The sequence below is a fragment of the Nocardia amikacinitolerans NBRC 108937 genome (genome assembly GCF_001612615.1).
In the GTDB taxonomy this organism is placed as follows: Bacteria; Actinomycetota; Actinomycetes; order Mycobacteriales; family Mycobacteriaceae; genus Nocardia; species Nocardia amikacinitolerans.
In genome coordinates this window covers 1-57671 of the sequence record NZ_BDAU01000038.1, presented here as the reverse complement: position 1 = coordinate 57671, position 57671 = coordinate 1, and the positions used below count along the sequence as shown (strand labels likewise).

The following is a 57671-nucleotide window of genomic DNA, read 5'->3' as shown; positions in this document are numbered from 1 at the left end:
GTTGTCGCGGGTCTTCGAGTACTGGAAGAACGTGGACGCGGATCTCGGCAAGCGCGTCGAGGAGGGCGTGCGTGCCGGGCTGAACGGCAACGGTTCCACCCCGCCGCCCGCGCAGGGCTGACGTTTCGCGCACGCAAGGGCGCGCACCGCACAGGTGCGCGCCTTTTGCGTTCTCCCGCAGCGGTTCTCGCGATCAGCCGCAGCCGCGGAGCGCGGGATCCAAGCCGTCGAGAATGATCTCGACCTGCTGAGCGAAGGTGTCTGCCGGCATCCGCACGTCCGCGGAGTCCGCCTTGGACGTGTAGCGCCTGTGCAGCCGGGGGTAGTTCCGGGACGCGGCCTCGCCCGCCGCCAGCATCTTGCCGAGCCAATCCGCGGCATCGAGCCCGCTGCGCCGGATCACTGCGAGCGAGGCCGCTTCCGCCGAGGTGATTCCCACGACGTAGCCGAACAGCACGTTCATCGCGTTGTCCGCGCGCTCCTCGTCGAATCCGGCGGATTCGAGCACCGCGAGAACGCCCTCGCAGGAGCGCATCATGTTCGGCCCCAGGTACAGGGTGCCGATCTCGCCGAACACCGCGGCGAGCCACGGGTTGCGCAGGATCAGCCCGCGCAGCTCCGTCGCGTACTCCCGCATGGCGGCACGCCAGCCGCCGGGGTGCGCGGGGTCGGGGACGGTCAGCTCGCCGATCACCTGATCGGCGGCCAGCTCGATGATCTCGTCCTTGTTGGCGACGTGCGTGTAGAGCGAGGTCGCCCCCGCGTTCAGTTTCGCGCCGAGCTTGCGCATGCTCAGCGCTTCGGTGCCCTCGCTGGCCAGCAGCTCGATCGCCGCGGCGACGATCTGCGCGCGGGTCAGCGCGGGCTGATCGCGCTTGCGCCGCTGCGGCCGCGTCCATACGGATTGGATCTCGCCGTCGTCGGCATCCATCTGCGTTCCTCCTCGGTCCTTCGGTCAGCGTAGCGCGTGCTCGCACGGCGTTCGCTCGATCACACGACGTTCGCTATTGCGAACAGTGTTCGGTGACCGTACAGTGTTCGGCAGAACGCACGCCGTACGGAACGGCTACTCGAAAGGGCTCCCGATGAAAACGACCGACCTCGCGGAGGCGACCGCGACCAGCCGCGACCCGCGGCGCTGGCTGATCCTGATCGTGCTGTGCCTGAGCACACTGGTGCTGGTCATCGACAACATGGTGTTGAACGTGGCCATCCCGCAGATCGCCACCGACCTCGGCGCGAGCGCCCAGGACATCCAGTGGATCATCGACTCCTACATCCTGGTGTTCGCCGGGCTGCTGCTCACCTCGGGCAGCCTGTCCGACAAGTTCGGCCGCAGGCTGGTGATGATCGTCGGACTCGCGCTGTTCGGCGCCGCCTCGGTCCTGGCGGCCTTCGCGACGACGCCCGAACTGCTGATCGCGGGCCGGGTGGTGATGGGCATCGGCGGCGCGCTCATCATGCCGAGCACCCTGTCGATCCTGATCACCGTCTTCGACGAGGACGAGCGACCCAAGGCGATCGCGGCGTGGAGCGCGGTGGCGGTGGTCGGCATGGTCGGCGGGCCGGTGACCGGCGGGCTGCTGCTCGATCACTTCTGGTGGGGTTCGGTGTTCGTGCTCAACGTGCCGATCGTGGTGCTTGCGATCGTGGCCGCGATCGTGCTGATGCCGGAGTCGAAGGGTCCGTGGCGCAAGCCGGATCTGCCGGGCATGGTGCTGTCCGTCGTCGGCATGACCGCGCTGGTCTGGACGATCATCATGGTTCCCACGCACGGCCTCACCGACAGCGGCACCATGACCGCGGGCGCCGTCGCCGTGATCTGCTTGGCGGGCTTCGTGATTCGCGAACTGACCACCGATTCGCCGATGGTGCCGCTCGGGCTGTTCCGCAACCGCGTCTTCACCGGATCGAGCTTCTCGCTGGTGCTGCTCACCTTCGCCAACGGCGGACTGCTGCTCGCGCTCACCCAGTACCTGCAGTTCGTGCTGGAGTACACGCCGACCGAGACCGCCTTCGCGTTCACCCCGATGGCCGTGGCCGTGCTGGCCTTCAACGGACTCGGCGCCACCCTGGCGAGCAAGGTCGGCAACCGCAGCATCACCGCGGTCGGCCTGACCGTGACCGCAGCGGGCTTCGGACTGCTCACCCTGCTGGAGCCCACCTCGAGCTTCTGGCTGCCCGCACTCGCGATGGCCGTCATGGGCAGCGGCTTCGGTCTCGCCATGCCCGCCACGATCGGCGCGCTGATGGGCGCGGTGCCCGGCGAACACGCCGGCGTCGGCTCCGCGCTCAACGACACCATCCAGCAGGCGGGCGCCGCCCTCGGCGTCGCCGTGCTCGGCGCGGTGCTGTCGAGCACCTACTCCGACGCAATGCCCGCCGACGCACCGGAATCCGGCCGTGAGTCCATCTCCGACGCACTCGCCATCAGCACCGCCACCGGCGACACCGGCCTGGCCGCCGCAGCCCGCGACGCCTTCACCTCCGGCATGTCGACCACCTTCATCGTCGCCGCCTGCTCGGTCCTCTGCGCCGCCGCCCTCTCTCTGGTCCTCCTTCGCGAACGCAAAGACCCGGACGCGCCGGTCCTCGGATCGGACGAGGACGCCGAAGTGCTCGCCGAAACACGCTGAGCAACAGTCGATCCGCGAAAAGGGAAGCTGAGCTACCGCCGAACCGCCAACAGAAGCCGAGCGTCCGAAGGATCGCGGAGAATGGTGCGCACCCGTAGGGTGCGCACCATTCGCGTTCTGCCACAACGGTTGTCGCGTCGACCGGGAGTTCGTCCAGGACATACGGCCACGGTGCGGTCGGCCGACGGCATACCGCGCCTGCCTTGTGAGCGCCTGTATCTGGAGCCATGAGCGCGAACCGTCGTGCCGAGGGAGACCGGACTTGGGCGTGATCGTTCGCTCTTGGGGCGGCGGAAGCGGTACTGCCCCCGAAGCGAGGTTCCCGATCGCCGACGGGCGGCGGATCGAGTCCGATGGATGGACCTGGCCGGTGCACGGCCAGGTTGCTTCACTACAGCAGACCCCACCAGTACAGCACTGCGGCAAGGATCCAGACCACCACGGTTTCCATCGTCGCTCCAATCATCGATCGCAACGATTCCATCATCGCTCGCGCGGCGGGGAAGTGTTAGCAAATCCGGATCTACCAGGCACTTCGCCCATACAAGGTGTTCTTAAGGGCGCGGCAAGACGCGGGCCGCATTGTTTGTGTCAACACCGGTTCGACCGGAAACCGGACCTCACGAAGGACGCACAGACGATGATCGGCAAGCTGCGCACCGCCCTCGCTCTCTCCACCACCACCGCCGCGCTCGTGTTCGGCGCGGGCGCCGCCTCGGCCGACACCGGAGTCCCCGGCGTCGCGCTCACCGGTCAGGCGACCTGCACCCACAAGGACGACCGGATCGAGATCGAGATCGCCGCCCCGATCGTCTACGCGCAGCCCGGCTACCGCCCCGGCGAGCACCAGCAGATCCGGTACCGCACCCTCGTCTACGACGCCGCCCAGCACACGCTGGCCAGCGCGGGGGAGTGGGAGACGGGCAAGGCCACCGACACCAAGCCCGCCGAGATGGACGACACCGAGGTAAAGGTGCTGCGCAACGACCCGAACGCCTACCAGGTCGTGCAGCAGGTCGAGTGGCTGGCGCCGGACGGGGAGAACCCGGTCGCCAGTGCCGATCTCGCCGCGACCGGATACCTGATCAAGGACGGCCGTACCGAACTCGGCACGTTCGAGTACTGCCAGTAACCAGGGGGAAGGGGGAACAAGCCACCACCGGGGGTGGGGAACCGGGCTCGACCTGTCCACGAGGGGTGACAGGTCGGGCCCCGGGGATACAACCCGGCCGGGTCGGTCCACGAGGGGTGACCGACCCGGCCGGATCTCCTCCGGCGGCGCCATCGACGGCTCTTCCTGGAGCTGGTGGGCGAAGGAGGATCGCCCCCTGCCGAAGGTAACCGTCCGGTCGCAGGCCAGGAGTCCCACCCGAAGGTATGGGCGGGCCGGTTCACGAGGGGTAACCGGCCCGCCCCATCGTTGTCACCTCAGTGAATCGCGTTCACGGTAAGTTCGTTTGCGGCGTCGAACACGCGGCTGTCACGCTGGATGGATGGAACGCTCGGTCACACCGACGGGGCCTGCCTATCGCCTGCTGGCCCTCGATCACGAGACACAGTTGAATGCCGCCGAAAAGCGGCTGCTCGACGAGTTCGCCACCATGTTCACGCCCGAAACCGTTGTCGCCTACCTATTTTCGTCGTACGAGGAGTTCCTCGCGCGCGCCACGGTGACGCTGTATCTGCCGACCCTTGCGGAGAAGTTCGCCCGCCAGCAGCTGGACGCCAAGGCGAAGCTGGAAGGCAAAGTGGCGCAACCGCGTCCGACCGTCCTGTTCTTGTGCACGCACAACGCGGGCCGTTCCCAGATCGCCCTCGGCATCTTCACCCATCTCGCTCGGGGCCGTGCGGTGGCGTGGTCGGGCGGCTCGGAGCCGAGTTCGCGGCTCAATCCGGCCGCCGTCGACGCGATGGCCGAGATCGGTATCGATATCTCGGGCGAGTATCCGAAACCGTGGACCGAGGAGATCGTTCGCGCCGCCGACGTGATCGTCACGATGGGTTGCGGGGACACCTGCCCGCTGGTGCCGGGCCCGCGCTACCTGGAGTGGATCATCGAGGACCCGGCCGGATTGGAACTCGAGGACGTGCGACCCATCCGGGACGACGTGGGTCGGCGGGTCGAAGGTCTGCTCGCGGAACTCGGTGTGCCGGTTCGCTAGACGCTTCGCTCCGGCCATGCGCGGGCTAGCGACGGACTGCGTCCGGCTGTGTCGGATACGCGTACCTCCGCCTTCGCTCCGGCCATGCGGGGCTATTGGCGGACTGCGTCCGGCTGCGTCGCATAATCGGGGAGTTCGTAGGACTCGGTCGCGGTGAGCATCCGCATCATCAGCGGCTTCATCACCTTGGCGGTCATCAATCGCGACACCGCGCGCCCCGCACGGATGCCGAGCCGGGTCTTCGGGGTCATCGCACGCAGACCACCGGGCGGCAGCTCCTGGGCCTTGACGACGAAGGGGCGAAGCACCTCCTCGTAGCGAACCAGTGCACGTTCCGGATCGTTTGCGCGCGAGGCGATCTCACCGGCAAGCACGTAGGCGCCGACCAGCGCCATGGCGGTGCCCTGCCCGGTCAGCGGCGAACCGCAGTATCCGGCGTCGCCGAGCAGGGCGACGCGGCCGCGGATCCAGCTCGGCATGTCGATGCGGGCCAGTTCGTCGAAGTAGAAGTCCTCGGCCTCGGTCATCGCCGCCGTGATGGCGGCCGAATGCCAGCCGCCGCCCGCGAGCCGCTCACTGATGAGTCGCTGTTGCGCCGCGACATCGCGGCGCAGCGTCGGATCGGCGTCGCCGCGCAGCATGACGATCGCCTTGCACGTCGACGGGTCGGCATCGGGGCGCAGTCCGATGCCGGTCGCGCCGACCAGTGAATGCATCGAGAACCAATGCGGTTCGGTGCCTTTCGGCGTCGGCATGGTGAAGAACGACATGTATCCGCCCAGGTAGGTGGCGAAGTCCTCGTCCGGCCCGAACGCCAATCGCCTTGTCGCGGAATGCAATCCGTCGGCGCCGATCACGATGTCGAAGCGCTCGACGGCGCCCGAGGCGAAGGTGACCTCGACACCGTCCGCGTCCTGGCCGATCTCGGTGATCCACTCGCCGTAGCGGTAGTCGACACCACCCGCCGCCGCGAGCGCGTCGAGCAGGACCTGGTTCAGATCGCCCCTGGTGATCTCGATTTCGGCGACGCCGCCCTTGCCGTCGAAAAGCTCTGCGGGCATGCGCAATTCCTCGCGGCCCGCGTCGTCGAGGTAGAGCATGCCGCGTTCGTCGAGCTGTCGGGCCTCGATGCCCGGCATCAGTCCCATTCGCTCGGCGACCTCTCGACTGGGTCCGCGCAGGTCCACCGCCTGCCCGCCGGGGCGCGGCGCGGCGGCCCGCTCGACGACGGTGGCGCGGATACCCGCGCGGAGCAGTTGCAGCGCAACGGCATTGCCGCCGATGCCGCCGCCGCTGATCAGCACGCGGAGGGAGTTGGTGGTGGGGGTGATGCTCATGTCGGCTACTCCTGGCTCGAATGTCTTAGACAAATGTCTAACAGAGGAGTTGCACGTTTGTCTAGTACAAATGTCTGAATCCGTGGACACGCAGAACGCCGATGGCCCGGCAGCGGGTGGGCTGCCGGGCCATCGGAGGAGCGCGGGTGGTCAGTTCGCGCCGTTCAGATACGCCTTCCAGCCGCCGAACTCGGTGATGTCGGTGGCGGTCAGGGCCGCATCGTAGGTGCAGGCGAAACCGACCACGGACCGTCCGTCGGCGAGTTCGATGCTGGTCAACGCCATGGGCGGGGGCAGTTCCGCCAGGAAGCCGCCGAGCGCGGCGCGCGAGACGGTGAACAACTCGCCGAGAATCGGCGCGCCGAGGCCAGCGCCGTGCCTGACCAGTCCCGGCTTGGCGGGAACGGTGTCGAGGGCGGTCAGCCGATAGGCGTCGGTGGTGGAGATCTCACCGGCGAACCGGGCGCCGATCCGCTCGAGCTGCCAGTGCAGCGGCTGGCCACGCAGGTGCGCGCCGAACACGGCGAGCTGCACCCCGTCCTCGACCAGCAGCGGCGCGTGCGCGAGTCCGCCGATGCGGGCGGCGATGTCGATCGCGACCTGGTCGCCGAAGGCCGGCGTCACCACCATCACGCCGAAGGGAGTGCCCGCCGCGGTCGGTTGGCCGGGAACGGCGACGGCCGCCATGTCCAGCAGGTTGCAGAAGTTCGTGTAGGTGCCCATGCGGCGGTTGATGCCGATCGGATCCGCCTGCACCGCGGCGATACTCGGGTGTTCGGTGGTGGTCGGCAGCAGCAGCGCGTCGCAGTCCCGCAGCAGCAGCGCGGTTCTCGCGCGGGTGCGGGTCAGCGTGTCGAGGTCGGCGGCGAAGCCAGGGCCGGTGGTGGACTCGGCCGCGCCGATGATGGCCGCCACCGTGGGATCCGCACCCGCAGGACCGGTCGCCAGGAACCGCCCCACCGCCGCATAGCGTTCCGCGACGATCGCGCCGTCGTAGAGCAGCAGCGCCGCCTCCAGCAGCGGCGAGATGTCCAGCTCGACCGTCTCTATTCCGGAATCGACCACGGCGGCAACGGTTCTGGTGAAGGCGTCACAGTATTCGTCGCTCAGTGCGGCGAGATCCGCGGCCCGCGGCACCGCGACGCGCGGGGACTGCGGCGCGGCGAGCCGCACATCGGCGGGCCAGTCGCGACTGCGCGGATCGTCCGCTTCCGGACCCGCCATCACGGCCGCCGCGGCGACCGCCTTGTCGAGGTCCGCGGCGAACACCGTGACGGCGTCGTAGTCGGCGCAGGCCGGGACGACGCCGTGCGCCGGAATGATCCCCAGGGTCGCCTTGATGCCGACGATGCCGTGCAGCGCGGCGGGCACCCGGCCCGATCCGGCCGTGTCGGTGCCGACGCCGATGTCGGCGAGGCCGAGCGCGACCGCGACCGCCGAACCCGAGGACGAGCCGCCGGAGATCAGCTCGGGATGCTCGGCATGCCGCACCGCGCCGTACGGGCTCCGGGTGCCGACCAGGCCGGTGGCGAACTGGTCCAGGTTCGTCTTGCCGAGCACGATGGCGCCCGCGGCTTGCAGTCGCGCCACCGACGTAGCGGTAACCGTTGCGGTGTAGGCGAATTCGGGACAGGCGGCGGTGGTGGGCAGTCCCGCCACGTCGATGTTGTCCTTGACCGCGACCAGTTGCCCGGCCAGCGGCAGTGCCTCGCCCGCCGCCAGCCGCCGCTCCACCTCGGCGGCGTCGGCGGCGGTCTCGTGCTCGGGGCGCAGCGTGATCCACACCTCGGGGCGGTCCACCTCGGCGATGCGCCGGTACGCGGCCGCGACCCGCGCGGTGGGCGAATCCTGCTGGATACCGACGACGCCTGCGGTCATTCGTCCACTCCGATCACTGCCAGCGGGGTACCGGGGGCCACCTTGGCGCCCGGCGCGGTCAACACCCTGAGCACCGTGCCCGCACCAGGGCTGTGCACGGGCAGCTCCAGCTTCATGGCCTCCAGAATGGCGACCGGCGCGCCCGCCTCGAGCCGCTGCCCCTCCTCGACCTCGACACGCCACACATTGCCGATCATCGGCGCCGTCACCACGGTCGCGTCGGCGGGCAGCCCGGCCAACGGGTCCGCGACGGCTTCGAGCCGCTCCGGTTCGGTTGCCGTGCGCTCGAATTCGCCCGCCGCGTGCCACGCCCGCTTCTCCACCTCGAACGCCGCCGTCTGCTTCGTCTCGAATTCCGCGATGGATTCGGCGTTTTCGGCGAGGAAGCGCAGATGATCGGCCAGCGCGAAAGTCCCTTCGCTCACCTCGGCGTCGAACCGGCCCGCGGCCGCCGCCGCGCGATGCTCGAGCAGTTCCTCGGGGCTCACCGGCTCCCAGACGATGCGGTCGAAGAACCGGAACAGCCACGGGGTGCCCGGCTCGAAGGGCGCGGACTGCCGATAGCTGGACCAGATCGGCACGGTCCGGCCGATCAGTTGGTAGCCGCCGGGGGAGGCCATGCCGTACACGCACAGGTACTTGCCGCCGATGCCGACCGCGTCGGAGGGGGTCCAGGTGCGGGCCGGGTTGTACTTGGTGGTTACCAGGCGGTGTCGCGGATCGAGCGGAACCGCAAGCGGCGCACCGAGATACACGTCGCCGAGGCCGAGCACCAGGTACTCGGCGTCGAACACGGTGTCGCGCACCTGCTCGACGCTGTCGAGTCCGTTGATGCGCCTGATGAATTCGACGTTCGACGGCAGCCACGGCGCAGTGTCGCGGACGCCGCTGCGATAGCGGTCGATCGCTTCGGCGATGGAGGGGTCGTCGAAGGAGAGCGGCAGCCGGATGGTGCGGCTGGGCACCACGAGATCGTGGGTGGCGGGCAGTTCCGCTTCCAGCTCGACCAGCGTGCCGAGCAAACGGTGCTGGGCGAGCACCTCCGGATCGAAGTGGATGTGCAGCGAACGGACACCGGGCGTCACGTCCACGATGCCGGGCAGACCGGCCGCGAACAACGCCTCGGTGAGCGCGTGCACCCGCATGCGCAGACCCAGGTCCAGCACCATCTCGCCGTATTCGACGAGGATGTTGTCGTCGCCGCCGCGCAGGTACGCCACCCGAGGTCGGTCTTCGTCCCCGGGAGCCGTGCCGAGGACGCCGCGATCGCCCAGAGCGTCGCTGGTGGCCGAAACCGTCGCTTGCGCGCGGCGGTTGTCGGAACGGCGCAGCGCGGTGGCCTCGGCGTCGTCCACGGGCACGAACCGTACGGTGTCGCCGGGCCGGAGCTGGCCGAGCTTCCACCGGTGCGCCGAGATCACGGTGATCGGGCAGGCGAAACCGCCGAGGCTCGGTCCGTCCGGGCCGAGCAGGATGGGGGTGTCGCCCGAGACGTTGAGCGCGCCGACGCTGTAGGGGTTGTCGTGCAGGTTCGACGGGTGCAGACCCGCGTCGCCGCCGTCGGCCCGCGACCAGGTCGGCTTCGGGCCCTCGAGCCGGATGCCGGTGCGGTTGGCGTGGCTGCCGACCCGCCACGGGTGCGCCGCGAACTGCTCCATGTCCGCGTCGGTGAAGTAGGCGGGGGCGGTCTGCGGGCCGATGCCGACGGCCAGCTGCCACTCGTGGGTGAACTCCGGCCGCGTTGGCGCCGGAGCAGGCTCGGTCAAGCCCGCGCGGTCGGCGACGATGTGCAGAACATCGCCCGCCGCAACGGCTTTGCCCGTGGTGCCACCGAACCCGCCGAGGGTGAACGTGGACGCGCTGCCGTGGTAGAGCGGGGCGTCGATGCCGCCGCGCACGGCGAGATAGGTGCGCAGGCCCGCGTCGTGCGGTGCGCCGATGTCCAGCACCGAACCGGCGGGGATCGTGATCGGTTCCCACATCGGCGCGGGCTCGTCGTCGACGGTGATCGGTGCGTCCGCGCCGGTCACGCAGACCACGGTGGTGGCGGCGAAGCGCAGCCTCGGACCGTTCAGCGTGCACTCCAGGGCTGGGACGCCCTCCGGGTTGCCGACGGCGGCGTTGGCCAGGGTGAAGGAGAGGTCGTCCATCGGGCCGGATGGCGGGATTCCGACCTCCCACAAGCCGATTCGGCCGGGACGATCCTGGATGGTGGTCATGGTGCCGCCGCGCAGCACGTCGATGCGTGGTGCGGTGGGGCGGATGTCGGCGAGCGTGCTCGTGACGTGAGAAGTCGTCAGGACCCGCGGATCCGTAGCCGCGGCGTGCAATTGGGCGAGGTTCGTCTGGACGCCGTGGATCCGGGTCTCGGCGAGGGCGTCGGCCAAACCGGTGAAGGCAGCGTCGCGGGTGGGGCCCGCGGTGATCACCTTGGCCAGCAACGGGTCGTAGTACGGGCTCACCTCGGTGCCGGTGCCCACCCAGGTGTCGACGCGCGCGCCGATGGGGAATTCGGCGGCCGTGATCAGTCCGGCGCTCGGCCGGTAGTCCTGACCGGGGTCCTCGGCGTAGACGCGGGCCTCGACGGCCCAACCCGATTGGGCGGGACCGGTTTCCGGCAGTGCGTCCAGCATCGTGGCGTCGCCGCCCGCCAGCCGCAGCATCCATTCGACCAGGTCCACGCCCGTGATCGCCTCGGTGACAGGGTGTTCGACCTGGAGCCGGGTGTTCATCTCCAAGAACGAAGCAGCGCCGCGTTCGGCGTCGTAGACGAACTCGACCGTGCCCGCCGAGCGGTAGTCGACCGACTTGGCCAATTCTCGTGAGGCGGAAAGCAATTGGTCGGCCAGCTTTGGGTTGATGCCAGGCGCGGGCGCTTCCTCGATCACCTTCTGATTGCGGCGCTGTAGTGAGCAGTCCCTGGTGCCGAGGCTGACCACCCTGCCGTGCCCGTCGCCGAAAAGCTGCACCTCGACGTGCCGCGCGCGTGCCACGAAACGCTCGAGGAAGACACCCGTCGAGGCGAAGTTCGTCGCGGCGAGTCGCTGGACCCGCAGGTAGGCCGCGCGGAGTTCGTCCGCGGTGAAACAGCTCTGCATGCCGATACCGCCACCGCCACCGACGGCCTTGAGCATCACCGGAAACCCGATCAGCTCCGCCTCGGCGACCGCGTGATCGGCCGACTCCAGCAGGCCGCTGCCTGGAATCAACGGCACGCCGACACGTTTCGCGGCCTCGCGCGCGGTGTGCTTGTCGCCGAAGATCCGCAGCTGCTCCGGCGTCGGGCCGACGAACGCGATACCGGCGTCGGCTACCGCGGCGGCGAAATCCGCGTTCTCCGAGAGGAATCCGTAGCCGGGATGGATCGCGCCAGCGCCGGTCGCCTGCGCCGCCTCGATCACCAGGTCGGCGCGCAGATACGACTCGGCCGCCTGGGCCGGGCCGAGCCGGACCGCGGCGTCGGCGGCCGCCACGTGCGGCGCGGCGGCGTCGGCGTCGGAGTAGACGGCGACGGTCTTCAGGCCGAGCATCTTCGCGGTGCGCAGTACCCGGCCCGCGATCTCGCCGCGATTCGCGACGAGCACAGTGTCGAACTCCACCGTGTACTCCTTATTCAGTTGCCATCGACATCGCCGCGATGGCGCGGGTGACCCGCTCCAGGACGACGTCCAGTGATTCCCCGATATGGGTGTGCAGCAGGCGATACGCCAGCGGCAGGTCGTCGGCCAGCACCGCGTCGAGGATCGCGAGATGCTCGGTGATCGTGGTCTCGATCCGGTTGTTGACCATGAAGTCGTACATGCGCACGTGCCGGATGCGGGAGTTCACCGATTGCAGCGCGCGCACCAATTCGGCGTTGCCCGCCGCGGTGAGCAGCGTGACGTGGAATTCCTCGTCGCGCACCACGAAACCCGGTTCCTGCTCCGGCGGATCGGCCTGGAGTTCGAGCCAGCTCGCCCGCTCCGCCTCCAACAAGGCGTGATCGTGGCGCACCGCCGGATTGCTGATGGCGCGTTGAATACCGCCGAGCTCCAACGTGATTCGCAACTCGTACAGATCGCGAATGAGCGGAATGCTCGGCCGCACCGGGCTGAACCCGTACTCCTCCCGACGCAACAGACCGTCCGAGCAGAGCACGGTGAGCGCTTCACGAATCGGAGTACGCGAAATACCGAAGCGCGCGGACAGTTTCGGCTCGGTGAGCCGCTCCCCGAACTTGATGTCACCGTTCATCAGCTCATCGCGCAACGCCGCATAAACCACGTCCCGCAACGGCCGTCCCGCCGCATCAGCCGTCGTGGCCACCCTTGTCGACATGCGTGTATACGCTATGGACCTCCCGTTTCCACCATGTGTCCGCAAGTTATCAAGCGGTAAGCGTCTCCTCACCGCCCACTCTGGATCGGTGCGGCCGAAGCGAAGTTCGCCGCGGCACATCCATCCGCAGCGCCGCTCGGAGCTCGAGAAGCTCGCGACGCGCCAATGCGACGCGCCGACGAATCCCTACATTCCGCCGGACATGCTGCGCGACAGGACATTTGACCGAGCACATCGCATAAGGTGTGCACACCTCCCGTCGAGGGGCGGTGGACTCTGGTCCAGACACCGCGCCCAGAAAGGAGGTGGTGGGGAATGGCGAAGCATCGCCGGAAGAAGAGCAAGGCCCCGGTCGATTACGGCATCCTGTGCATAGCAGCTGTCGTGACCGCCGGGGCGCTCTCTCTGGTCCGCCGAGTGCGGGCTAGGTAACCCACCCGGGTGGGGCGTCGTCGGAAGCGGCGCTCCACCCTCTCGGCATCACCGAAGTGACGCCACGAACTATACCGCCTCGCTGTAGCCCCTGTCTCGAAAGCGATCTCGCGCGATCAGCGCGCTATCGCAGGCCTTCGATCAGGTCGCGCATGAGTTCGGTGGCTCGGGGGCGGCCGTCGTCTACCTCGGTGAGGGTGAGGGAGAGTTCGGTGAGGGCGCCGTAGAGGGCGCTGGCGAGCAGTTCGGCGGGGTAGGGCTTGATCAGCTGGTCGGCCAGGAGGGTGCGGACGGCGTCGAGCACCAGGCCGCCGAGATGCTGCCGATCGAGCTCGCGCCAGCGCTGCCAGCCGAGGGCGATGGGGCCGTCCATCAGGACGATCTTGCGGTAGTCGGGGTCGGCGCAGACGTCCAGAAACGCGCCGATGCCGCGCTCGGCTTGGTCGAGCGGATCCGAGCCCGCCGCTGTCGCCTCGCGAATGCGTTGCGCCGCTTGGCTTTCCAGCTCGTCGAAGACGGCCTCGAAGAGCCCGCGCTTGCCGTCGAAGTGGTGGTAGAGCGCGCCTCGGGTGAGCCCGGCGGTCCGGACCAGCTCTTCGGCCGAGAGCTTGGCGTAGTCGCGCTCGGCGAACAGCCGCCGCCCGGTGTCGAGCAACGTCTGGCGCGTGTTCTCGGCGTACTTGTCCCGCATGGTCTTGACAGGCTCCATACGACAGGGATATCACATACACATTGAATCTCGAATACACCGTGTATGGAAGCAGGTCGAGATGGTGCAATCGGCGGACGTCGTAGTCGTCGGCGCGGGCGTGGCGGGGCTGGTTGCCGCTCGCGAGCTGGTCCGGGCCGGAAAGGAGGTGCTGGTCCTGGAGGCGCGGGACCGAGTCGGCGGACGGCTGCTCAACGAAGATCTGCTCGACGGCATTCCGATCGAGATGGGCGGGCAGTGGGTCGGTCCGGGTCAGGATCGGGTGCTCGGCTTGATCGCCGAACTCGGGCTGTCCACGTTCCCGACCCATGTCGCCGGACAGAACATCGGCGAGTTCGGCGGCAAGCGTTCGATCTTCAGCGGCCGGATTCCCAAGCTGAACCCGCTCGCGCTGGCCGACATCGGACAGGCGCAGCTGCGGCTGGATCGGGTCGCGCGCGCGGTCGCCGAACGCGACCCGTGGCTCGCCGAGCAGGCCGACAAGCTGGACAGCCAGACCTTCGCGACCTGGGTGAACAGGCACGCCTACACGCCGACGGGACGCGCCTTCCTGCGGTTGGTCACCGAGGCGGTGTTCTCCGCCGAGCCGGAGGACATGTCCGCGCTGTGGGCCGCGTTCTACGTCGGAGCGGCGGGCGGGCTCGACGCGCTGATCAATACCGACGGCGGCGCGCAGCAGGACCGCGTGGTCGGCGGCAGTCAGCGGATCGCGCTCGAGCTGGCCGCGGAGCTCGGCGAGCGGGTCGTCCTCGACGCCCCGGTGACGGATCTGACCTGGAGCGACGACGAGTTGCGGATCTCGGCCGGTCGCACGGTTGTGCGGGCGCGACGGGCGGTGATCGCGGTGCCGCCGCCGCTCGCCGCGCGAATCCGGTACCTGCCCGGGCTGCCCGGTGGGCGCGATCAGCTGGTCCAGCGCATGCCGATGGGGCGGGTCATCAAGTTCAATGTCGCGTATCGGGAACCGTTCTGGCGGGCGCAAGGTTTCAGCGGCCAGGCCAACAGCGATACGCGGCCGGTCGGCACGGTCTTCGACAACACCCCGCCGGACGGCGCGCCCGGCGTGCTGGTCGGCTTCTTCGAAGGCAAGCACGCCGACGCCGCGTCCCGGTTGGATCCCGAAGCGCGCCGAGCGCAGGTACTGAAAGACCTCGTCGGCTATTTCGGCCCCGCGGCGGCCGACCCGATCGCGTACCGCGAACGTGACTGGGCCGAGGAGGAGTACAGCCGCGGCTGCTACGGAGCTTTCGCGACACCGTCCACCCTCACCCGCTTCGGCCCCGCGCTGCGCACCCCGATCGGACCGCTGCACTGGGCGGGCACCGAGACCGCGACCCGCTGGGCGGGATATATCGATGGTGCGGTCGAATCAGGAGAGCGTGCCGCGCGTGGAGTGCTCGCCGCATTGGAGCGCAGCCGAACGACCGTGATCTGACTCGTCGTCCCCGTTGGGGGCGCAGACGTCGCCCGACGACGCCACAGTGCAACCTCTCCTGCGGAAAGGCTCGAAACCCGGGAAGCTGTATCGGTCGGCAGATAAAACAGAGGCCCTGACCAGCGAACTGGTCAGGGCCTCTATCGTGTCTCAACCACACGAGTCGGGGTGACAGGATTTGAACCTGCGACCTCTTCGTCCCGAACGAAGCGCGCTACCAAGCTGCGCCACACCCCGTGAAGCGAACCTGGAGTAGCTTACAACAGGGAAGGTCCAGACGTTAAACCGGCAGGTCAATCAGCTTTCGTAGGTGCGAACGCTGCGGAAGATCCGCTTGGCGGTCTCGGCGTCGACGGCGTTCGGGACGCCGGTGTCGGCCGCGATCACCATGACGAAGCTGCCGATGTCGGCGCCGGTGGCGAAGGTGTACACCGAGTACTCGGTGGCGCAGCCGGGCTTCGCGTCGGTGATGGCGCCCCTGGTCTCGACGAACGTGCCGTGCTGGGCGCCGTCGAGGGAGTCCAGTGGCTGCGGTGCGCCGGGGATGCCGCCGCCGGGCGCGTTCGGGTAGGCGATCTTCGCCGTCTTCGTGCCGAGTTCGGTTGCGGCGCGGACGGTATCGGTGTTGTCCGAACCGGTGACGAACGCCACGGTGCGCGTCGAACCGGGGCAGTAGTCCTTGCCCTCGGTGGCGTAGCCCTTCCCGCCGACGGCGTTGGGCGGCTTGCCGAAGCCGCCGGAGTCGCCGACGGTCCAGTCGGCGGGCACGTCGTACGCGGCGCCGCTCTCGGGCGCGACGACGACCTGGTAACCCGGAACCACCGGCGGCCCCGCGTTCGTCTCCTGCCGCCGCGCCGGGGCTCGCGTACCGGACGAGGTGGTCAGCGCGCTCACCATCGACGGCGTCCCGTCCGCGCTGGCCTCCTCCGGCCCGCCCGCGACGACCACCGCCGCCGCGCCCGCCGCCAACACCGTCGCCGCGACTCCGACGCCGACCCAGGCCCGCGCGCCTCCCGCCCCGGACCGAGGAGACTCGGTCACCCACTGCGGAATCGACCCGTTCGCCGTGGTCCACTGCGAAACCGACCCGTCCGCAGGCAGGTGCGGCACCGCACCCGGCGTGGGCGACCAACCGCCGCGGTTCTGCTGCGGAGCGATACGAGTGGGCGCGAGCCCGCCGAGCGCCCCTCCCGTTGGTTCGATCGAGGTATGGATGTGCGGCTCGATCCTGCGCCCGGATTCCGGCGAACCCGCAGCGGACTGCGATGCCGCGGTGGACTGCGAACCCGCAGCGGGCTGCGCGCCACCAGCAGGCTGCGCGCCCTCGGTGATTCCGCCCGGGACGTACGGAGGCTGCGTCGCGAAAACGGGCGCACCCGGCGGCATGGATCGGACGGGCGAAGCCGATTGAACCGCTGGAGGATTCGGCACACCCCCGAACTCCGAACCGCCCCGCACCACCGTATGGTCCGGAGCGCCGGGCATGCCGATGACGCCGGGTTCGGTGTGCGGGCCGTCGAATCCTCTGCTCAAAGTCGTCCCCTAGTCGACTGTTTCAAGTTTCGGCACGCGACCCTACCGGGTCGGCACGGGACGGCCCGCGCCCGGTGAGCACGGACAAGCCTTGCGCCGCTTGATATATGCGACCTCCGGCCGTCCGCGACACGAAAACCGGACACGCCTACAGCGACACCGAGATCCACGATGAGCTGATGACCTTCATCGGCGCCGGGATCGGGCCGAGGACGAACTACGTCCGCCGGTACCGCCGAGGGGCGATCAGCGAGAGACGGTCTCCGAAGTCGAAAGCCCGTGATTGCTCTCGGCGGCCGGACGCTTCGGCGGCGCGGCGACGAGGGTGAGCAGGGTGGCTTCGGGGCGGCAGCAGAAGCGGTAGGGCGCCCACGGGGAGGTGCCGATGCCCGCGGAGACGTGCAGCTGCGTGTGCTCGCCCCACTTCGACGGACCCTTCACGCGCGACTTGTCGATGCCGCAGTTGGTGACCAGCGCGCCGTAGCCGGGCAGCACCAGTTGGCCGCCGTGGGTGTGGCCGGCCAGCACCAGGTCGTAGCCGTCGTCGGCGAAGCGGTCCAGCACCCGCGGCTCGGGCGAGTGGGTGAGGCCGATGCGCAGATCGGCGAGGGGATTCGGGGCGCCCGCGACCGTGTCGTACCGGTCGCGCCGCAGGTGCGGGTCGTCGACGCCGGCGGTGGCGATCCGGACGCCCGCCACCTCGAGGTCGCGGCGCACGTGGGTGAGGTCGAGCCAGCCGCGTTCGGTGAACGCCGCCCGCAGGTCCTTCCACGGCAGCGGCGCGCCGAAGACGCGGCGGTGATCCTTCTTGAAGTACTTCAGCGGGTTCTTCGGCACCGGCGCGAAGTAGTCGTTGCTGCCGAAAACGAAAAGGCCAGGGCGGGAGAGCAATCCGCCGAGGGACTGAACCACCGCGGGCACCGACTTCTGGTGCGAGAGGTTGTCGCCGGTGTTGACGACCAGGTCCGGCTCCAGCCGATCCAGCTCGCGCAGCCACTGCTGCTTGAGCTTCTGACCTGGCATCATGTGCAGATCGCTGATGTGCAGCACCCGTAGGCTCGACGAACCGGGCGGCAGCACCGGCATGGTCGCCTCGCGCAGGATGAACGCGTTGCGTTCGATCAGCGAGGCGTAGCCGATTCCGGCTACCGCGGCCCCGGTGGCTCCCAGCGCGGTTCGGCGGACGGCGGCGGTCGAGATTACGGGCATTTGCCCAGCATAGGTGAGGGTGCCTCAGAACGCCGAGTGTGTTTCCGCACAGCCGCGCCGAACGGACGGAGAGGGTCCGCGAGCAGCGGTGATGGCACGCGTCGAGGCGAAATGTAGTGGGACGTGCGACGTCGACCGGATACCGTGTGCCTCATGTCGGAACTCAAAGATCGGCTGCGGACGGACATGACCGCCGCGATGAAAGCCAAGGACACGCTGCGCCTCGCGACGTTGCGCATGCTGCTTGCCGCGATCCAGACCGCCGAGGTCGCAGGCGCCCAGGCGCGTGATCTCTCCGACGCCGAGGTGATCGCGGTGCTGCAGAAGGAGGCGAAGAAGCGCAACGAGTCGGCCGAGGTCTACACCCAGGCCGGTCGCGGTGAGCTCGCCGCCAACGAACACGCCGAGGCGCGGATCATCGACGAGTATCTGCCGACCCAGCTGACCGAGGCCGAGATCGCCGACCTGGCCGACACCGCGATCGCCCAGGTCGCCGAGGAAATCGGCGAGCGACCTGGCATGCGCCAGATGGGTCAGGTCATGAAGATCGCGACCGCGCTCGCCGAGGGCAAGGCCGACGGCTCGCGCATCTCCGCGGCCGTCAAAGCCCGCCTCTGACACCGCGCCCCGAAAACCAGAACCGCCGACCGGCAGCAACGCCGGTCGGCGGTTCTCTGTTTACCTAGGCCACCACGGCGGCAGCGGGAAGCCCGGCGGCAGCGCCGGAGGCGGCGGCAGCGGACCAGGAGCGGGCGGCGGCGGTGCCTGGCGCTGGGTGCCGTCACTGATGTAGATCGTGATGACGGACCCGGGGATGGCCGAACCGTTCGGCGCGGTGCTCATCACGCTGCCCTTGGGCGGCGGGCCCGACCCGTTGACGGCCGAGACTTGGAAGCCAGCGGCGATCAGCGCGGTCGTCGCCTCGCCCTGCGACATGCCGACCACATCGGGCACCTGCGAGTTGTTCGCACCGCGGACGTACTTGTCGTCCAGCGGCGGCAGCACCGGCGGCGGGAAGTTGCCGATGACCGGCTTGATCGCGTTGAACCAGGTGCGCGCGGGTTCGTTACCGCCGAACAGGCTGCCGTCACCGCAGTTGCGCAGCGGGAACGAGCAGATCTCGCCGGGCGTCGGGCTGTCGCCGTAGACGTAGACCGCGGCGGCCAGCGAGTTGGTGAAGCCGAAGAAGGCCGATGAACGGTGGCTTTCCGTGGTTCCCGTCTTGCCTGCCATCGGCAGGTTCCAGCCGGTGGCCTGGGCCGCGGCCGCGGCGGTGCCCGCGGTGTCGTCCTTGCTCATCGCGTTGGCGAGCGTGTTGGCAAGGCCGGGCTCGACCACCTGCTCGCAGGCCTGCTGGGTGAGCGGAACTTGCTTGCCGCTGCGGTCGACGACCTCCTTGATCGGGGAGGGCGGGCACCAGCGTCCGCCGGAGGCAAGCGTCGCGGCGACGTTGGAGAGCTCGAGCGGGTTGATCGCGACCGGGCCGAGGGTGAACGAGCCGAGGTTCTGGTCCTTGATCATGTCGGCCAGGCTCTGGTTGCCGTGCCCGGAGCTGCCGGGGGTGGTGAACGAGCGCATGCCGAGCCGCACCGCCATGTCGACGGTCGGGGTGACGCCGACGGCCTGGATCAGCTTGACGAACGCGGTGTTCGGCGAGGTGGCCAGCGCCTCGGTGACCGACATCGGCGACTTGTAGCGGCCCGCGTTCTCGACGCAGTAGGTGGCGGGTGGGCAGCCGCGGGCGCCACCGTTACCCATGCCCCGCGCGTCGAAGCGGCCCGGCACGTCGAGCTGGGAGTCGATGCCGAGGCCCTTCTCCATGGCGGCCGCCGTGGTGAAGATCTTGAAGACCGAGCCCGCGCCGTCACCGACCATCGAGAACGGCTGCGGCTGCACCGTCTCGTTGGCGTCGCGGTTGAGACCGTAGGTGCGGCTGCTCGCCATGGCGACGACATCGTGCGAGTCCTGGCCGGGCGCGATCACCGACATCACCTCGGCGATGTTGTCGAGGTTGGGGTTGGCGGCCTCGGTGACCGCGCGCTTCACCGAGTCCTGCACGGCCGGATCGAGGGTGGTCTTGATCAGGTAACCGCCCTTGTCGATCTGTTCGCGGCTGATGCCCGAATTGGCCAGGTACTGCAGCGCGTAGTCGCAGAAGAAGCCGCGGTCCTGGGCGGCGATGCAGCCGCGCGGCAGGCCCTTGGGCTCGGGCAGCACGCCGAGCGGCTCGGACTTGGCCTTGCGGAACTCCTCGGCGCGCGCCGGGATGTTCTGGATCATCGTGTCCAGCACGGTGTTCCGGCGAGCCAGCACGCCCTGCGGGTTGGTGTAGGGGTTCAGCTTGGAGCTTGACTGCACCATGCCCGCGAGCATCGCCGACTGCGGGACGTTCAGGTCGGCCGCGTCGATACCGAAGTAGGTCTGCGCGGCGTCCTGGATGCCGTAGGAGGAATTGCCGAACGGCACGAGATTCAGATACCTGGTGAGGATCTCGTCCTTGGTGAGTTCCTTGTCCAAGGTCAGCGCCATGCGGATCTCGCGGATCTTGCGCGCCGGGGTGGTCTCGATCGCCGCGCGGCGTTCGGCGTCGGTCTTGGCGACGACGAGCAGCTGGAAGTTCTTCACGTACTGCTGGTCGAGGGTGGACGCGCCCTGCTGCACCTCGCCGCTGGTGGTGTTGGTGAGGAAGGCGCGCATCGTGCCCTGCCAGTCCACGCCGTCGTGGTCGGCGAAGCGGCGGTCCTCGATGGAGATGATCGCCAGCTTCATGTCGTTGGAGATCCGCTCGCTCGGCACCTCGAACCTGCGCTGCTCGTAGAGCCAGGCGATGGGAGACCCGTTCTTGTCCACCATGGTCGAGACCGCTGGGACGGTGCCCTCGACCAGTTCCGCGGAGACGTTGTCCACGGCGTCGGCGGCCCGGTTGGAGACGAACCCGAATCCACCGGCGAGGGGGAACAGGAGCCCGGCGAGGAGCACCGCGGCCAGCGCGCAGCTGCCCGCCAGCTTCGCGAGCGTATGTGTGATCGGCACATTCGACACGTTCCCAAGGGTACGGGTTGCACTTCGCGCCCTCTCGGGTGTGCTTGTCCGAAGGCGAGATCCGGTGTTCGTCCAGGCCTGTTGGGCGTGTCGCTTGGGCGTGTCCGGCGTGTCATGCGTGGGCGTGTCGCGAATCGGGCCGACCGACCGGTTCCTTATCACGTTTGCATGGACGGGCGTACCAAAAAATCTCGAGACGGTCTTGCGCTCGGGCCATACCTTTACCTAGATTGAGAACCCAGTGTGATGGAGCTAACACTCAAAGTGGAATGTGGTTCAGAGCGCAGCGGGGTTCGGGTTGCTGCGATCTGGCACGCGATTCTGGAGCGCCGTTGACCCGGTGTTCGGACTGCAAAGGGGCACACCAAATGCATATGACAACCCCCATCGCTCGATTGGACGTAGAGCAGGCCGAAGCGCGAATCGCCTGGGTATCCCAGGCCCGATGCAAGGAAGTAGATCCCGATCAGTTGTTCGTCCGCGGCGCGGCGCAGCGCAAAGCGGCGACGATCTGCAGGCACTGTCCGGTGCTGATGCAATGTGGAGCCGATGCACTCGACAATCGCGTCGAGTTCGGCGTGTGGGGTGGGATGACCGAACGGCAGCGGAGGGCGTTGCTGAAACAGCATCCCGAGGTGACCTCTTGGGCCGACTTCTTCCAGGCCCAGCGCCAGCACCAAGTGGCGATGTAGTCGAAAGAACGAGAAACCGAGCCCGCGATTGCGGGCTCGGTTTCGTTTGGGGCTATAGCGATTCCGCTTCAATACCGAACGTTTTGTTAAGCGGAGATGGGTGCTCCGGTCAGCTGATCACCCACCGCGCGCAACGCCTCGAGGTCGCAGACCTCGAACGGCAGCGCGGTCACCGGGACCATCGGCACGCGCGGATGCGCGCCGGTGAATCGGTGCAGCAGGTGCTGCTCGCGTTTGGCCGTTGCGACCCGGTCGGCGTGGATGCGCAGCACCGAGCTGGTCAGCGGATCGGATTCGGCCAGCTGGTCGGCGGCGGTGAGCGCGTGATCGGCGGGCAGATCGCTCAGCGCCGGATGCGTCCGGTTGAGCACGAGTCCCGCGAGCGGCATCTGCTCGGTGGAGAGCCGGTCGACGAAGAACGACGCCTCGCGCAGCGCGTCGGGTTCCGGGGCGGCCACCACAAGGAAGTGCGTTCCCGGCTTCGACAGCAAGGCGTAGGTGCGGTCGGCGCGGTCCTGGAAACCGCCGAACAGCGATTCCAGCGACTGCAGGAACACCGACGCGTCCTTGAGCAGCTGCCCGCCGACGACGGTGGACACGCCGCGCATGGCCAGGCTCATCGCACCCGTGACGAACCGGCCGACGCCGCGTCCCGGCGCCATGATGAGCCGGATCATCTTGCCGTTCAGGAAGTTTCCGAGACGCTTCGGCGCGTCGAGGAAGTCGAGCGCGTTGCGCGACGGCGGGGTGTCGACCACGATCAGGTCCCATTCCCGCTTGTTCGCCAGCTGCCCGAGCTTCTCCATGGCCATGTATTCCTGCGTGCCGCCGAAGGACGACGCGAGGGTCTGATAGATCGGGTTGGCGAAGATCTGCTCGGCCTTCTCCGGGGAGGTGTGCTCGAGCACCATGTCGTCGAACGTGCGACGCATGTTCAGCATCATCGCGTACAGCTCGCCCTTGGCCTCCGGGCCGAGCGCCACCCGCTGCGGGGAGTTGTCCAGATCCGCGACGCCGAGTGACTGGGCCAGTCGGCGCGCGGGGTCGATCGTCAGCACCACGACCTTGCGCCCCATCTCGGCGGCGCGCAGCGCGATCGCGGCGGCGGTGGTGGTCTTGCCGACGCCGCCGGAGCCGCAGCACACCACGACCCGCGCCGTGGGATCGGCGATGATCTTCGAGATGTCCAGCGTGGTCATCGCACTCCCTGCGCACTCAGGTGTTCGGCTAGTTCGTAGAGTCCGCCGAGGTCCATGCCGTCGGCCAACGCGGGCAGGTGCAGCTGCGACACGTCGACCTTGTTCAGCTCGGCCGCGCTGGCATCCTGCGCTCGCAGCCGGGCGGAGTGTTCGTAGGTCTCGGTGATCAACCCTTCGAAACTGTCCTCCGACAAGGTGATTCCGGCTCGTTCCAGTCCGGCGCGGATGGCGGCGCGGTCGATGTCGCCCTCGGCGGCCCTGTTGCGCACGTCGGTCGGTAGGAAGCTCTCGCCCGCGCGGTTCACGATCACCGTGCCGATGCGCAGGTTGTTGGCGGTGAGTTCGGCGACGGCGTCGGCGGTCTCCTGCACCGGCAGCGCCTCGAGCAGCGTGACCAGGTGGATCATCGTCTGATCCGAATGCAGCAGCCGGGATACGCCCTCGGCCTGCGAGGCGATCGGTCCGCCCTTGGCGATCTCGACCATCGCGGTGGTGACGTCGAGGAAGCTGGCGATCCGGCCGGTCGGCGGTGCGTCAACGACGATTTCGTCGTAGACCCGCTTGCCCGTGCTGTCCATGCGGACCGCGCATTCCTTGATCTTGCCGGTCAAGATGACGTCGCGCAGGCCTGGAGCGATCGTGGTGACGAACTCGACCGCGCCCATCCTGCGCATCGCCCGCCCCGCGAAGCCCAGGTTGTAGAACATGTCGAGGTATTCGAGAAAGGCGTGCTCGATGTCGAGCGCGAGCGCGACCACCTCGCCGCCGCCGTCCGCGGTGGCGATTCTCGTCTCAATCGGTGGCAGCGGCGGCAGGTCGAACAGCTGCGCGATGGACTGTCTGCTCTCGACCTCGACCAGCAGCACCCGGCGTCCGCCCGCGGCCAGTGCCAGCGCGAGCGCGGCGGCGACCGTCGACTTGCCCGTTCCCCCTTTGCCGGAGACGTAGTGCAAGCGGGCCTTTTCCGCGCGCTTCGGCCAACCCGTTTCGAGCCCCGGCTCCGCCGAAATAGGCACTGCTGTTGGTACTCCCACGTTCGCGAGCCTATAACCCGTTCTGCGATCACGCCCTAGGGATACGGTCACACTGCCGTTTTCGGCACCTTCTGTACCAGACAGTCCTTCCGGCCGCTATGATCGCGCCCGCCGTCGAGGCATATTCCGCCAAGCGAGCCCGGAACGCGCGGCGCCGCGAGCTCGCCCATAAACTCACCGCATGAGTGATGTGACCCTGTGGGAGTACGCGACCGTTCCGCTGCTGACGCACGCGACCAAGCAGATCCTCGATCAGTGGGGCGCCGACGGTTGGGAGCTGGTGACGGTGCTGCCCGGCCCGACCGGCGAGCAGCATGTCGCCTACCTGAAGCGTCCGAGGCAGTAGGCCATGGCTGTCGACGCGGCCACCCCGTGGCGGAAGAACCTGGAACGGCTCGGACTGACCGTGCCCGCGGTGGCCGCGCCCGTCGCGGCCTACATCCCGGCGGTGCGCACCGGTTCGCTCGTCTACACCTCCGGGCAGCTGCCTTTCGTGAACGGTGAGCTGTCGGCGACCGGCAAGGTCGGCGCCGAGGTCTCGCTGGCGGAGGCGGCCGAGGCGGCGCGGCTGTGCGCGCTGAACGCGCTGGCCGCGGTGCACGACCTGGTCGGGCTGGACGAGGTGGTGCGGATCGTCAAGGTGGTCGGTTTCGTCGCGTCCGCGCCGGGATTCACCGATCAGCCGTTGGTGATCAACGGCGCCTCGGAGTTCCTCGGTGAGGTCTTCGGCGAGGCGGGCGTGCACGCGCGTTCGGCAGTCGGCGTCTCCGAACTTCCCAAGAACACCCCGGTCGAGGTCGAACTGATCGCCGAGGTGCGTTAGACAGGTTGTCGGACAACGACTCCGAACGACCGAGGTGATGCGATGACGCCGACCCATCCCGCGTACGGGCAATTGCGCCAGGTGACGCCGACGGCGGCGGTGCTGCTCGCGGACAATCCCGGCCAGATGACCCTGGACGGCACCAACACCTGGATCCTGCGTGCGCCGGATGCGTCGGAGTACGTCGTGGTCGATCCGGGGCCGAAGGACAAGAAGCACAGCGAGGCCATCGCCAGGGTCACCGAGGGCAAGATCGCGCTGACCCTGATCACGCACCGCCATCACGATCACACCGGCGGCATCGAGCGCTTGGTGAAGCTGACCGGCACGCCGGTGCGCGCGAAGGATCCGGAATTCGTGCGCGGTGCGGCCGCGCCGCTGACCGACGGCGAGGTGATCGAGGCCGCCGGGCTACGGATCGGGGTGCTCGCCACGCCCGGGCACACCGCCGACTCGCTGAGCTTCGTGCTCGACGACGCGGTGCTCACCGGCGACACCATCCTCGGCAGCGGCACCACCGTGCTCGACTCCACCGACGGCACCCTCGCCGACTACCTCACCTCGCTGGACCGGCTCATCGAGGCGGGCGCGGGCAAGGCGCTGCTGCCCGCGCACGGCCCGGACCACCCGGATCTGGAACCGGTCGCGCGGTACTACATCCAGCACCGCAAGGAGCGGCTCGACCAGGTGCGCGCCGCGCTCGCCGAGCTCGGTCCGGACGCGGGCGCCATGGCAGTGGTGCGCAAGGTGTACGCGGATGTGGACAAGCGGCTCTGGCTGGCCGCGCGCAGTTCGGTGCAGGCCCAACTGGAGTACCTGCGCGCCGAGCGGTAGCCCGACTACCGCGTCCGCCGCACAGCCGGAGCGAAGCACGACGGCCCGCCGGATCCAGTGGAGCGCTGGATCCGGCGGGCCGAGCCGTATCGGAAGCGAGTCAGCGGGCGCGCCGCGCGAGCCGCTCGGAGTCGGAGATGAGCACGCTCTTGCCCTCGAGCCGCAGCCAGCCGCGGTGCGCGAAGTCGGCGAGCGCCTTGTTGACGGTCTCGCGAGACGCGCCGACGAGCTGGGCGATCTCTTCCTGGGTGAGGTCGTGGGTGACCCGGAGGGCGCCGGCCTCCTGCGTGCCGAACCGCTGCGCGAGCTGCAACAGCGCCTTGGCGACGCGACCGGGAACGTCGGTGAAGATCAGGTCGGCGAGGTTGTTGTTGGTGCGCCGCAAACGGCGGGCGAGCACGCGGAGCAGCTGCTCGGCGATCTCGGGCCGCTGGTCGATCCAGGCCTTGAGGGCATCGCGATCCATCGTGACGGCGCGGACCTCGGTGACCGTGGTCGCGGTCGAGGTGCGCGGGCCGGGGTCGAAGATCGACAGCTCGCCGAACATGTCCGACGGGCCCATGATGGTGAGCAGGTTCTCCCGGCCGTCCGGGGAACGTCGGCCGATCTTCACCTTGCCCGAGGTGATGATGTACAGCCGATCGCCGGGTTCGCCCTCGTTGAAAATGACATGGCCGCGCGGGAAATCCACCGGCTGCAGTTGTTTGGCGAGTGCCGCCACCGCGGTGGGCTCTACGCCTTGGAAGATGCCTGCTCTGGCGAGGGCCTCGTCCACGAATGTGCTCCTTATGGGAAATGGCTCTGGGCTGGACCGAAGCGAATCGGCCAACAGCGCAGTCTACGCGGCATTGTGGCGGCGTAGTGACAGACACCACGTAACGAGTGGATTGCGCGGCGTCCAGGTAGTGGATTCAGCTCGCTCGAGCGACGTCCAGGTCGTCGTTACGGGAACGGCGCTTACGCATCCGGGCCACCGCGGCGGGCAGTCCGGCCTTCGTCAACTCCTTGACCTCGGCGTTGCTGGCCCTGTCCAGGTACTGCTGAACCTCCGGGTCGGGTTCGAGAAGTTTGCGGAGCCGATTCTCGACCCGCTCCATCAGCAGTGCGAACAGCATCAACACCACTGGGAAGAGCACCACAGCGAGTCCTTGCATATCGAGGAGTAAACACGCTGAAGGTCTCAGATGGAACACGGCAGGAGATCTGAGCGGGCACCTTGTCGGAGCGGTTCCGTATGGTGGACGCGTGCGCGTCTCCCCGTCTGTGACCGATTCGAACGGCTCTTCCGCTGGCGATGGAGCGACCGATGCGCAACCACTCTCCGTGACCGTTCCGAGACGGAAAACCCGCACGCGACAGGCGGAAACGAAGCTGGGACTCGTCCGGAGGGCGCGGCGGATGAACCGCACTCTCGCCGCCGCTTTTCCCGACGCGCACTGTGAGTTGGATTTCACAACGCCGCTCGAATTGGCCGTCGCGACAATCCTTTCCGCGCAGTGCACCGACGAGCGCGTGAATCTCACCACTCCCGCCATCTTCGCCAAGTACCGCAGCGCGCGCGATTACGCCGAGGCGAACCGCGCGGAGCTGGAGGAATACATCCGGCCGACGGGGTTCTACCGGAACAAGACGAGTTCGCTGATCGGCCTCGGGCAAGCCCTGGTGACCGAACATGATGGTGAATTACCTCACACCCTCGCCGAACTGGTGAAGTTGCCAGGCATCGGCCGCAAGACTGCCAACGTCATCCTCGGCAACGCCTTCGACGTGCCGGGCATCACGGTCGACACGCATTTCGGCAGGCTGGTTCGCCGGTGGGGTTGGACCACCGAGGAAGACCCGGTCAAGGTCGAGCACGCGGTCGGCGAACTCGTCGAGCGCAAGGAATGGACAATGTTGTCCCATCGCGTGATCTTTCACGGTCGGCGGGTGTGCCATGCCAGGAAGCCGGCGTGCGGTGCGTGCGTGCTCGCCGACGACTGCCCCTCGTTCGGCGCAGGGCCGACCGAGCCGGAGCTCGCGGCGAAGCTGGTGAAGGGTCCGGAGCGCGAACACCTGCTCGGGATGGTCGGCCTGTGAGATCACGGGCCGCGGACCGAACGCCGCGGAAAGAAGATTCCGGTACGTCGAGGTTCCCCTCCGCGATGCGCTGGGCGCTGGTCGGCTTGATCGTGGTCGTCGCCGCGGTGATCGCGCTGTGGCCGCGCGGCGGCGGCGAGGACGCCGCGTCGGATTCGCGATCCGCCCCCGCGCAGCAGGTCCCCGCGCAACTGCGCGCCGATGCCGCGCTCGCACCCTGTCCACAACCCGCGCCGGGCGCGACGGGAGCGGGACCGCTGGCCGGGATCACGCTGACCTGCCTTGCCGACGGCGCGCCCGTCGACCTCGCCGCGGCGCTCGCGGGCAAACCCGCGCTGCTCAACCTCTGGGCCTACTGGTGCGGACCGTGCGCCGAGGAGTTGCCGTACCTGCGTCAGTACGCCGAGCGGGCGGGTGCGGCAGTCACCGTGCTCACCGTGCACAGCGATCCCGAAGAGGCAAAGGCGCTGTTGCGCCTGACGGGATTGGACGTGCACCTGCCCGGTGTGCTCGACGGCGCCGCCAAGGTGCGCGCCGCCGCCGGTGCCCCTGCCGTGCTGCCGATTTCGCTGCTCGTTCGCCCGGATGGTTCCCTTGCACAGGTTGTCGTGCGAACGTTTACCGGCGTCGACGACATTGCCGATACGGTGGCAACGGCGCTCGGAGTGCGGGCGTGACGGCGCGCGTGGTCGAACACGATGTTTGCGACGCCGTGAGAAGGTCTACACCGCAAGACATCTCGCAGCGTCTGTTGCGGGCGGACAGAACGGTTGTGGAGGTGGTGGTGCGCAGGTTCACCGGGGGAGCGGCATGACGATTCCGCTGCCGACCGACATTCCGCACTGGCTGCGCCGGGCCGTCGAGCCCGCGCACGCCGACGCGAGCGACACGTTGACGATCGCGCGCGCCCTGCGCCGAGCCATGACGATCACCGGCGAGGCGCGCCAGGCCGCCGTGCTCGTGCTCTTCAGTGGTTCGACCGAGGACGATCCGACGGCCCCCGGCGGGCTGCCCGCCGATGCCGACGTGCTGCTGACCCAGCGCGCGTCGACCATGCGCCAGCACCGGGGACAGGTCGCCTTCCCCGGCGGCGCGGTCGATCCCGAGGACGAGGGTCCGATCGACACCGCGCTGCGCGAGGCGTGCGAGGAGACCGGCGTCATGCGCGAGCACGTCCAGCCGCTCGCGGTGCTGCCGAAAGTCTTCGTGCCGCCGTCGCGGTTCGACGTGACACCGGTCGTCGCCTACTGGCGCACGCCCGGTGAGGTGCGGGTGGTGAACCAGAGCGAGACCGAGCGGGTGGTTCGGGTGCCGCTCTCCGAGATGCTCGACCCGGCCAATCGCTTCCTCGTCCGCGGCAGCCTCGGCTACCAGAGCCCGGCCTTCCAGGTCGACGGCATGCTGGTCTGGGGACTGACCGGCGGAATACTCGCCGGCATCTTCCAGTCCGCGGGCTGGGAACTGGAATGGGACCGCGACGACGTGCGGGACCTGGAATCGGCACTCGCCGCAGTGGGGATGACCTTATGAGCTCCTCGGCCTGGCTCGACATCATCGTGGTGCTGCTCGCCTTGGCCGCGGCCGCCTCCGGCTGGCGGCAGGGCGCCGTCGCCTCGGCGCTGGCCTTCCTCGGCGTCGTGCTCGGCGCCGTCGCGGGCATCCTCATCGCGCCGCACATCCTCGTGCACGTCGACGAGGGGCGGACCAGGGTGCTCACCGGTGTGCTGCTCATCGTGCTTTTGGTGATCGTCGGCGAGGTCGCGGGCATGGTGCTCGGGCGCGCCGCGCGCAGCGGGATGCGGCATCCGTTCACCCGCAGCGTGGACAGCGTCGTCGGCGCGATGCTGCAGGCGGTGGCGGTGCTCGTCACCGCGTGGCTCCTCGCGCTGCCGCTGGCCACCTCGTCGCAGCCCGCGATCGCCACCGCGATCAACGGTTCGCGCGTGCTCGCCGACGTCAACCAGGTCGCGCCGAACTGGCTGCGCAAGGTCCCCAACGAATTCTCCAAGCTGCTCAACACTTCCGGCCTGCCGGACGTCATCGGTCCGTTCGGCCGCGCGCCCATCGCCGCGGTCGAGCCGCCGGACCCGAGCGTGCTCGCCAGCCCCGTCGCGGCCTCGCTGCAACAGAGCGTGCTGCGCATCCGCGGCGTCGCGCCGAGTTGCCAGCGCGCGCTGGAGGGTTCGGGCTTCGTCATCGCGCCGGAGCGGGTGATGACCAACGCGCACGTGGTCGCGGGCACCACCAGCGTCGCGGTGGACACCCCACGCGGACCGCTGGACGCCAACGTCGTGCTTTTCGATCCGTCCAAGGACATCGCGGTGCTCTCGGTGCCCGGCCTGACCTCGCCGGTCGTGCCGCAGGCCCCGGCTCCCGCGCGCTCCGGCGACAGCGCGATCGTGCTCGGCTACCCGGGCGGCGGTCCGTACACGGCAAGCGCGGCCCGCGTCCGCGAGACGCTCGACCTCACCGGCCCGACGATCTACCGCAACGGCACCGTCGAGCGCGAGGTCTACACCGTGCGAGGCCTGGTCCGAGCTGGCAACTCCGGCGGCCCGCTGGTGGACACCGAAGGCCAGGTGCTCGGCGTCGTCTTCGGCGCCGCGGTCACCGACGACGACACGGGCTATGTGCTGACCCTCGACGAGGTCCGCTCCGACCTCGACGCGGCCCCCACCGCCAACCTCCCCGCCGACACGGGAGCCTGCGTACTCAGCTGAGTGCGGTGAACGCCCGGATCGCGTCCGGGTTGGTCCGACCAACCCGGACGCGACAGTCGCGGGCTCCGTCAGCCGGATTCGCGACAGTCGCGGGCTCCGTCAGCCTGATTTCAGTTGCACGGTCGTTTCGTAGCCGTCGATGAAATTGTCGCCGTTGTCGTATGCCCTGAGGACGACTGTGGCCTCGCCATCTTGCCAGGCGAACGGGTGATCCTCGGTGCTGCGCTGGTAGAAGCCCTGCTGCCAGTTGCCGCTGTTGCATGCCGTAGGACGCGAGAGGGCGTTGTTGCCCTGACGGAGCACGACCTCGAGACTGGACACCCTATCGGCGCAGGTGCCCTGCAGGTACGCGACTTCTCTCGATCCGTTTATCTCGCCGGGGGAATGGACGGTGGCCACGGGCTGAGCTTGTTCGGCGTTCGCGACACTCTGCATACCGCCGCCGATAGCGAAGGCGGCAACAGCGAGTACTAACGCCCTGACACGGGTGTGAGACAAGTGCCTAGCCTTTCTGGTCACTGATCAGATTGCCGACCGCAAGGGGCAGCGGATTCGACGCCATTCGGCGACCCCATCCCCCGCCCACGGGAGTAGGTCGATATATAGCGAGCGGCAATGACTTTAGCGGTCTGCGTCGAAGTATCAGGTCACACCGGTTCGCGCGGCGCTGTTGCCTGCGTCGCGGCCGATCCGGGTGCGAATCCGAGTGCGGTGGCGCCGTGTCGTCACTTCCGTCGGTGGCGTGCCCAGAGCAAGGGATCGTCGGCGGGTAGGCGTCGAGCACCGCGGCTGAGCGGTACCGCTGTCGGCGTCCAGCCCACATTGCCGGCACGGTGCAGGGACGCCGATTTCAGCCGAGGAATTTGGCCAGTTCCGCGGTGACGACGTCCGGGTTCTCCTGGTGGGCGAAGTGGGCGGCGTTCGGCACGGTGACCATGCGGCGGTGCGGGGACCAGCGCAGGCCGCGGTGGAAGGTGGAGCGGAGCAAGTAGTTGTCGGCTTCGCCGCGCATGGCGAGCACCGGGATGGCGATGGGGACGCGGACGGTGGCCATGAAGCGGCGGCCGTCGGGGCGCCACTGGCTGCGGAACGCCCAGCGTTGGTATTCCAGCGCGCAGTGCGCGGCGCCGGGGATCTGGATGGCCGAGCGCATGCGCCGGGCCGCGTCCACGAATTCGGCGGTCCCCGACCAGGATCCGGTGACGCGCTGCCGCAGCAGGCGTTCCACCTCGAATCCGTCGTGGGTGGTCAGCCGGTATTCCGGATAGCGGGGCAGCTGATAGCGCAGGAAGTTCGGCAGCCAGGCCCTGCGCTGCCGCCGATCGCGCAGCACGGCGCTCTTCAGCGCGCCGGGGTGCGGCGAACTCACCAGCGCGATGGCGCGCACCAGCCGCGGGTGCAGAACCGCGGTGGCCCAGCAGACCAGCCCGCCTTCCGCGTGGCCGACCAGCGCGGCCTCGGTGTGCCCGAGCGCGCGAATGAGTCCGGCGACGTCACCGGCGAGGGTCCAGCCGTCGTAGCCGCGCGGCGGTTTGTCGCTGTCGCCGTAGCCGCGCAGATCCACCGCGACCGCGCGGAAACCCAGCTCGGTGAGCCCGGTCAGCTGGTGCCGCCAGGACCACCAGAAATCGGCGAACCCGTGCAGCAGCACCACCAGTGGTGCGTCGGTGCGCTCGGGCGCGGCCTCCACGACGTGGAATCGAATGCCGTTGGCATGAACGTCCCGGTGGGTCCACGGACCGTCGTAACGGACGGTGGACGGATCCGGAAGGAAGTTCGACGACACGCCGACCGAGCCTAGTGGTCGGCGCGCGGCGCCGCGACGACGACCCGCACGGTCAGTTGGTGCGCTTTTCCAGCGCCAGGTGCTCGTCGTGCGCGCCGGCGCCGAACCCGCTCGGCAGCACGGAGCGCGCCTGCTTCAGCGAATCGATCGTCTTCTCCGGCGCGCGCAGCTTCTTCACCCGCCGATAACCGAGGAACGCGAGAACCGCGGTGGCGACGACCATCAGCAGGAACACGATCAGGAACGCGGCCCACCTGGCCAGCCACACGTCGAGCAGCTCGCCGAGGAAGAAGAAAAAGAAGAAGGTGCTGAACAGCAGCACGGTCAGCGCGAGGATGAAGTAGACGCTGCCTTGCAGGCCCTTCTTGATCTCGCCGGTGACCTCGGCCTTGGCCAGCTCGACCTCGGCGCGCACCAGGGTCGACATCTGCTCGGCCGCGTCGCGGACCAGGGTGCCGAAGCTGGCGGAGCCGATCGGGTTGGCATCGGTCAGCGGAATGGAGGTGACCGTGCGCCCGCTCTGCGCGTCGTTCCCGTTACCGCCCTGGGTGAAACTCACTTGGTCGACCCTTCTCCCTGTCCCGGCACTGCTTTCAGCTCCGTCACGCAGGCTACCGCCTGCGGGCCCGTCGCTCGCGTGGTGTTCCCGCTGCGGCTCGCTCGCGCCGCTTTCACTCTTCCGGTTCTAGCGCACGAGCCGCGCGCCGCGCCTGGTGGACACGCCCACGCCGCAACAGTAGCGCCGAACCGGCGAGCGATGCCGCCATGGAGGTCACCAGCACCGCGGCTTTCGCCAAATCGACGGCCGATCCGTCGCCGACGTCGGACAGCGCGAGCTCCGCCACGAGAAGGCTAACCGTGAACCCGATCGCGCCGAGCACCGACAGCGCGAACATGTCGCGGTATTCGAGGTTGGCCGGCTTCTTCGCGATGCCGAACCGTATTGCCATCCAGCTGATCCCGAAGATGCCGATGGTCTTGCCGAGCAGCAGACCGAGAATGATGGCCAGCGCGAGCCGGTCGGTGAACAGCTCGCCGAAGACCTTGCTGTTCAACGGGACTCCGGAAGCGAACAACGCGAACAGCGGCACGCACAGCCCGGCCGAGATCGGCTGGAACCGATGCTCCCACCGGGTCGCCGGCGCCTCCTCTTCGTCGGGATCCGTGCGCACCCTGGTCAGCAGGCCGAGCGCGACACCCGCGAGTGTCGGATGGATACCGGCCTCGTGCAGCGCGTACCAGGAGACCAGCGCCAGCGGCACGTACACCACCGGCGAGGTGATCCGTCGGTGCTGGGCCAGCGCCCATGCCGCGAAGCACGCGGCGGCGGCGAGCAGCCATAGCAGTGCGAGTGTGGTGGTGAACAGCACCGCGATCAGGATGATGGCCAGCAGATCGTCCACCACGGCAAGGCTGAGCAGGAAAACCCGCGCGCCCGCCGGAATCCGCGAACCGGTCATGGCGAGCACGGCCAGCGCGAAGGCGATGTCGGTGGCGACCGGGATGGCCCAGGCGCGGTCCATGCCCTCGACACCGAATCCGACTGTCGCCGCGATCAGCGCGGGGGTGACCACGCCGCCGATCGCGGCGATGATGGGCAGTGCGGCGCGTTTGCGGTCGGCCAGCTCACCGACCACGAGCTCGCGTTTGAGCTCGAGCCCAGCGACGAAGAAGAAGACGGCGAGCAGACCGTCCTTCGCCCAATCGGCAAGTGTCAGCTCCAGGTGCAGCGGCTCGATCGGCAGCACCGTCTCGGTCATGGTGACGTAGCTGTCGGCCCACGGGGAGTTGGCCCAGAGCAACGCGACAGCCGCCGCGACGAGAAGCAGGGCGCCACCGACTGTTTCGGTTCGGAGGTAACGAGCTAGTTCGGAGCGCACCTGATTGATCACGGAATACCTCTCGGCCGGGCGTGCAAAACCACGGACCCGCGACCGAGCCGCTCCGGCTCACACCACCTGCCCGCACGCCGACCAGACTTCCCGGCACACCTGACGCAATTCTAACGGCTACCCCCCGTGACAAGATCACCCACCGGCCGTACCCTGCGCCCTCCCGGTGCGCACTTCGCCCAGCCGCCGCACGCTTCGCAGGGGATGCACCCGCTGCGAAGCGTGCGAACCGTCTGCGCGGAAGCTCAGGCGCGGCTGGCGCGGATCGCCTCGAAGACGTTCGGGTCGACGAGGGTGGAGGTGTCGCCGAGTTCGCGGCCTTCGGCGACGTCGCGTAGCAGGCGGCGCATGATTTTGCCGCTGCGGGTTTTGGGGAGTTCGGGGACGACGTGGATTTCGCGTGGTTTGGCGATGGGGCTGATTTCGCGGGCGACTTCGGTTTTGAGTTCGTCGATGAGTGCTTGGCCTGTGTTCTTGGCTTCGGCGGTGAGGATGACGAAGGCGACGATGCCTTGGCCGGTGGTGGGGTCGGTGGCGCCGACGACGGCGGCTTCGGCGACGCCGGAGTGTCCGACGAGGGCGGATTCGACTTCGGCGGTGGAGATGCGGTGGCCGGAGACGTTCATGACGTCATCGACCCGGCCGAGTACCCACAGGTCGCCGTCGGCGTCGAGCTTGGCGCCGTCACCGGCGAAGTACCAGCCCTGTTCGGCGTAGCGCTCCCAGTAGGTGGCCTTGTAGCGCTCCATGTCGCCCCAGATGCCGCGCAGCATGGACGGCCACGGCTGATCGAGCACCAGGTACCCGTTGGCCTCGGTCTCCCCGCGCTGCACCGGCTTGCCCTCTTCGTCGACGACCTGGGCGGAGATGCCGGGCAGCGGGGTCATCGCGGCGCCGGGTTTGGCGGCGGTGACGCCGGGCAGCGGCGAGATCATGATCGCGCCGGTCTCGGTCTGCCACCAGGTGTCGACGATGGGCGCGGTGTTCGCGCCGACGACGTCGCGGTACCAGCGCCACGCCTCGGGGTTGATCGGCTCGCCGACCGAGCCGAGCAGCCGGATGCTGGACAGGTCGTGCGCGGCCGGGATCTCGCGGCCCCATTTCATGAAGGTGCGTACCAGGGTCGGGGCGGTGTAATAGATGGTGACGCCGTACTTTTCGACGATCTGCCAGTGGCGGTGTTCGTCGGGGAAGTTGGGGGTGCCTTCGTAGACGACCTGGGTGACCCGGTTGGACAGCGGTCCGTAGACGATGTAGCTGTGGCCGGTGACCCAGCCGATGTCGGCGGTGCACCAGTAGACGTCTTGTCCGGGTTTGTGGTCGAAGACGTAGTGGTGGGTGTAGGAGGCTTGGGTGAGGTAGCCGCCGGAGGTGTGCAGGATGCCCTTGGGTTTTCCGGTGGTGCCCGAGGTGTAGAGGATGAACAGCGGGTGCTCGGCGTCGAAGGGCTGCGCCTCGTGCTCGGTCGAGGCCTGGGCCACGGTCTCGTGCCACCACAGATCGCGACCTTCGGTCCACGGCACCTCGATGCCCGTCCGCCGCACGACAAGCACGTGCTCGACGCTGTGTCCATTTTCGCCCGAGCGGGGGCCCTCCGTGGTTACGCGGGCTTCCTCCTCCGGGCCCTGACCGTTCGGGCGGGGCACATCGCCGTGCGCGAAAAGCGCCTCGTCCACCGCCTCCTTGAGCGGCGCGGACTTGCCGCGGCGCCACTGCCCGTCGGTGGTGATGACCAGCCGGGCGCGCGCGTCGTCGACGCGCTGGCGCAGGGCGGTGGGGGAGAAGCCCGCGAACACCACCGAGTGGGTCAGCCCGAGCCGGGCGCAGGCCAGGATGGACACGATGGCCTCGGGGACCATGGGCATGTAGATGGCGACCCGGTCGCCCGCCTCGAGCCCGAGCTCGGTCAGGTAGTTGGCGGCCTGGGACACCTCGTCGAGCAACTGCCGGTAGGTGATGTCGCGGGAGTCGCCCGGTTCGCCTTCCCAGTGGATGGCGACCTGATCGCCGTGTCCGTCGAGAACGTGGCGGTCCACGCAGTTGTAGGCGACGTTGAGCTGTCCATCGACGAACCACTTGGCCACCGGCGCGTCGCTCCAGTCCAGCACCCGGTTCCATTTCCGATGCCAGTGCAGTCGCTCGGCCTGTTCGGCCCAGAACGCGTCGCGATCGTCGGCGGCCGCCCGGTACAGCGAGGCGTCGGCGTTCGCCGCGGCGGCGAACTCCGCGCTGGGCGGATACGAGTCCCGGTGGTCGGCGGTGGTTTCGGTCATCACGTCTCTTCTTTCGCGTCGGCTCTGCCCACCCTCGACCCTAGCCAACTGTGACCTACGCCGCGCCGAGGAGTACGCACCGGGCTGGGTGCCTTCGGTGGCATAGTTTCGGTGTTTCGCCGATGTTGCCGCGTTGGTAACAAGTGAAACGAACATAGGGCGATCCGATGACAAGCTCACCCGCCGATGGCTAACGTCGCTGACATTCCGAGGCGGGACGTGTGGGCACGCGCTGGAGAGGATTACGGGGCGCAGGCCGCACAGCCGCCTTCGACCTTCTCGAAATCGGGAGTACGCGTTGCGATTCCACAGAGTTACCGCGCTCGCCGCGGCGGTCTTGCTGGCCACGAGCCTAGGGCTGTCCGCATGTTCCACCGATGACGGAGCCGATGCCGACATCGTCACCGTCAACGGCGCCGAACCGCAGAACCCGCTGGTGCCGACCAATACCAACGAGAACATGGGCGGTCGAGTGGTCGACCGGCTCTTCGCGGGGTTGAAGTATTACGACGCCGACGGCAAGGCGCACAACGAGATGGCCGAATCGATCGAGACCACCGATCGCAAGAGCTACCGAATCACCCTGAAACCGAACTGGAAGTTCACCGACGGCACGCCCGTGACGGCCAAGTCCTTCGTCGACGCGTGGAACTACGGCGCGGTCGGCACCAACGCGCAGCTGCAGAGCTATGTCTTCTCGCCGATAGTCGGTTTCGACGAGGTGTCCGCGGAAAAGCCCACCGCGCAGACGATGTCGGGTCTGAAGGTGGTCGACGACCGCACCTTCACCATCGAGTTGAAGGCCCCCTCCATCGATTTCGAGAGCGAGCTCGGCTACGCCCCGTTCTATCCGCTGCCGGAGGCGGCGTTCAAGGATATGCAGGCGTTCGGGCAGAACCCGATCGGCAACGGCCCGTACAAGTTCGCCGACGCCGGCGCGTGGGAACACAACGTCAAGATCGATCTGGTGCCCAACCCGGACTACCAGGGCGGACGTCCGGCCAAGAACAAGGGCCTGCGGTTCGTGATGTACCAGTCCTTCGACACCGCGTACGCCGATCTGCAATCCGGCAACCTCGACGCGCTCGACACCATTCCGTCCAGCGCGCTCTCGGTGTACAAGCAGGAACTCGGTGATCGCGCGATCTCCAAGCCGGTCGCGCAGAACCAGCACATCGGCGTGCAGTCCAACGTCCCGCATTTCGCCGGCGAGGAGGGCCTGCTGCGCAGGCGCGCGATCTCGATGGCGATCAACCGGGAACAGATCTGCGAGAAGATCTTCCACGGCACCCGCATTCCGGCCCGCGATTTCACCGCGAGCACGCTGCCCGGCTTCGACGGCAACCTGCCCGGTTCCGAGGTGCTGAAGTACAACCCCGAGGAGGCCAAGCGGCTGTGGGCGCAGGCCGACGCCATCGCGCCGTGGTCGGGCCGCTACGAGATCGCCTACAACTCCGACGGCGGGCATCAGGCCTGGGTCGAGGCGGTGGCCAACAGCGTCAAGAACACCCTCGGCATCGACGCGATCGCGGTGCCCTATCCGACCTTCAAGAACATCCGCGACGAGGTGAACGCCGAGACCATCGGCAAGTCGTTCCGTTACGGCTGGCAGGGCGACTACCCGACGATGCTGCAATTCCTCACCTCGCAGTACTACAGCTACTCCGAGACCAACAACGTCAACTACGCCAACCCCGAATTCGACCGCCTGCTCGACGCCGCGCTGGCCGCGCCCACCCAGGAGGAGTCCTACCGTCTCATCGCTCAGGCGCAGGCGCTGCTCATCCGCGACATGGCCGATATACCGGTGCTGAATTACGTTGCGGCGGCAGGTCATTCGGATCGAGTCAGCAACGCGCGGCTGGCTTGGAACGGCCTGTTCGACTTCGAGAACATCGAGAAGTAGCCGCCGCGGAGGCCGGAGGGAAATATGGCTTGGTATGTCCTGCGGCGCCTGCTCCAGATGATCCCGGTGTTCCTCGGCGCGACGCTGCTCATCTACGCGATGGTCTTCCTCATCCCCGGCGACCCGATCAAGGCGCTGGCCGGTGAGAAGCCGCTCACCCCGGCCGTCGAGGCTCAGCTGCGGGCCAGGTATCACCTCGACGAGCCGTTCTTCATGCAGTACCTGCTCTATCTGAAAGGCATTCTGACCTTCGATTTCGGCACCGCCTACTCGGGCCGTCCGGTCCGCGACGAGTTGGCGCGCGCCTTTCCGATCACGATCCGGCTCGCCTTCATGGCGGTGTTCATCGAGGGCGTTTTCGGCATCGTGTTCGGTCTGATCGCGGGGTTGCGCAAGGGCAAGCTGTTCGATTCGACGATGCTGGTGGCGAGTCTGGTCATCATCGCGGTGCCGGTGTTCGTCATCGGTTATCTCGCGCAATTCCTGTTCGGGGTGAAGTGGGGTATCGCGCCGACGACCGTCAGCGGGAAGGCGAGTTTCGCGGAACTGCTGTTGCCCGCGTTCGTGCTCGGTTCGCTCTCGTTCGCCTATGTGCTGCGGCTGACGCGAAACTCGGTGGCGGAGAACATGTCCGCCGACTACGTGCGCACCGCGACCGCCAAAGGGTTGAGCAGGCGGCGCGTGGTGACCGTGCACATTCTGCGCAATTCCATGATTCCGGTGGTCACCTTCCTCGGCGCCGACCTCGGCGCGCTGATCGGTGGTGCCATCGTCACCGAGGGCATCTTCAACATCCCCGGCGTCGGCGGCACGCTGTACCAGGCGATCCAGCGGGTGGAGCCGCCGACGGTCGTCTCGTTCGTGACCGTACTGGTGGTGATCTTCCTGATCGCCAATTTGATCGTGGATCTGCTCTACGCCGCACTCGACCCGAGGATCCGCTATGCCTGAGCTGGAGAAAGACGTGAGCAGGCCCGGTCAGGAGTACTACGTCGCGCCGCCGGACGAGGTCGAGGTGCTGGCCACCGACCGCGTCGACACGTCGGGCGAGCCGACGAGCATCTGGGGCGACGCCTGGCGGCAGCTGCGGCGCAATCCGATCTTCCTCGTCGCGGTTCTGTTGATCGTGGCGGTGACGGTCGTCGTGCTGTGGCCGGGCCTGTTCACCGATCAGGATCCGCGCCGGTGCCTCGGCGACGACATCATGGCGCCCCCGCGCCCAGGGCACCCGTTCGGTTTCGACCGGCAGGGCTGCGACGTCTACACCCGCACCCTCTACGGCGCGCGCGCCTCGGTGCTGGTCGGGATCGGGGCGGCGGCGTTGTTCGTGCTGATCGGCGGCACGCTCGGCGCGCTTGCCGGGTTCTTCGGCGGAGTGCTCGACGAGATCGTCTCGCGCATCGCGGAGATCTTCTACGCCATCCCGATGGTGCTCGCCGCGATCGTCCTGCTCCAGATGCTGCGGCCCGCGACCATGTGGAACGTCGTCCTGGTGCTCGCCTCGTTCACCTGGCCGCAGGCGGCACGCATCGCGCGCGGCGCGGTCATCGAGGCCAAGAACAGCGAATATGTCACGGCGGCAAAGGCGTTGGGTGTCTCGCGGACGGGAACGCTGGTGCGGCACGTGCTGCCCAACGCGGCGGGGCCGCTCATCGTGGTCTCCACCATCTGGTTGGGAGTCTTCATCGTCGCCGAGGCGACGCTGTCGTATCTCGGTGTCGGTCTGCCGCCCGACATCGTGTCCTGGGGCGGCGACATCGCCAGGGCCAAGAACGACCTGCGGACCTCGCCGATCTTGTTCTACCCCGCCGCCGCGCTGGCCATCACGGTGCTGAGCTTCATCATGCTCGGCGACGCGGTGCGCGACGCGCTCGACCCGAAGGCGAGGAAGAGGTGAGCGCCGCGATGCCGGACCGTCCGCTGCTCGAAATCCGCGACCTGAACGTCTGTTTCAGCGCCGAGGGCAGGCAGGTGCCCGCCGTGCAGGACGTGAGCCTCGCGGTGTATCCGGGGCAGACCGTGGCGATCGTCGGGGAGTCGGGCTCCGGGAAGACCACGACCGCGCACGCCGTCATCGACCTGCTGCCCGGCACCGGGCGGGTCACGTCGGGGTCGATCGTCTTCGACGGCAAGGACCTCACCAAGGCGTCGAAGAAGGAGATCGTCGCGGTGCGCGGTCGCGGCATCGGGCTGGTGCCGCAGGACCCGATGTCCAATCTGAATCCGGTGTGGAAGGTCGGCTTTCAGGTGCGGGAGACGTTGGCGGCCAACGGGATCGCCAAAGGGTCGGCGGCGGCGAAGCGAGCCGTCGAACTGCTCGAGGAAGCCGGTATGTCCGATGCCGCACGCCGGGTGAACCAGTACCCGCACGAATTCTCCGGCGGCATGCGGCAGCGGGCGCTGATCGCGATCGGGTTGTCGTGCCGCCCCAAGCTGTTGATCGCCGACGAACCGACCTCGGCGCTCGACGTCACCGTCCAGCACCAGATTCTCGACCATCTCGATTCGCTGACCAGCGAACTGGGCACCGCCGTCCTGCTCATCACGCACGACCTCGGACTGGCCGCCGAGCGAGCCGAGCACCTGGTGGTGATGTATCGCGGGCGGGTGGTGGAATCCGGCCCCGCGCTGCGCATCCTGCGCGATCCGCAGCACACCTACACCAAGAAGCTCGTGAACTCCGCGCCCTCGCTCGCCTCGCAGCGGCTCTCGGCGGTGCGCAAGCGGATCGAGATCCGGGAGCATGCGGTGGAGGTGGCCGAACAGGGCGCCGCGGTCGAGTCGGCCGATGTGGTTGTCGCCGAGCGCCTCACGAAGGTGTTCCCGATTCGCGGTGGGGCGCCGTGGAAGTCGTCGGAGTTCCGCGCTGTCGACGAGGTGTCCTTCCGGCTGCGCCGCGGCACAACCACGGCCATCGTCGGCGAATCCGGTTCGGGCAAGTCGACCGTCGCGCAGATGGTGCTCGGCCTGCTCGCGCCGACCTCCGGCGCGGTGACCTTCGACGGACGCGACGTCGCGAAGCTGGATCGCAAGAGCGCCTTCGCTTTTCGTCGGCGCGTGCAGGCCATCTTCCAGGACCCGTACGGCTCGCTGGACCCGATGTACTCGATCTTCCGCACGATCGAGGAGCCGCTGCGCACGCACAAGATCGGCACCTCGAAAGAGCGCGCCGCGACGGTGCGTGACCTGCTCGACAAGGTTTCGCTGCCCGCATCGGTGCAGCGGCGCTATCCGAACGAGCTGTCCGGCGGTCAGCGTCAGCGGGTCGCGATCGCGCGGGCGCTTGCGTTGTCGCCCGAAGTGGTGGTCTGCGACGAGGCCGTGTCCGCGCTGGACGTGCTCGTGCAGGCGCAGATCCTGAATCTGCTCAACGACCTGCAGGCCGAGCTGGGTCTGTCGTACCTGTTCATCTCGCACGACTTGGCCGTTGTGCGCCAGATCGCCGACAACGTGCTGGTCATGCAGCAGGGCAGGGTGGTCGAGGCGGCGAGCGCCGAGGAGGTCTTCGACCATCCGCGCGAGGACTACACGCGCAGGCTGCTCGACGCGATCCCCGGGCGGGATCTGCTCGCGGGGTGAGGTGGGCGCGCAAGTAGCCTCGTCTTTCGTGACCGACCCGCTGCAGCCCCTCGTCGACCTGTCCGGCGTGCGCGACGCCGCCGACCGCGCCCGCGATGCCCTCGCCGCGGTGCACCGGCACAAGTCGAACCGCCGCGGCTGGCCGACCACAGCGGCCGAGGCGGCGGTGCGCGCGGCCCGGTCTTCGGCGGCCATCGACGGCGGCAGCACCGACCTGCCCGCGGACGGGCGGGTCGAGGATCCGATCCTGGCCGGCTCGCTGCGCGTCGGCCAGGCGCTCGACGGCGACGCCCTGCGCAACCTCACGAGCACCTGGCAGCGCGCGCCGCTCCAGGCCCTCGCCCGGCTGCACCTGCTCGCCGCCGCCGATCTGGTCTCCGACGAGGAGCTGCTCGGGCGGCCGCGCACGGATCCGGGCGTCGCCGAGCGGCTCGACCTGCTCGCGCAGACGGTGTTGACCACGAAGGCGCCCGCGCCCGTCGTCGCGGCGGTGGTGCACGGCGAGCTGCTCGCGCTGCGGCCGTTCGGCACGGCCGACGGGATCGTGGCGCGCGCGGCCTCGCGGTTGGTGTCGGTGGCAAGGGGGCTCGACCCGCACAGCCTGGGGGTGCCGGAGGTGTTCTGGTTGCGGCGCAAGCAGGCGTACGACGCCGCCGCGGCGGAATTCGGGACCGGTCGGCCGGACGCGGTCGGCGGATGGGTGATTTTCTGCTGCGGTGCGCTGGAGGACGGCGCACGGGAGGCGACGTCGATCGCGGACGCGGCGGCGGGGTAGCGGCTCGGCTTCGGTGCCGCCTGCGTTGGTCGAATGCCGCGTGCGCGGGTTCGATAGCGCGTGCGCTCGCGCGAGGTTCGGCATGGACCCCGCACATCAAAGCGGGCGGCGTTGTCGTTGACGACCTCACCGCCCGCTAGCACGGACTACCGGGTTACCAAGCGTGCTAGGTGGGTTGTGTTCTGCGGCCTCGGCGACTATTCGAACTCCGCCGGTTCATCCCCGCAACCTGTGCGAGGCCTTCGCCGTCGACAATCCGAATCTCGCAGGCCCACAACGCTTCTGCCCTTGTCGCGGCGTGCTCCGCGTGGGTGCCTGGTGTCCGTGCTGGGAAGGGTGGGATGGGAGACTGAACCTTCTCTTCCGGCTCCGCCTTGGCCTTCCGTCCTTCCGTGCCTCCTTTCTACCACTGTGAGTGGGCTCACTCAAGGGTTGAGAAAGCACTGAATTATCGGCGTGTCTGTCGGCGTTTCGTGGTTAAATGCCTGGTCGCGGCCGCCCCCGTTATCGGGTCGGCCGACCCCTCCGGCAAGTTGTCGGTTGCCCCGTTGAACAGCGCGGCGGCGGCCGTTCCGGCCCACCAGTCAATGATCAGCACCGCGCCGTCGGCCGTCACCGGCGGCGGCGCAGCAGGCGGTAACTGATGGCTCCGGCCAGCACCGCGCTGAGTCCGACGGCCGCAGTCGCGGCAAGGGTGGTGGACGAGGGCGACTGGAATCGCGCCCACAGCGAGACCGGGTTGGAGAAGGTGAGGATCGGCCAGCCGCGCGTGACCGCCTCGCGGCGTAGCGTGCGATCCGGATTCACCGCCGTCGGGTGGCCGACGGCGCTCAGCATCGGCAGATCGGTCACCGAATCGGAATAGGCGTAGCAGCGCGAGAGGTCGTAACCCTCTGTGGCGGCGAGCTTTTCGATGGCCTCGACCTTGCCCTCGCCGTAGCAGTAGAACTCGACCTCGCCGGTGTACTTGCCGTCCGCGACGACCATCCTGGTTGCCGCGGTGTGCGAGGCGCCGAGCACCTCCGCGATGGGCCCGACCATCTCCTCGCCGGAGGCCGAGACGATCACCACGTCGTGGCCCCGAATCTTGTGGTCGGCGATGAGATCGGCGGCCTCGGCGTAGATCAGCGGGTCGACCAGCTCGTGAAGTGTCTCGGCGACAATGGATTTCACCTGTTCGACGTCCCAGCCGGCGCACATCTTCGTCAGATGTTCACGCATGCGCTCCATTTGGTCGTGGTCGGCGCCGGACAGCAGGAACAGGAAGTGCGCGTAGCTGCTCTCCAGCACCGCTCTGCGGTTGAGCAGACCCTGGGCGAAGAACGGCTTGCTGAACACGAAGGTGCTCGATTTGGCGATCACCGTCTTGTCCAGATCGAAGAACGCGGCGACGCGCCCGCGTCTGCCCGGAGTGCTGTTCGCCGTCGTCGCGGCGTCCGCCCGGTGGTCGGGAACGGTTGTCTGGTCGCCCTCGGCCGTCACCCGTCCAGAATATGCACGCGATGCAAATGGCGGTGGCCGGGTCGGGTCTGCGGCGGCGGCCACGAGTTTGCCCGGGAGACGCCGGAGCGGCGGCGACGGCAAAGTTCTTCGCCGACAGACTTGCGTGACGGCCAGGGATTGGGTGTAGTATTGCTGGCACCTGGACATGGTCCAGGCGCGTTCAGCCCGACCCCCCGGGGCTGAACCCGACGGCCCCAGCCTCCTCCCCCCCCGGCTGGGGCCGTCCTCTATTTCGGGGACGGTTCACCCTTTTCGCCGGCTCGGCGGTTGTCCACAGCGGCGGAGTTATCCACATTCGGCATCTCGGGTCTTCTGGCGAGCCGTCGATTACACCACGCTGACCTGCATGGATACCGACGCCGCGCAGACCGCCCGCTCATCGCCCGCGCTCGTGCTCATCCGGGATGTCCGGCTGCGCGACGAGGTCCGCCGGGTGGCGGCGGCCGCGGAACGCCAGCTCGACGAGCGCGAGCCGCCGGTGGGCAGGCATGTCTGGTCCGGAACGCCCCTGGTGATCCTCGACACAGCGGGGGCGCGCTCGTGCGCGGCGGCCGGTTGTGCCCGGCGGGCGGGCGTCGTTCTGGTGACCGACGGGGAGCCCGAACTGTCCGATTGGCAGGCCGCGGCGGCGGTCGGAGCCGAGCGCGTCATCGCACTGCCCGCGTCCGCCGAGGGGCTTGTCGAGAAGTTTGCTGAGCACGGCGAGCGGCGTGCTTCCGACGGCATCGCCGTGGCTTTCGCGAGCGGATCCGGTGGCGCGGGTGCCTCCGTTCTCGCCGCGGCGACAGCCCTGCGCGCCGCCGCCGAAGGGTTCCGGCGCGACGTGCTGCTCGTCGACGGGGCGCCCTTCGGCGGCGGTCTCGACCTGCTGTTGGGCATAGAGAAGGCTACGGGACCACGCTGGCCGGACCTGGTCGTCGAGGACGGCAGGGTCGCGGCAGCGGCACTGCACAGCGCACTGCCGAGGGCAGCGCCGGGGCTCGGCGTGCTGTCCTGCGGCCGCGGCGGTGCCGGTAGATTGCCGGGCCGTATCGGCGCCGGCGCGGTGCGCGCGGTGATCGAAGCAGGCCGTGCCGCAGGCGATCTCGTGATTTGCGACATTTCCGGCGAACGCGGCGCGCACGCCGAGCAGATGCTCGACCGCGCGGATCTGGTGGTGTTGGTCGTGCAGGCGACACTGCGGGCGGTGGCGGCGGCGGAGTCCGTCGCGGCGTTCATCGGTCGGCGAAATCCCAACCAGGGCTTGGTGGTCCGAGGTCCGGCGCCGGGCGGTCTGCGCGGAGCCGAAGTGGCCGAGGTGCTCGATCTACCGCTGCTCGCGGCCGTGCGCGCCCAAGGGGGCCTCGCGGGTCGATTGGAACGCGGTGGGCTCCCCACCCCGCGGCGCGGACCGCTCACGGACGCGGCCGACGCGGTGCTCGCCGTGCTCGGTGCGCCGACGGTGCGGAGCGGACGATGAGCGCGCTCGTGACGGCCGAGCTGCTGGATCGCGTGCGGGAACGGCTGGCGGGCACGCCGAGCGCGCCGGAACCGGCGGCCGTGGCGGCGGCCATTCGCGCCGAAGCGGGCGGCGTGCTCGGTGATACCGACCTGCTACGGGCGTTGCGGCTGTTGCAGACCGAGATGACCGGTGCGGGCGTGCTGGAACCGCTGCTGCACGACCCACGGGTGGCGGACGTGCTGGTGACAGCGCCCGACGCGGTCTGGATCGACCGGGGGCACGGTCTGGAGAAGACCTCGGTCACCTTCCAGGACGAGGCCGCGATACGCAGGTTGGCCCAGCGGTTGGCGCTCGCGGCGGGCCGCAGACTCGACGACGCGCAGCCGTGGGTGGACGGCCGGTTGGCCGGAAGCGAAGCGGCGCTTGGTGATTCGTTCGGCGTCCGGCTGCACGCCGTGCTCGCGCCGATCGCGCACGGCGGCACCTGCCTCTCGCTGCGGGTATTGCGGCCCGCCACCCAGGGTTTGGACGCGCTCGCCAGTGCCGGCGCCGTGCCGCCGGAGGCGAAAACGCTGCTGGAGCGAATCATCCGAGCCCGGCTCGCGTTCCTGGTGGTCGGCGGCACGGGCGCGGGAAAGACGACACTGTTGTCCGGACTGCTCGCCAAGGTCGACGCCCGCGAACGGATCGTGTGCGTCGAAGACGCGGCCGAGCTCGCGCCGCCGCACCCACACGTGGTGCGCCTCGTCGCGCGCACGGCGAACGTCGAGGGCGTCGGCGTGGTCACGGTCCGCGACCTGGTGCGGCAAGCGCTGCGCATGCGACCGGACCGAATCGTCGTCGGCGAGGTGCGCGGAGCCGAAGTGGTCGACCTGCTGACCGCGTTGAACACCGGCCACGACGGCGGCGCGGGCACCGTCCACGCGAACTCCCCGCGCGAAGTGCCCGCCCGGCTGGAAGCCCTCGCGGCACTCGGCGGCATGGACCGCGCCGCCCTGCACAGCCAACTCGCCGCCGCGATCCAGGTGGTGCTGCATGTGGAGCGCCGTGCGGACGGTTCGCGTGGACTCCGGGAGATCGGGGTGCTCGACCGTGCGGAGAACGGGAACGTGCGGATCGCCGCCGCTTGGCGGTCGGATGGTGGGGCGGTGCCGGGGGCAGGAGAGCTGGAAGGTCTTCTGGCGGAACGGGTTGGACGATGAGGGCGGCGACCAGTTGTGTGGCGGTTGTGCTGGCCGGTCTCGCGAGGGCGGACCTTCTGGCCCGGCGGGTCCGGGCGATGGCGGCGATATCGGGCGCGGCAGCTGCGCGGACTGGGTTCGCGACGGCGGGATTGCCCGAGGGGCGGGTTCGGCGATGACAGCGGCGATGTTGTGCCTTGCGCTCGCGGTGCTGCTCTTGCCCGGCGCGGGTGCGAGACGGCGGCTGCGCGGACTGTTCTCGATAGATGGGGCGCGAAAGCCGGACTACAGCAACGTTGTTCGCTTCTCCGTGGTTGTGGGCGTGGTTTCCACGGTGCTGTTGGATGCCGGGACCTTCCTCGCCACCGCGCTGCTGGCGGGCACCGTGGGGCTGCGTAGGCGCCGGGCTCGCGGCGACCGGCACCGTGCCGCGGAGTGCGCCCACCTTCTCGACGCGCTCGAGGCGGTCATCGGCGAGCTGCGAGTCGGCGCGCACCCGAGCGCGGCCGCGGACGTCGCCGCTCGGGAATCGCGCGGAGCGGCGGCCCGCGCTTTCGCGGTCAGCGCCGCCCGCAGCAAGCTGGGCGGGTCCGCCGCCGACGGCCTGCGCGACCCGGACGCCGTCATCGGAACCGAACTCGCTCGCCTCGCCGACGCGTGGCGGATCGCCGAAGACCACGGCTTGGCGCTGGCCGAACTGTTGACGGCCGCCCGGGCAGACCTGCGGGGCCGCATCCGTTTTCGTGCTCGCGCCACCGCCGCTCTCGCGGGTGCTCGCGCCACGGCCACGGTCCTCTCCACGCTCCCGCTGCTGGGACTGGCCTTGGGGCAGCTCATGGGAGCCGACCCGCTACGGGTCCTCTTCGCCTCCCCTGCGGGAAGTCTGCTGCTCCCTCTGGGCGTGGGCTTCGCCTGCGCAGGACTGCTGTGGAGCGATGCGATCACGCGAAAGGTGCTGGTGTGACCAGGCGCGCCGGATCAGCGGCGCGATCGAGGCTTCGTCGGCCTCGAAGTGGTGAGCGGATAGTTGCGAATCTGGTTCGGCGGGAAGGGGTTCGGCATGGCGGTCGAGACCGGTATGGCGACGTTGGCATTGGCGGGAGCCTTCGCGTTGTGGCCGGGGCGTGTCGGCGTCAGTCGGCGACTGCGGGTCTTGGAGCCAGTGGGGCGGGCGACGAGCGCGAAACCGAAGAAGCCCGGCGTGGGCGATCCGCTCGATGTCGCCTCGGTATTCGACCTGCTGGCCGCGTGCCTGCGCGCGGGACTTCCGATGGCGGGCGCGGCGCGAGCGGTGGCCGCCGGAGCGCCGCGGACGGTCGCCGCCGCACTGTGCACAGCCGCGGACCTGCTGGCGCTCGGATCGGAGCCGAACGCGGCGTGGGAGCGAGCGGCGCGGGAAGCGGAGGGACGGCCGGGCGCCGCCGAGATCGACTCGCTGGCCCGGATGGCACGACGTTCGGCGCGCTCGGGCGCGTCGCTGGCGGTGGCCGTCGGAGAACTCGCCGACCAGCACCGCGGCGCGGTCGAGGATGCGGCGGCGGCCCGAGCGGAACGCGCAGGCGTACTGATCGGCGGCCCGCTCGGCCTGTGCTTCCTGCCCGCGTTCCTTTGCCTGGGCATCGTGCCCGTGGTGATCGGTCTGGCGGGGCGGGTCTTGGATGGCGGTCTCCTATGAATGAGCACCGCCTCGCCGATCGGCAGCAGTCTTACCCGCGCGGAGGGACCGCGCGGGCCGAAGGGAAAGGGGAGATCGGTGCGAATCGACAAACCGACGGATCGCGCGCCGCGACGAGTCGGCGGCCCACTGCTTGCCGCGCGGTGGGCTCGCGCCCACGCGGCCGTACGGGATTCGACGGCCGAAGCGGTCCGCGCACTGCGCGGTTCCACGACGGACACGGCGAGCCCACCAGCAAGCTCGATCCGGCGGGTCGCTCGAACAACGGGCATTCGCTTGGCCAGGATCCGTGTGAAGTCGCGCAAGAAAGCGGCACATCGCGCGGACCCGACGAGTCGACGCACGGCGCCTGCGAACGCCGCGGTCGCCGTGCGGCACGAGGCGGTGCCACCGAGAGCCGAAGCGAGTACGACTGTTTCGAGGTTTCACCCCCGCCAGCTGTGGACTCGCGCACGCGAGGCGATCGCGCGACTCCAACTCCGCACGATCCGAGCAGCCGCCGCCGAAGACGGCATGAGCACAGCCGAATACGCCATCGGCACGATCGCCGCGGCAGCTTTCGGCGCGGTGCTCTACGGGGTAGTGACCGGCGATTCGATCGTCGACGCGCTGACACGGATCATCGACCGCGCCCTGAACACCACGGTGTAGCGACGGGCTCCGCGCGGCTTTGCGCTGTGCTGGCGGCTGCTGCGCGGCGCTTCACTGTGTTGGCGTGTGTCGTGCTCGGTCCGGCTGTAGTTGGTGCAGTGTGGCGCTCGACCCTGGTGGCTGCTGGGTGGCGGTTCACCGTGTTGGCGGGTGTTGTGCCGAGTTCAACGGTGCTTGGTGCAGCGCAACACTTCGCCAGGGCGACTGCTGCACGCCGCTTGGCCGGGGCGGGTGTTGCACGGCGCTTGGCCGGGGCGGGTGTTGCGCGGTGTCCGGCTGTGGTGGGTGTTGCGCGGTGTCCGGCTGTGGTGGGTGCGGCGCGGTGCTTGTCCGGGGCGGCTGCTGCGCGGTGCTTCACGGTGGCGGGTGTTGCGTGGCGTTCGGTTGTGGTGGTGGGTGCCGTCCGGCGCTTCGCCGGGGTGACTGTTGCCCGGTGCTTGGCCGTGGCGGGTGTTGCGTGGCGTTCGGTTGTGGTGGTGGGTGCCGTCCGGCGCTACGCCGGGGTGACTGTTGCCCGGTGCTTAGCCGTGACGGGTGTTGTGTGGCCATCGGCTGTGGTGGTGGGTGCAGTGCGGCACTTGACCGCGGCGGCTGCTGTGCAGTGCTTCACCGTGAGGGCGGGTGTCGCGAGGCGTTCCACCGTCGCGGCCAGTGCCGCGCTGCCCTTCACCGTGGCAGTGCGCCCTCTGCGGTGCCCCACTGTGTCGGCGGGCGCTGCGTGTCGCTCCACTGTCCCGGCGGGCGCCGCGCCACGTCATGGATCGGTGCGGATGGCAGACGATCGCGGTGCCGTCACGGTGGAGGCGGCGATCGCGCTCGGGTCCCTCATGGTCGCGGTGATGGCCTGTCTCGGAGCACTGCTAGCGGCGTCGACGCAGGTCCGCTGCGTCGACGCCGCCCGTGAAGCAGCACGCTTGGCGGCGCGCGGCGACGAACCCAACGCCGTCACCACCGCCAGGCAGGTCGCCCCGCCGAACGCCACCATCTCGCTCCGCACGGAAGGCGCTCACGTCGTAGCGGTCGTCTCCGCGCGAACACCCCTCCTTCCCCTCGAGCTACACGCAGAGGCCGTGGCGGCCCTGGAACCGGAGGTGACGCGGTGAACCGTAGATCCGGATCGCCGATGCAACGGCGCGGCAGTGTCGGCAGGGAGGAATGGCGAGCCCGCAGGCGATGGGAACCACGGGCCGCCCGGCCGGGACGTGGGCGAGGGAGTCACCGGGCCGGATGGCCGGAACGCGGGTGCGAGGGCCACCCGCAGCGGTTGGGCTGTGGGCGATGGAAGTGGGGAGTGGGGCGACCGGGGTGTGGGCAAGGGGAGTGGGGTGGGGCGACGGTGTTCGCATGCGTGGCGTTGGTGGGGTTGATTGCGGCGGCATTGTCGATCGGGCAGGTAGGGGCGGTGGTGGTGGCGCGGCATCGGGCGCAGGCGGGGGCGGATCTGGCGGCGCTCGCGGCGGCCGGGGCTTTGGACGGAGGGGTCGAGGCGGGGTGCGCGGCGGGGGAGAAGGTGGCGCGGCGGATGGGTGCGCGGATTAGTGAGTGTCGGGTCGACGGATGGGATGCGACGGTGACAGTGGCGCGAAATGTACCAATGGGTCTGTTCGGTGCGCGGACAGTGCACGCGATCGCGCGGGCGGGTCCGGTCGAAGAAGAAGAGTGACCGGTACGTACTAACACTCGCCAGTGTTTGTTCGCCTCGAATGGGCGATAGGATTAATCGAACAATTACGATGCGATATCTATTTCCCGCGCGAGTGCGGAATATTCCGGCTCTGAATCCGCACGTCGAGCGCCGAAGCCCACGGCAATACCTCAGTTAACATGAATCTAATCCTTTTTATTCAGCCCGCCGACACCACTGCGTCTGGTGGGGAGGAAGAGGCTGATGGAGGCAGCCGACGCCCGGTGACCGCCGCCAGGATGGCGGTCCGGTCACGCTCGGAGGACGCGGCTGTCACGAACTGAAATCGGCACCGTGACCTGGGCGAACGGAACCTCCGGGTCGGTCGTTCAGCTCGGCGAGGACGGCGGTCAACAGGCGGGCGGCGGCCCCCTTGTCGAGCGGGTGGTTGCCGTTGCCGCACTTGGGTGACTGCACGCACGACGGGCAGCCCTCCGCGCACGCGCAAGACTCGATGGCCGACAGCGTCGCCGAGAGCCAGCGGTGCAGCTGGGCGAACCCGCGCTCGGCGAAGCCCGCCCCGCCGGGCTGGCCGTCGTAGACGAACACGGTGGGCAGGCCGGTGTCCGGGTGCTCCGCGGTCGAGACTCCGCCGATGTCCCATCGGTCGCAGGTCGCGACGAGGGGCAGCAGGCCGATGGCGGCGTGCTCGGCGGCGTGCAGCGCGCCAGGCACCTGCCGCGGGTCGATGCCGGCGGTGGTCAGGAGCGCGGGTGTGACGGTGTAGAGCACGGCTCGGGTTGGGAGGGTCTGCGGCGGCAGGTCCAGTTCGACCAGGTCGAGGACCTCGCCGGTGGGCAGCGTGCGCAGATAGCCGATCACCTGGCTGGTCACGGTGACCTGCGCCAACGCGCTGGTCACCGCCCCGTGTCTGTGCTGCTCGGTGAACGCGTCGACCGCGATGTTGGTGACCTGCCGCGCGCTGGTCGTCCACCCGGGTTCGGCCGCGTGCACGAACGCCACGCCGCCCTCCAGGTCGAGCTCGTCCACCACATAGGTTTCGCCTTGGTGCAGGTGGACGGCGCCTTGGTGCAGCGTCGCCGGGGCGCGTCCGGCATCGGCGGTGCCGAGCAGCCTGCCGGTCTCGCCGTCCACGATGGCGACCGGCGCGCCGATGCCGCCGCGCACGTCGACGTTGTCGTGCGGGTGCGCGTCCGCGGTGACGTACCAGCGGCCGGCACCGTCTTGACCTGCGACGCGGCGCCGGATGAGGCCTTCGGCGGCCAAGTCGGCGAGCACTTCGGCGGCACCGAGTTCATCGACTTCGGCATCGGTGAGCGGCAACTCGAGCGCCGCGCACAGCAGCTGCGGGCCCAATACATAGGGATTGCGCGGATCGGTGATAGTGGCCTCGACCGGCTTGTCCAGCAGCGCCTCTGGATGGTGGACGAGGTACGTGTCCAGCGGATCGTCCCTGGCCACGAGCACGACGAGCGAACCATGGGTGCGCCGACCCGCGCGGCCCGCCTGCTGCCAGAAGGAGGCGACGGTGCCGGGAAAACCCGAGATCACCACCGCGTCCAGGCCCGCGATGTCCACGCCGAGTTCCAGTGCGTTGGTGCTGGCCGCGCCGAGCAGGGAACCGTCGGAGAGTGCGGTCTCCAGGTCGCGGCGATCTTCGGCGAGGTATCCGGCGCGGTAGGCGGCGACCCGCTCGGCGAGGGTCGGATCCACCTCCGTGAGCAGCCGCCGGGCTTCCATCGCGGTGAGTTCGGCGCCTCGCCTGGACCGGACGAAGGTCAGCGTCCGCGCGCCCTCGACCACCAGGTCGGCCATGATCCGTGCCGCCTCCGACGTCGCCGAGCGGCGAACCGGCGCACCGTTCTCGCCGGTCAGGGTCGTGAGCAGGGGCGGCTCCCACAGCGCGACGGTGCGCGGGCCCTGCGGCGAGCCGTCCTCGGTCACGGCGACGCAGGGCGCGCCGATCAGGCGGGACGCCGCGGCCGCTGGCTCGGCGGTGGTCGCCGAGCACAAGATGAATACCGGATCGGCGCCGTAGCGGGCCGCGATCCGCCGCAGCCTGCGCAGGACCAGCGCGACGTGCGAGCCGAAGACGCCCCGATAGGCATGGCATTCGTCGACGACCACGTAGCGCAGCCTGCGGAAGACCCGGGCCCAGCGTTGGTGTGAGCGCAGCATTCCGACGTGCAGCATGTCCGGATTGGTGAAGATCCACCGCGCGTTCGCCCTGACCCACTGCCGGATCTCGGCGGGAGTGTCGCCGTCGTAGGTCGCCGGATGCACATCCCGCAGCGGACCCTCGTGGGTAAGCGTGCCGACCGCGCGCAGCTGGTCGGCGCCGAGCGCCTTGGTCGGCGAGATGTATAGGGCGGTGGCCTTCGGGTCCGCCAAGAGCGCCGTGAGCACCGGCAATTGATAGCCGAGCGATTTACCGGACGCGGTGCCCGTGCTCACCACGACGTGCCGTCCAGCGGCGGCCAGTTCCGCGGTCTTGGTCTGATGCGTCCATGGCGCGTCGATTCCGCAGGCGCGCAGGGCTTCGACGACGTCGCGAGCGGCCCATTCCGGCCACTCCGTGACGCCCGCGACCCGCGCCGGAAGCTCTACGACATGGGTCAGGCGTGGGTCGCCGTCGAGTCCGCCACTTTGGACACGATTCAGCAACGATCGCCCGTAGCTGACGGCGCTCCCGGGCTCGGTTCGGGCCGCCTGGTGGGTCGGATTCACGATCCCGCGACTCCGACACGCGAGGAAAGTGTGAAACGTGTGCGAGTGGGAAGCTCCACCAGCCATTTCGATACCAAATAGCGACCTGGATCACATCTGGTTTGCCAGATGCTGTCCCGGTTATCCAGGGGCAAACGAACCTGAAGTACGGATTCGAGCATTGTGTCCCTCACCTGCACATTCGCAAGATCAACTTTTTTGCAAATTGTCGGTAACTCGACTGTTGAATTGCTCGAAGACATGGTTCACTGGTTCCTGGTCGCAAGCTTCTGTGTTCGAGGGACGGATCCAAAGTCCAAACCGTCAGCAGGATCGATGTTGCGAACGGTGTGCTTGGTGCTTTCCTGCAGGGGGAACCAAGAGTACAGCGGTCGGAACGGACCCGGTGGACGAACCCAGTTGTCCGCCGTTCCGGTAAGAAAAGAGAAGGAACAGAATGGCACAGGGAACTGTGAAGTGGTTCAACGCGGAGAAGGGGTTCGGCTTCATCGCGCCCGAGGACGGCTCCGCTGACGTCTTCGTCCACTACTCCGAGATCCAGGGGTCGGGCTTCCGCACCCTCGAGGAGAACCAGAAGGTCGAGTTCGAGGTTGGCCAGGGCACCAAGGGCCCCCAGGCCACCGGAGTTCGCGCGCTCAGCTGAGCGACGCTCAATACACAGCACGTCCCCCACCACCGGTGAGCCGGAGGTGGGGGACGAGCTATATCCGGGGTAGGTCGGAAACGGCGGTCCGTGAAAAATATGAACTAAATGCGCTGCTGCCGGCCGGTGACGGCTCCGCGGGCCGCGTTGCTCGAACGATGCCGGTTCACGAGCTTCCAATCGGTTTCCGGAGTGGGCGCGCATAGCTGAGCGGGGGTCGTTCCAGACGGCAAAACCGCAGCGTGCGGCACCTGAATGGCCCCGAGGGCTCGTACCTCAGCCCACCGCGGCCGGAGAAACAGCCGACCCCAGCGACGACGCTGCCGCAGTACCAACACGCGTCGCAATCAGCTGACCCTGGTCAGCCACGGAGTCCGCCCGAATTCGAGCCACGATCACGCACCCCGATCATCAACCGAGCGGCCGTCCACGCGCACGGCATCGGCGAGAGCCTGACGCCCGCGAACAGACCTTCGCGCACTCTGTCGCGAACACAACTCCGGCGGCGAGCGGACCTGATCCCGAATCATCCAGCTCGAAAGCTCCCCAGCGGCGAAGCCCCTTGCCGTCCACAGCGATTGGCGCACGCCCAAACACATCCAACCCGCCCCCGCACTCCGTATATATCGGCAACAACCCCAACATTCCACCCCCACCAACCACCCCCGGGGCGAGCCTTACGAGCCCGATCGCGGCCGTCTCGCTTCCGAGCGGTCGAAGCGCATGCGACGCAGGCACGACTCTCGACCGCTCGGAAGCGAGACATATAGGGACGCGAACACGCGCGCGCCAGCGTGCCGAACAACAGGGCATACTGATCGGCAACGATCACGTACGCTCAGTGGTTCGGGTCGCAAGCACTCGACCACAACCAGCGTCAAGGTATAAACGTGACTGGTAGCGATGTCAGCGTCGCCGCCGCTTGCCCCAAACCGCGCACAAACGCGCACCAGCGCGTCGCGCGGGTCGAGAAGGAAAGGTTATTCGCCGGTGGCAACACGAGACCGCGGTGCAGCCGACCAGGGCCGTCCCCTGCGTCGTCTCGTGATCGTCGAGTCCCCGACCAAGGCCCGCAAGATCGCGCCCTACCTGGGCCGCAACTACACGGTCGAGGCCTCGGTCGGCCACATTCGGGATTTGCCGCGCGGAGCGGCGGACGTGCCCGCCAAGTACAAGGGGCAGCCGTGGGCGCGCCTCGGCGTGGATGTGGACAACGATTTCGAGCCCATCTATGTGGTGAGCCCGGATAAGAAGGCCAAGGTCACCGAGCTCAAGAGCCTGTTGAAGGACGCGGACGAGCTCTACCTCGCCACCGACCCCGACCGCGAGGGCGAGGCCATCGCCTGGCATCTGCTGGAGACGCTGAAGCCGAAGGTGCCGGTGCGCCGGATGGTGTTCCACGAGATCACCGAGCCCGCCATCCAGGCCGCGGCGGCGGACACCCGCGAGCTGGATCCGGATCTGGTCGACGCGCAGGAGACCCGGCGTATCCTTGACCGGCTGTACGGCTACGAGGTCAGCCCGGTGCTGTGGAAGAAGGTCATGCCGCGGTTGTCGGCGGGCCGGGTGCAGTCCGTGGCGACCCGCGTGATCGTCCAGCGCGAGCGGGAGCGGATGCAGTTCCGTTCCGCGGAGTACTGGGATATCGCGGCCAAGCTGGACGCAGGTACCGGCGAGGCGGACGCCTCGAATCCGCGAACCTTCGGCGCGCGGCTGGTGAACGTCGACGGCGCGCGGGTCGCGACCGGCCGGGATTTCGGGTCCGACGGGCAGCTCAAGTCGACCAACGGCGTGATCGTCCTGGACGAGGGTTACGCGCGGCGGCTGGCGGAGGCGCTCGACGGCGTGGATCTGGTGGTGTCCTCGGCGGAGGCCAAGCCGTACAGCCGCAAGCCGTACGCACCGTTCATGACGTCCACCCTGCAGCAGGAGGCGGGCCGCAAGCTGCGTTTCACCTCCGAGCGGACCATGCGGGTGGCGCAGCGGCTGTACGAGAACGGCTACATCACCTACATGCGTACCGACTCGACCACGCTGTCGGAGTCGGCGATCGCCGCGGCCCGCTCGCAGGCGACCCAGCTCTACGGCGCGGAGTACGTGCACCCCACGCCGCGTCAGTACACCCGCAAGGTGAAGAACGCGCAGGAGGCGCACGAGGCGATCCGCCCCGCCGGCGACACTTTCGCCACGCCGGGCCAACTGCACGCGCGCCTCGACAACGACGAGTTCCGCCTGTACGAGCTGATCTGGCAGCGCACCGTCGCTTCGCAGATGGCCGACGCGCGCGGCACCACGCTGACGTTGCGCATCACCGGTGTCGCGGGCACCGGCGAGGAGTGCGTGTTCTCCGCGTCGGGTCGCACGATCACCTTCCCAGGCTTCCTCAAGGCGTACGTGGAAAGCGTGGACGAGGAGGCGGGCGGTCAGTCCGACGACGCCGAGTCCCGGCTTCCCGCACTGGAAGAGGGTCAGGGCGTCACCGCCGTCGAGCTGAATCCCGATGGGCACAGCACGAATCCGCCCGCGCGCTACACCGAGGCCTCGCTGATCAAGACGCTCGAAGAACTCGGCATCGGCCGTCCTTCGACGTATTCCTCGATCATCAAGACGATCCTGGACCGCGGATACGTGTACAAGCGCGGCAGCGCGCTGGTGCCGTCGTGGGTGGCGTTCGCGGTGGTCGGTCTGTTGGAGGCGTACTTCGGCAGGTTGGTCGACTTCGACTTCACCGCGGCCATGGAAGACGACCTCGACGCCATCGCGGGCGGCCGCGAGCAGCGCGGAAATTGGTTGTCCAGCTTCTACTTCGGCGGCGATCACGGCGTCGAGGGTTCGGTCGCGCGTTCCGGCGGGTTGAAGAAGATGGTCGGCGAGCAGCTCGACGACATCGACGCCCGCGAGGTCAACTCGATCAAGCTCTTCACCGACGACCAGGGCCGCGACGTGGTGGTCCGGGTCGGCCGTTTCGGTCCGTACCTGGAGCGCATGGTCGTCAATCCCGATGACCCCGAGGGTGATCCGATCTCGCAGCGGGCCAACCTGCCCGACGATCTGCCGCCCGACGAGCTGACGGCCGAGGCCGCCGAGAAGCTGTTCGCGACACCGCAGGAAGGTCGCAGTCTCGGCGTCGATCCGGAGACCGGGAACGAAATCGTCGCCAAGGAAGGGCGTTTCGGTCCGTACGTCACCGAGATCCTGCCCGAGCCCGCCGCCGAGGAGACGCCCGCCAAGAAGACCGCGAAGAAGGCGGCCGCGCCCAAGCCGCGCACCGGTTCACTGTTCAAGTCCATGGACTTGGCCACGATCACCCTCGAGGACGCGCTCAAACTGCTGTCGCTGCCGCGGGTGGTCGGCGCGGATCCGGCCTCCGGCGAGGAGATCACGGCGCAGAACGGCCGCTACGGCCCGTACTTGAAGAAGGGCACCGACTCGCGGTCGCTGGCGTCGGAGGATCAGATCTTCACCGTCTCGCTGGACGAGGCGCTGAAGATCTACGCCGAGCCGAAGCGCCGCGGCAGGCAGGCCGCGAGCGCGGCGCCGCTGCGTGAGCTCGGCAACGACGCCGCGACCGGCAAGCCGATGGTGATCAAGGACGGCCGCTTCGGTCCGTACGTCACCGACGGTGAGACCAACGCCAGCCTGCGCAAGGGTGACGAGGTCGAGACCATCACCGACGAGCGCGCCTCGGAGCTGCTCGCCGATCGACGCGCTCGCGGGCCGGTGAAGAAGACGGCCAAGAAGACCGCGGCGAAGAAGACGACCGCCGCGAAGAAGACCGCGGCCAAGAAGACGGCCACGGCGAAGAAGACCACCGCCAAGAAGACGACCGCCGCGAAGAAGGCCCCGGCCAAGAAGACGGCCGCCGAGAAGTCCTGAGCATCGGCCACGGTTGGGCTAGCCTCGGGCGATACGACGTACCGGGG

49 protein-coding genes and 1 tRNA gene (1 of these 50 running past the window's edge) are annotated in these 57671 nt (G+C 68.7%); 29 read left to right on the top strand and 21 right to left on the bottom strand.

All coding sequences use genetic code 11. The features are described from left to right. Positions 1-121 carry the 3' portion of a catalase gene (locus NAM01S_RS26610; RefSeq protein ID WP_067790259.1) on the top strand. 1370 nt of this gene lie to the left of the window's left edge, so the window shows 121 of its 1491 coding nt (coding positions 1371-1491); its start codon lies beyond the left edge, outside the window; it ends in the stop codon at positions 119-121. 72 nt (positions 122-193) lie between these two features. On the opposite strand, the gene NAM01S_RS26605 is transcribed toward NAM01S_RS26610, so the two are convergent. Continuing rightward, positions 194-931 carry a TetR/AcrR family transcriptional regulator gene (locus tag NAM01S_RS26605; RefSeq protein ID WP_067790256.1) on the bottom strand — a complete coding sequence of 246 codons (738 nt, stop codon included), beginning with the start codon at positions 929-931 and terminating at the stop codon, positions 194-196. A 154-nt stretch (positions 932-1085) separates the two neighbouring features. Here NAM01S_RS26605 and NAM01S_RS26600 point away from each other — a divergent pair, with 154 nt between their 5' ends. From NAM01S_RS26600 to NAM01S_RS26590, 3 genes are all read left to right on the top strand, one after another. Continuing rightward, a complete protein-coding gene (locus NAM01S_RS26600) occupies positions 1086-2636 on the top strand; it encodes an MFS transporter (RefSeq protein ID WP_067790254.1) in 1551 nt (516 codons plus the stop codon). Between the two features lie 640 nt (positions 2637-3276). Next, positions 3277-3768, top strand: a complete 492-nt coding sequence (locus tag NAM01S_RS26595; protein WP_067790251.1) for a hypothetical protein — start codon at positions 3277-3279, stop codon at positions 3766-3768. A 361-nt stretch (positions 3769-4129) separates the two neighbouring features. Next, a complete protein-coding gene (locus tag NAM01S_RS26590; RefSeq protein ID WP_067790248.1) occupies positions 4130-4798 on the top strand; it encodes an arsenate reductase ArsC in 669 nt (222 codons plus the stop codon). A gap of 92 nt (positions 4799-4890) precedes the next feature. On the opposite strand, the gene NAM01S_RS26585 is transcribed toward NAM01S_RS26590, so the two are convergent. From NAM01S_RS26585 to NAM01S_RS26565, 5 genes are all read right to left on the bottom strand, one after another. Then, positions 4891-6135 carry an FAD-dependent monooxygenase gene (locus NAM01S_RS26585; protein ID WP_067790245.1) on the bottom strand — a complete coding sequence of 415 codons (1245 nt, stop codon included), beginning with the start codon at positions 6133-6135 and terminating at the stop codon, positions 4891-4893. A gap of 150 nt (positions 6136-6285) precedes the next feature. Then, positions 6286-8013: an allophanate hydrolase gene (gene atzF, locus NAM01S_RS26580; RefSeq protein WP_067790242.1), complete on the bottom strand. Its 1728-nt coding sequence runs from the start codon at positions 8011-8013 to the stop codon at positions 6286-6288. After that, positions 8010-11612: an urea carboxylase gene (uca, locus tag NAM01S_RS26575; RefSeq protein ID WP_253799179.1), complete on the bottom strand. Its 3603-nt coding sequence runs from the start codon at positions 11610-11612 to the stop codon at positions 8010-8012. The genes atzF and uca overlap by 4 nt, the downstream gene beginning before the upstream one ends. 10 nt (positions 11613-11622) lie before the next feature. After that, positions 11623-12330: a GntR family transcriptional regulator gene (locus tag NAM01S_RS26570; RefSeq protein WP_067790236.1), complete on the bottom strand. Its 708-nt coding sequence runs from the start codon at positions 12328-12330 to the stop codon at positions 11623-11625. 556 nt (positions 12331-12886) lie between these two features. After that, the gene (locus tag NAM01S_RS26565) at positions 12887-13471 is read right to left on the bottom strand and encodes a TetR/AcrR family transcriptional regulator (RefSeq protein WP_253799181.1); all 585 of its coding nucleotides are present in this window, start codon (positions 13469-13471) and stop codon (positions 12887-12889) included. On the opposite strand from NAM01S_RS26565, the gene NAM01S_RS26560 reads away from it, so the two are divergent. After that, positions 13452-14906, top strand: a complete 1455-nt coding sequence (locus NAM01S_RS26560) for a flavin monoamine oxidase family protein (protein ID WP_157107917.1) — start codon at positions 13452-13454, stop codon at positions 14904-14906. The genes NAM01S_RS26565 and NAM01S_RS26560 overlap by 20 nt on opposite strands. Positions 14907-15069: 163 nt before the next feature. Here NAM01S_RS26560 and NAM01S_RS26555 read toward each other — a convergent pair. From NAM01S_RS26555 to NAM01S_RS26545, 3 genes are all read right to left on the bottom strand, one after another. After that, positions 15070-15143: transfer RNA gene (locus tag NAM01S_RS26555), tRNA-Pro, on the bottom strand. Between the two features lie 60 nt (positions 15144-15203). Further along, the gene (locus NAM01S_RS26550; protein ID WP_067790230.1) at positions 15204-16439 is read right to left on the bottom strand and encodes a DUF8017 domain-containing protein; all 1236 of its coding nucleotides are present in this window, start codon (positions 16437-16439) and stop codon (positions 15204-15206) included. A 246-nt stretch (positions 16440-16685) separates the two neighbouring features. Further along, positions 16686-17648, bottom strand: coding sequence for a metallophosphoesterase (locus tag NAM01S_RS26545; protein ID WP_067790227.1), 963 nt, complete (start codon positions 17646-17648; stop codon positions 16686-16688). Positions 17649-17801: 153 nt separating this feature from the next. Here NAM01S_RS26545 and NAM01S_RS26540 point away from each other — a divergent pair, with 153 nt between their 5' ends. Further along, positions 17802-18266: a GatB/YqeY domain-containing protein gene (locus NAM01S_RS26540; protein WP_067790224.1), complete on the top strand. Its 465-nt coding sequence runs from the start codon at positions 17802-17804 to the stop codon at positions 18264-18266. Between the two features lie 60 nt (positions 18267-18326). Here the strand turns inward: NAM01S_RS26540 and NAM01S_RS26535 are convergent, their stop codons facing one another. Beyond that, positions 18327-20681, bottom strand: coding sequence for a penicillin-binding protein (locus tag NAM01S_RS26535; RefSeq protein WP_067790221.1), 2355 nt, complete (start codon positions 20679-20681; stop codon positions 18327-18329). Positions 20682-21058: 377 nt separating this feature from the next. Here NAM01S_RS26535 and NAM01S_RS26530 point away from each other — a divergent pair, with 377 nt between their 5' ends. Beyond that, on the top strand, positions 21059-21382 hold the full coding sequence (locus NAM01S_RS26530; protein ID WP_011206869.1) for a WhiB family transcriptional regulator: 324 nt from the start codon (positions 21059-21061) through the stop codon (positions 21380-21382). Positions 21383-21468: 86 nt separating this feature from the next. On the opposite strand, the gene bagB is transcribed toward NAM01S_RS26530, so the two are convergent. Then, positions 21469-22581, bottom strand: coding sequence for an ATPase BagB (bagB, locus tag NAM01S_RS26525; RefSeq protein WP_067790218.1), 1113 nt, complete (start codon positions 22579-22581; stop codon positions 21469-21471). After that, a complete protein-coding gene (gene bagA, locus NAM01S_RS26520) occupies positions 22578-23597 on the bottom strand; it encodes an ATPase BagA (protein WP_067790215.1) in 1020 nt (339 codons plus the stop codon). Before bagA ends, bagB begins: the two co-directional genes overlap by 4 nt. Before the next feature lie 199 nt (positions 23598-23796). Between bagA and sp36 the strand changes: the two genes are divergently transcribed. From sp36 to NAM01S_RS26510, 3 genes are read left to right on the top strand one after another with little or no spacing between them, the layout of a single operon-like run. Further along, on the top strand, positions 23797-23961 hold the full coding sequence (gene sp36 / locus NAM01S_RS35345; RefSeq protein ID WP_085999251.1) for a Sp36 family protein: 165 nt from the start codon (positions 23797-23799) through the stop codon (positions 23959-23961). A gap of 3 nt (positions 23962-23964) precedes the next feature. After that, complete coding sequence (locus tag NAM01S_RS26515; protein ID WP_067790212.1) at positions 23965-24438, top strand: RidA family protein; 474 nt, start codon at positions 23965-23967, stop codon at positions 24436-24438. Between the two features lie 42 nt (positions 24439-24480). Beyond that, a complete protein-coding gene (locus NAM01S_RS26510; protein ID WP_067790209.1) occupies positions 24481-25272 on the top strand; it encodes an MBL fold metallo-hydrolase in 792 nt (263 codons plus the stop codon). Positions 25273-25372: 100 nt separating this feature from the next. On the opposite strand, the gene NAM01S_RS26505 is transcribed toward NAM01S_RS26510, so the two are convergent. Further along, complete coding sequence (locus tag NAM01S_RS26505; protein ID WP_019044571.1) at positions 25373-26047, bottom strand: Crp/Fnr family transcriptional regulator; 675 nt, start codon at positions 26045-26047, stop codon at positions 25373-25375. 136 nt (positions 26048-26183) lie between these two features. Beyond that, positions 26184-26426 (bottom strand): hypothetical protein, encoded by a 243-nt coding sequence (locus tag NAM01S_RS26500; RefSeq protein WP_067790206.1) that lies wholly within the window; start codon positions 26424-26426, stop codon positions 26184-26186. 244 nt (positions 26427-26670) lie between these two features. Here NAM01S_RS26500 and nth point away from each other — a divergent pair, with 244 nt between their 5' ends. The 4 genes from nth to NAM01S_RS26480 all read left to right on the top strand — a co-directional run bounded on the left by nth (position 26671) and on the right by NAM01S_RS26480 (position 30071). Beyond that, positions 26671-27351, top strand: coding sequence for an endonuclease III (gene nth, locus NAM01S_RS26495; protein WP_179831043.1), 681 nt, complete (start codon positions 26671-26673; stop codon positions 27349-27351). A 65-nt stretch (positions 27352-27416) separates the two neighbouring features. Continuing rightward, the gene (locus NAM01S_RS26490; protein ID WP_067790200.1) at positions 27417-28028 is read left to right on the top strand and encodes a TlpA family protein disulfide reductase; all 612 of its coding nucleotides are present in this window, start codon (positions 27417-27419) and stop codon (positions 28026-28028) included. 133 nt (positions 28029-28161) lie between these two features. Beyond that, positions 28162-28881, top strand: a complete 720-nt coding sequence (locus NAM01S_RS26485) for an NUDIX hydrolase (RefSeq protein ID WP_067790198.1) — start codon at positions 28162-28164, stop codon at positions 28879-28881. Then, positions 28878-30071 carry a MarP family serine protease gene (locus NAM01S_RS26480; RefSeq protein WP_067790196.1) on the top strand — a complete coding sequence of 398 codons (1194 nt, stop codon included), beginning with the start codon at positions 28878-28880 and terminating at the stop codon, positions 30069-30071. Before NAM01S_RS26485 ends, NAM01S_RS26480 begins: the two co-directional genes overlap by 4 nt. Positions 30072-30170: 99 nt before the next feature. On the opposite strand, the gene NAM01S_RS26475 is transcribed toward NAM01S_RS26480, so the two are convergent. The 5 genes from NAM01S_RS26475 to NAM01S_RS26455 form a co-directional block, all read right to left on the bottom strand. Further along, positions 30171-30470, bottom strand: a complete 300-nt coding sequence (locus NAM01S_RS26475; protein ID WP_157107916.1) for a hypothetical protein — start codon at positions 30468-30470, stop codon at positions 30171-30173. Between the two features lie 451 nt (positions 30471-30921). Further along, complete coding sequence (locus NAM01S_RS26470) at positions 30922-31857, bottom strand: alpha/beta fold hydrolase (RefSeq protein WP_067790190.1); 936 nt, start codon at positions 31855-31857, stop codon at positions 30922-30924. 52 nt (positions 31858-31909) lie between these two features. Continuing rightward, on the bottom strand, positions 31910-32416 hold the full coding sequence (locus tag NAM01S_RS26465) for a phage holin family protein (protein WP_067790187.1): 507 nt from the start codon (positions 32414-32416) through the stop codon (positions 31910-31912). Between the two features lie 112 nt (positions 32417-32528). Then, complete coding sequence (gene nhaA / locus NAM01S_RS26460) at positions 32529-33749, bottom strand: Na+/H+ antiporter NhaA (RefSeq protein ID WP_067790185.1); 1221 nt, start codon at positions 33747-33749, stop codon at positions 32529-32531. Positions 33750-33994: 245 nt separating this feature from the next. Beyond that, on the bottom strand, positions 33995-36022 hold the full coding sequence (locus NAM01S_RS26455; RefSeq protein ID WP_067790182.1) for an acetate--CoA ligase: 2028 nt from the start codon (positions 36020-36022) through the stop codon (positions 33995-33997). A 298-nt stretch (positions 36023-36320) separates the two neighbouring features. Here NAM01S_RS26455 and NAM01S_RS26450 point away from each other — a divergent pair, with 298 nt between their 5' ends. Genes NAM01S_RS26450 through NAM01S_RS26430 form a run of 5 tightly spaced genes read left to right on the top strand, consistent with a single transcriptional unit; the run spans position 36321 to position 42282 of the window. Further along, positions 36321-37928 carry a peptide ABC transporter substrate-binding protein gene (locus NAM01S_RS26450; RefSeq protein WP_253799187.1) on the top strand — a complete coding sequence of 536 codons (1608 nt, stop codon included), beginning with the start codon at positions 36321-36323 and terminating at the stop codon, positions 37926-37928. A 24-nt stretch (positions 37929-37952) separates the two neighbouring features. Next, positions 37953-38879 (top strand): ABC transporter permease, encoded by a 927-nt coding sequence (locus NAM01S_RS26445; RefSeq protein ID WP_067790179.1) that lies wholly within the window; start codon positions 37953-37955, stop codon positions 38877-38879. Next, positions 38872-39825, top strand: a complete 954-nt coding sequence (locus NAM01S_RS26440; protein WP_067790176.1) for an ABC transporter permease — start codon at positions 38872-38874, stop codon at positions 39823-39825. Before NAM01S_RS26445 ends, NAM01S_RS26440 begins: the two co-directional genes overlap by 8 nt. A gap of 8 nt (positions 39826-39833) precedes the next feature. Next, the gene (locus NAM01S_RS26435) at positions 39834-41507 is read left to right on the top strand and encodes a dipeptide ABC transporter ATP-binding protein (RefSeq protein ID WP_067790322.1); all 1674 of its coding nucleotides are present in this window, start codon (positions 39834-39836) and stop codon (positions 41505-41507) included. A gap of 28 nt (positions 41508-41535) precedes the next feature. Then, positions 41536-42282: a Fic family protein gene (locus NAM01S_RS26430; RefSeq protein WP_067790319.1), complete on the top strand. Its 747-nt coding sequence runs from the start codon at positions 41536-41538 to the stop codon at positions 42280-42282. Positions 42283-42894: 612 nt separating this feature from the next. Here NAM01S_RS26430 and NAM01S_RS26425 read toward each other — a convergent pair. After that, positions 42895-43764: an HAD family hydrolase gene (locus NAM01S_RS26425; protein ID WP_174554866.1), complete on the bottom strand. Its 870-nt coding sequence runs from the start codon at positions 43762-43764 to the stop codon at positions 42895-42897. 367 nt (positions 43765-44131) lie between these two features. Here NAM01S_RS26425 and ssd point away from each other — a divergent pair, with 367 nt between their 5' ends. The 8 genes from ssd to NAM01S_RS26390 all read left to right on the top strand — a co-directional run bounded on the left by ssd (position 44132) and on the right by NAM01S_RS26390 (position 50396). Next, positions 44132-45244, top strand: coding sequence for a septum site-determining protein Ssd (gene ssd / locus NAM01S_RS26420; RefSeq protein WP_067790174.1), 1113 nt, complete (start codon positions 44132-44134; stop codon positions 45242-45244). Further along, a complete protein-coding gene (locus NAM01S_RS26415) occupies positions 45241-46428 on the top strand; it encodes a TadA family conjugal transfer-associated ATPase (protein WP_067790171.1) in 1188 nt (395 codons plus the stop codon). The genes ssd and NAM01S_RS26415 overlap by 4 nt, the downstream gene beginning before the upstream one ends. 154 nt (positions 46429-46582) lie before the next feature. Next, positions 46583-47371: a type II secretion system F family protein gene (locus NAM01S_RS26410; RefSeq protein ID WP_067790168.1), complete on the top strand. Its 789-nt coding sequence runs from the start codon at positions 46583-46585 to the stop codon at positions 47369-47371. Positions 47372-47467: 96 nt separating this feature from the next. Further along, complete coding sequence (locus tag NAM01S_RS26405) at positions 47468-48082, top strand: type II secretion system F family protein (protein WP_067790313.1); 615 nt, start codon at positions 47468-47470, stop codon at positions 48080-48082. A gap of 462 nt (positions 48083-48544) precedes the next feature. Next, positions 48545-48733 (top strand): DUF4244 domain-containing protein, encoded by a 189-nt coding sequence (locus NAM01S_RS26400; protein ID WP_245910546.1) that lies wholly within the window; start codon positions 48545-48547, stop codon positions 48731-48733. 177 nt (positions 48734-48910) lie between these two features. Continuing rightward, the gene (locus NAM01S_RS35340; protein WP_157107915.1) at positions 48911-49156 is read left to right on the top strand and encodes a hypothetical protein; all 246 of its coding nucleotides are present in this window, start codon (positions 48911-48913) and stop codon (positions 49154-49156) included. A 347-nt stretch (positions 49157-49503) separates the two neighbouring features. Then, positions 49504-49836 (top strand): TadE family type IV pilus minor pilin, encoded by a 333-nt coding sequence (locus NAM01S_RS26395; RefSeq protein WP_067790165.1) that lies wholly within the window; start codon positions 49504-49506, stop codon positions 49834-49836. Positions 49837-50024: 188 nt separating this feature from the next. Further along, the gene (locus tag NAM01S_RS26390; RefSeq protein WP_084483322.1) at positions 50025-50396 is read left to right on the top strand and encodes an Rv3654c family TadE-like protein; all 372 of its coding nucleotides are present in this window, start codon (positions 50025-50027) and stop codon (positions 50394-50396) included. 294 nt (positions 50397-50690) lie between these two features. Here NAM01S_RS26390 and sftH read toward each other — a convergent pair whose 3' ends face one another. Continuing rightward, positions 50691-53042 (bottom strand): DEAD/DEAH box helicase, encoded by a 2352-nt coding sequence (gene sftH, locus NAM01S_RS26385; protein WP_253799193.1) that lies wholly within the window; start codon positions 53040-53042, stop codon positions 50691-50693. Positions 53043-53541: 499 nt separating this feature from the next. Between sftH and NAM01S_RS26380 the strand changes: the two genes are divergently transcribed. Next, positions 53542-53748 (top strand): cold-shock protein, encoded by a 207-nt coding sequence (locus tag NAM01S_RS26380; protein WP_011206895.1) that lies wholly within the window; start codon positions 53542-53544, stop codon positions 53746-53748. A 1044-nt stretch (positions 53749-54792) separates the two neighbouring features. Further along, positions 54793-57624: a type I DNA topoisomerase gene (gene topA, locus NAM01S_RS26375; RefSeq protein ID WP_372511716.1), complete on the top strand. Its 2832-nt coding sequence runs from the start codon at positions 54793-54795 to the stop codon at positions 57622-57624. The last annotated feature ends 47 nt before the right edge of the window (positions 57625-57671 follow it).

Bases quoted from the DNA above. Each gene is read 5' to 3' on its own strand.
- NAM01S_RS26445 (WP_067790179.1), top strand. From the start codon at position 37,953: ATGGCTTGGTATGTCCTGCGGCGCCTGCTCCAGATGATCCCGGTGTTC.
- ssd (WP_067790174.1), top strand. From the start codon at position 44,132: ATGGATACCGACGCCGCGCAGACCGCCCGCTCATCGCCCGCGCTCGTG.
- NAM01S_RS26565 (WP_253799181.1), bottom strand. From the start codon at position 13,471: ATGGAGCCTGTCAAGACCATGCGGGACAAGTACGCCGAGAACACGCGC.
- bagB (WP_067790218.1), bottom strand. From the start codon at position 22,581: ATGACCACGCTGGACATCTCGAAGATCATCGCCGATCCCACGGCGCGG.
- NAM01S_RS26415 (WP_067790171.1), top strand. From the start codon at position 45,241: ATGAGCGCGCTCGTGACGGCCGAGCTGCTGGATCGCGTGCGGGAACGG.
- nth (WP_179831043.1), top strand. From the start codon at position 26,671: ATGAACCGCACTCTCGCCGCCGCTTTTCCCGACGCGCACTGTGAGTTG.
- NAM01S_RS26545 (WP_067790227.1), bottom strand. From the start codon at position 17,648: ATGCCCGTAATCTCGACCGCCGCCGTCCGCCGAACCGCGCTGGGAGCC.
- NAM01S_RS26585 (WP_067790245.1), bottom strand. From the start codon at position 6,135: ATGAGCATCACCCCCACCACCAACTCCCTCCGCGTGCTGATCAGCGGC.
- NAM01S_RS26435 (WP_067790322.1), top strand. From the start codon at position 39,834: ATGCCGGACCGTCCGCTGCTCGAAATCCGCGACCTGAACGTCTGTTTC.
- NAM01S_RS26570 (WP_067790236.1), bottom strand. From the start codon at position 12,330: ATGTCGACAAGGGTGGCCACGACGGCTGATGCGGCGGGACGGCCGTTG.
- NAM01S_RS26530 (WP_011206869.1), top strand. From the start codon at position 21,059: ATGCATATGACAACCCCCATCGCTCGATTGGACGTAGAGCAGGCCGAA.
- NAM01S_RS26590 (WP_067790248.1), top strand. From the start codon at position 4,130: ATGGAACGCTCGGTCACACCGACGGGGCCTGCCTATCGCCTGCTGGCC.
- NAM01S_RS26500 (WP_067790206.1), bottom strand. From the start codon at position 26,426: ATGCAAGGACTCGCTGTGGTGCTCTTCCCAGTGGTGTTGATGCTGTTC.
- NAM01S_RS26395 (WP_067790165.1), top strand. From the start codon at position 49,504: ATGGCAGACGATCGCGGTGCCGTCACGGTGGAGGCGGCGATCGCGCTC.
- NAM01S_RS26410 (WP_067790168.1), top strand. From the start codon at position 46,583: ATGACAGCGGCGATGTTGTGCCTTGCGCTCGCGGTGCTGCTCTTGCCC.
- NAM01S_RS26485 (WP_067790198.1), top strand. From the start codon at position 28,162: ATGACGATTCCGCTGCCGACCGACATTCCGCACTGGCTGCGCCGGGCC.
- NAM01S_RS26595 (WP_067790251.1), top strand. From the start codon at position 3,277: ATGATCGGCAAGCTGCGCACCGCCCTCGCTCTCTCCACCACCACCGCC.
- atzF (WP_067790242.1), bottom strand. From the start codon at position 8,013: ATGACCGCAGGCGTCGTCGGTATCCAGCAGGATTCGCCCACCGCGCGG.
- NAM01S_RS26600 (WP_067790254.1), top strand. From the start codon at position 1,086: ATGAAAACGACCGACCTCGCGGAGGCGACCGCGACCAGCCGCGACCCG.
- sp36 (WP_085999251.1), top strand. From the start codon at position 23,797: ATGAGTGATGTGACCCTGTGGGAGTACGCGACCGTTCCGCTGCTGACG.
- NAM01S_RS26515 (WP_067790212.1), top strand. From the start codon at position 23,965: ATGGCTGTCGACGCGGCCACCCCGTGGCGGAAGAACCTGGAACGGCTC.
- NAM01S_RS26405 (WP_067790313.1), top strand. From the start codon at position 47,468: ATGGCGGTCGAGACCGGTATGGCGACGTTGGCATTGGCGGGAGCCTTC.
- NAM01S_RS26510 (WP_067790209.1), top strand. From the start codon at position 24,481: ATGACGCCGACCCATCCCGCGTACGGGCAATTGCGCCAGGTGACGCCG.
- NAM01S_RS26490 (WP_067790200.1), top strand. From the start codon at position 27,417: ATGCGCTGGGCGCTGGTCGGCTTGATCGTGGTCGTCGCCGCGGTGATC.
- NAM01S_RS26440 (WP_067790176.1), top strand. From the start codon at position 38,872: ATGCCTGAGCTGGAGAAAGACGTGAGCAGGCCCGGTCAGGAGTACTAC.
- NAM01S_RS26455 (WP_067790182.1), bottom strand. From the start codon at position 36,022: ATGACCGAAACCACCGCCGACCACCGGGACTCGTATCCGCCCAGCGCG.
- NAM01S_RS26480 (WP_067790196.1), top strand. From the start codon at position 28,878: ATGAGCTCCTCGGCCTGGCTCGACATCATCGTGGTGCTGCTCGCCTTG.
- NAM01S_RS26380 (WP_011206895.1), top strand. From the start codon at position 53,542: ATGGCACAGGGAACTGTGAAGTGGTTCAACGCGGAGAAGGGGTTCGGC.
- NAM01S_RS26540 (WP_067790224.1), top strand. From the start codon at position 17,802: ATGTCGGAACTCAAAGATCGGCTGCGGACGGACATGACCGCCGCGATG.
- NAM01S_RS26605 (WP_067790256.1), bottom strand. From the start codon at position 931: ATGGATGCCGACGACGGCGAGATCCAATCCGTATGGACGCGGCCGCAG.
- NAM01S_RS26560 (WP_157107917.1), top strand. From the start codon at position 13,452: ATGGTCTTGACAGGCTCCATACGACAGGGATATCACATACACATTGAA.